Source organism: Paraburkholderia lacunae (assembly GCF_003353175.1).
GTDB lineage: Bacteria > Pseudomonadota > Gammaproteobacteria > Burkholderiales > Burkholderiaceae > Paraburkholderia > Paraburkholderia lacunae.
In genome coordinates this window covers 115,344-172,002 of sequence record NZ_QHKS01000016.1, presented here as the reverse complement: position 1 = coordinate 172,002, position 56,659 = coordinate 115,344, and the positions used below count along the sequence as shown (strand labels likewise).

General features: G+C 63.5%; 50 protein-coding genes and 4 pseudogenes (2 of these 54 only partly in view). 29 read left to right on the top strand and 25 right to left on the bottom strand.

Annotation, left to right across the window (positions count from 1 at the left end):
• The 4 genes from DLM46_RS24065 to DLM46_RS24050 all read left to right on the top strand — a co-directional run.
• Positions 1–549, top strand: the 3' end of a protein-coding gene (locus tag DLM46_RS24065; RefSeq protein WP_115104577.1) for an efflux RND transporter permease subunit. The gene continues 2,637 nt to the left of window position 1, outside the view; 549 of the gene's 3,186 nt are visible here — the last part of the coding sequence; its start codon lies off the left edge, out of view; the stop codon is at positions 547–549.
• Between the two features lie 13 nt (positions 550–562).
• The gene (locus DLM46_RS24060) at positions 563–2,119 is read left to right on the top strand and encodes an efflux transporter outer membrane subunit (RefSeq protein ID WP_115104575.1); all 1,557 of its coding nucleotides are present in this window, start codon (positions 563–565) and stop codon (positions 2,117–2,119) included.
• Positions 2,120–2,322: 203 nt separating this feature from the next.
• Positions 2,323–3,615, top strand: a complete 1,293-nt coding sequence (locus DLM46_RS24055; RefSeq protein ID WP_115104572.1) for an acyl-CoA dehydrogenase family protein — start codon at positions 2,323–2,325, stop codon at positions 3,613–3,615.
• Between the two features lie 60 nt (positions 3,616–3,675).
• Positions 3,676–5,004 carry an Nramp family divalent metal transporter gene (locus tag DLM46_RS24050; RefSeq protein WP_115104570.1) on the top strand — a complete coding sequence of 443 codons (1,329 nt, stop codon included), beginning with the start codon at positions 3,676–3,678 and terminating at the stop codon, positions 5,002–5,004.
• A 142-nt stretch (positions 5,005–5,146) separates the two neighbouring features.
• Here DLM46_RS24050 and flhC read toward each other — a convergent pair whose 3' ends face one another.
• The 6 genes and pseudogenes from flhC to DLM46_RS24015 form a co-directional block, all read right to left on the bottom strand.
• A complete protein-coding gene (gene flhC, locus DLM46_RS24045; protein WP_115104568.1) occupies positions 5,147–5,716 on the bottom strand; it encodes a flagellar transcriptional regulator FlhC in 570 nt (189 codons plus the stop codon).
• A 14-nt stretch (positions 5,717–5,730) separates the two neighbouring features.
• On the bottom strand, positions 5,731–6,051 hold the full coding sequence (gene flhD, locus DLM46_RS24040) for a flagellar transcriptional regulator FlhD (protein ID WP_115104566.1): 321 nt from the start codon (positions 6,049–6,051) through the stop codon (positions 5,731–5,733).
• Positions 6,052–6,886: 835 nt separating this feature from the next.
• Positions 6,887–7,417 (bottom strand): GNAT family N-acetyltransferase, encoded by a 531-nt coding sequence (locus DLM46_RS24030; protein WP_115104562.1) that lies wholly within the window; start codon positions 7,415–7,417, stop codon positions 6,887–6,889.
• An 84-nt stretch (positions 7,418–7,501) separates the two neighbouring features.
• A complete protein-coding gene (locus DLM46_RS24025) occupies positions 7,502–8,380 on the bottom strand; it encodes a helix-turn-helix domain-containing protein (RefSeq protein ID WP_244306347.1) in 879 nt (292 codons plus the stop codon).
• Positions 8,381–8,643: 263 nt separating this feature from the next.
• The gene (locus tag DLM46_RS24020) at positions 8,644–8,946 is read right to left on the bottom strand and encodes an addiction module antidote protein (protein WP_054039070.1); all 303 of its coding nucleotides are present in this window, start codon (positions 8,944–8,946) and stop codon (positions 8,644–8,646) included.
• Positions 8,943–9,306, bottom strand: a pseudogene (locus DLM46_RS24015) (type II toxin-antitoxin system RelE/ParE family toxin). The gene DLM46_RS24020 and the pseudogene DLM46_RS24015 overlap by 4 nt, the downstream one beginning before the upstream one ends.
• Before the next feature lie 318 nt (positions 9,307–9,624).
• On the opposite strand from DLM46_RS24015, the gene DLM46_RS24010 reads away from it, so the two are divergent.
• The 5 genes from DLM46_RS24010 to DLM46_RS23990 all read left to right on the top strand — a co-directional run bounded on the left by DLM46_RS24010 (position 9,625) and on the right by DLM46_RS23990 (position 11,787).
• Complete coding sequence (locus DLM46_RS24010) at positions 9,625–9,993, top strand: nuclear transport factor 2 family protein (RefSeq protein ID WP_115104629.1); 369 nt, start codon at positions 9,625–9,627, stop codon at positions 9,991–9,993.
• Between the two features lie 30 nt (positions 9,994–10,023).
• Positions 10,024–10,290 carry a hypothetical protein gene (locus DLM46_RS24005; RefSeq protein WP_115104557.1) on the top strand — a complete coding sequence of 89 codons (267 nt, stop codon included), beginning with the start codon at positions 10,024–10,026 and terminating at the stop codon, positions 10,288–10,290.
• Between the two features lie 131 nt (positions 10,291–10,421).
• Positions 10,422–10,883 carry an RbsD/FucU family protein gene (locus DLM46_RS24000; RefSeq protein WP_115104554.1) on the top strand — a complete coding sequence of 154 codons (462 nt, stop codon included), beginning with the start codon at positions 10,422–10,424 and terminating at the stop codon, positions 10,881–10,883.
• Positions 10,884–11,027: 144 nt separating this feature from the next.
• Entirely contained in the window at positions 11,028–11,459 is a 432-nt protein-coding gene (locus DLM46_RS23995) for a DoxX family protein (protein ID WP_115104552.1), read from the top strand.
• A 55-nt stretch (positions 11,460–11,514) separates the two neighbouring features.
• Positions 11,515–11,787 carry a hypothetical protein gene (locus tag DLM46_RS23990; protein WP_115104549.1) on the top strand — a complete coding sequence of 91 codons (273 nt, stop codon included), beginning with the start codon at positions 11,515–11,517 and terminating at the stop codon, positions 11,785–11,787.
• Positions 11,788–11,935: 148 nt separating this feature from the next.
• Here the strand turns inward: DLM46_RS23990 and DLM46_RS23985 are convergent, their stop codons facing one another.
• A complete protein-coding gene (locus DLM46_RS23985) occupies positions 11,936–13,405 on the bottom strand; it encodes an MFS transporter (RefSeq protein ID WP_115104547.1) in 1,470 nt (489 codons plus the stop codon).
• Between the two features lie 147 nt (positions 13,406–13,552).
• Entirely contained in the window at positions 13,553–14,854 is a 1,302-nt protein-coding gene (locus DLM46_RS23980) for an MFS transporter (protein ID WP_115104544.1), read from the bottom strand.
• A 406-nt stretch (positions 14,855–15,260) separates the two neighbouring features.
• Here DLM46_RS23980 and DLM46_RS23975 point away from each other — a divergent pair, with 406 nt between their 5' ends.
• Positions 15,261–15,980 carry a response regulator transcription factor gene (locus DLM46_RS23975; protein ID WP_115104541.1) on the top strand — a complete coding sequence of 240 codons (720 nt, stop codon included), beginning with the start codon at positions 15,261–15,263 and terminating at the stop codon, positions 15,978–15,980.
• A gap of 223 nt (positions 15,981–16,203) precedes the next feature.
• Here DLM46_RS23975 and DLM46_RS23970 read toward each other — a convergent pair whose 3' ends face one another.
• Entirely contained in the window at positions 16,204–17,109 is a 906-nt protein-coding gene (locus DLM46_RS23970; protein ID WP_115104627.1) for a dihydrodipicolinate synthase family protein, read from the bottom strand.
• Between the two features lie 348 nt (positions 17,110–17,457).
• Between DLM46_RS23970 and DLM46_RS23965 the strand changes: the two genes are divergently transcribed.
• The 6 genes and pseudogenes from DLM46_RS23965 (at position 17,458) to DLM46_RS23940 (ending at position 22,467) form a co-directional block, all read left to right on the top strand.
• A complete protein-coding gene (locus tag DLM46_RS23965; protein ID WP_115104538.1) occupies positions 17,458–18,414 on the top strand; it encodes a 4-hydroxyproline epimerase in 957 nt (318 codons plus the stop codon).
• Complete coding sequence (locus DLM46_RS23960; protein ID WP_115104625.1) at positions 18,411–19,535, top strand: NAD(P)/FAD-dependent oxidoreductase; 1,125 nt, start codon at positions 18,411–18,413, stop codon at positions 19,533–19,535. The genes DLM46_RS23965 and DLM46_RS23960 overlap by 4 nt, the downstream gene beginning before the upstream one ends.
• Positions 19,528–19,788, top strand: a pseudogene (locus tag DLM46_RS23955) ((2Fe-2S)-binding protein); the annotation flags it as partial. The gene DLM46_RS23960 and the pseudogene DLM46_RS23955, both read left to right, overlap by 8 nt.
• A 134-nt stretch (positions 19,789–19,922) precedes the next feature.
• Complete coding sequence (locus DLM46_RS23950) at positions 19,923–21,197, top strand: FAD-dependent oxidoreductase (protein WP_115104534.1); 1,275 nt, start codon at positions 19,923–19,925, stop codon at positions 21,195–21,197.
• Positions 21,198–21,361: 164 nt separating this feature from the next.
• The gene (locus tag DLM46_RS23945) at positions 21,362–22,129 is read left to right on the top strand and encodes an AraC family transcriptional regulator (RefSeq protein ID WP_115104532.1); all 768 of its coding nucleotides are present in this window, start codon (positions 21,362–21,364) and stop codon (positions 22,127–22,129) included.
• Between the two features lie 8 nt (positions 22,130–22,137).
• Entirely contained in the window at positions 22,138–22,467 is a 330-nt protein-coding gene (locus DLM46_RS23940; RefSeq protein ID WP_115104529.1) for a hypothetical protein, read from the top strand.
• Positions 22,468–22,552: 85 nt separating this feature from the next.
• Here DLM46_RS23940 and DLM46_RS23935 read toward each other — a convergent pair whose 3' ends face one another.
• From DLM46_RS23935 to DLM46_RS23925, 3 genes are all read right to left on the bottom strand, one after another.
• Positions 22,553–22,813: a hypothetical protein gene (locus DLM46_RS23935; RefSeq protein ID WP_115104527.1), complete on the bottom strand. Its 261-nt coding sequence runs from the start codon at positions 22,811–22,813 to the stop codon at positions 22,553–22,555.
• Between the two features lie 145 nt (positions 22,814–22,958).
• Positions 22,959–23,291: a hypothetical protein gene (locus tag DLM46_RS23930; protein WP_115104525.1), complete on the bottom strand. Its 333-nt coding sequence runs from the start codon at positions 23,289–23,291 to the stop codon at positions 22,959–22,961.
• A gap of 219 nt (positions 23,292–23,510) precedes the next feature.
• Complete coding sequence (locus DLM46_RS23925) at positions 23,511–25,394, bottom strand: bifunctional sugar phosphate isomerase/epimerase/4-hydroxyphenylpyruvate dioxygenase family protein (RefSeq protein WP_115104523.1); 1,884 nt, start codon at positions 25,392–25,394, stop codon at positions 23,511–23,513.
• Between the two features lie 329 nt (positions 25,395–25,723).
• Between DLM46_RS23925 and aroQ the strand changes: the two genes are divergently transcribed.
• From aroQ to DLM46_RS23910, 3 genes are all read left to right on the top strand, one after another.
• Entirely contained in the window at positions 25,724–26,179 is a 456-nt protein-coding gene (gene aroQ / locus DLM46_RS23920) for a type II 3-dehydroquinate dehydratase (protein ID WP_115104521.1), read from the top strand.
• On the top strand, positions 26,176–27,030 hold the full coding sequence (locus DLM46_RS23915) for a shikimate dehydrogenase (protein ID WP_115104520.1): 855 nt from the start codon (positions 26,176–26,178) through the stop codon (positions 27,028–27,030). The genes aroQ and DLM46_RS23915 overlap by 4 nt, the downstream gene beginning before the upstream one ends.
• Positions 27,031–27,095: 65 nt before the next feature.
• The gene (locus DLM46_RS23910; RefSeq protein WP_115104517.1) at positions 27,096–28,466 is read left to right on the top strand and encodes an MFS transporter; all 1,371 of its coding nucleotides are present in this window, start codon (positions 27,096–27,098) and stop codon (positions 28,464–28,466) included.
• A 98-nt stretch (positions 28,467–28,564) separates the two neighbouring features.
• On the opposite strand, the gene DLM46_RS23905 is transcribed toward DLM46_RS23910, so the two are convergent.
• From DLM46_RS23905 to DLM46_RS23895, 3 genes and pseudogenes are all read right to left on the bottom strand, one after another.
• Positions 28,565–29,260, bottom strand: a complete 696-nt coding sequence (locus tag DLM46_RS23905; RefSeq protein WP_115104515.1) for a TetR/AcrR family transcriptional regulator — start codon at positions 29,258–29,260, stop codon at positions 28,565–28,567.
• A gap of 118 nt (positions 29,261–29,378) precedes the next feature.
• Complete coding sequence (locus tag DLM46_RS23900; RefSeq protein ID WP_115104512.1) at positions 29,379–30,665, bottom strand: NAD(P)/FAD-dependent oxidoreductase; 1,287 nt, start codon at positions 30,663–30,665, stop codon at positions 29,379–29,381.
• Positions 30,666–30,809: 144 nt separating this feature from the next.
• Positions 30,810–31,334: pseudogene (locus DLM46_RS23895) on the bottom strand (dihydrodipicolinate synthase family protein); the annotation flags it as partial.
• Between DLM46_RS23895 and DLM46_RS23890 the strand changes: the two are divergent.
• Positions 31,326–31,652: pseudogene (locus DLM46_RS23890) on the top strand (LysR substrate-binding domain-containing protein); the annotation flags it as partial. The pseudogenes DLM46_RS23895 and DLM46_RS23890 sit on opposite strands and share 9 nt — an antisense overlap.
• A gap of 171 nt (positions 31,653–31,823) precedes the next feature.
• A complete protein-coding gene (locus DLM46_RS23885; protein WP_115104510.1) occupies positions 31,824–34,901 on the top strand; it encodes a transglycosylase domain-containing protein in 3,078 nt (1,025 codons plus the stop codon).
• Between the two features lie 170 nt (positions 34,902–35,071).
• Here the strand turns inward: DLM46_RS23885 and DLM46_RS23880 are convergent, their stop codons facing one another.
• The 7 genes from DLM46_RS23880 to DLM46_RS23850 all read right to left on the bottom strand — a co-directional run bounded on the left by DLM46_RS23880 (position 35,072) and on the right by DLM46_RS23850 (position 43,291).
• Entirely contained in the window at positions 35,072–36,517 is a 1,446-nt protein-coding gene (locus DLM46_RS23880; protein ID WP_115104508.1) for a purine-cytosine permease family protein, read from the bottom strand.
• Between the two features lie 537 nt (positions 36,518–37,054).
• Positions 37,055–38,281, bottom strand: a complete 1,227-nt coding sequence (locus DLM46_RS23875) for an ROK family transcriptional regulator (RefSeq protein WP_115104505.1) — start codon at positions 38,279–38,281, stop codon at positions 37,055–37,057.
• Between the two features lie 33 nt (positions 38,282–38,314).
• Positions 38,315–39,118, bottom strand: a complete 804-nt coding sequence (locus DLM46_RS23870; protein ID WP_115104502.1) for an ATP-binding cassette domain-containing protein — start codon at positions 39,116–39,118, stop codon at positions 38,315–38,317.
• A 211-nt stretch (positions 39,119–39,329) separates the two neighbouring features.
• Positions 39,330–40,316, bottom strand: coding sequence for an ABC transporter permease (locus DLM46_RS23865; protein ID WP_115104500.1), 987 nt, complete (start codon positions 40,314–40,316; stop codon positions 39,330–39,332).
• Between the two features lie 90 nt (positions 40,317–40,406).
• Positions 40,407–41,411, bottom strand: a complete 1,005-nt coding sequence (locus DLM46_RS23860; RefSeq protein ID WP_115104497.1) for a sugar ABC transporter substrate-binding protein — start codon at positions 41,409–41,411, stop codon at positions 40,407–40,409.
• A 339-nt stretch (positions 41,412–41,750) separates the two neighbouring features.
• Complete coding sequence (locus DLM46_RS23855; RefSeq protein ID WP_115104495.1) at positions 41,751–42,989, bottom strand: type II toxin-antitoxin system HipA family toxin; 1,239 nt, start codon at positions 42,987–42,989, stop codon at positions 41,751–41,753.
• Positions 42,990–42,991: 2 nt separating this feature from the next.
• Positions 42,992–43,291, bottom strand: coding sequence for a helix-turn-helix domain-containing protein (locus DLM46_RS23850; RefSeq protein WP_115104492.1), 300 nt, complete (start codon positions 43,289–43,291; stop codon positions 42,992–42,994).
• A 384-nt stretch (positions 43,292–43,675) separates the two neighbouring features.
• Between DLM46_RS23850 and DLM46_RS23840 the strand changes: the two genes are divergently transcribed.
• The 5 genes from DLM46_RS23840 to DLM46_RS23820 all read left to right on the top strand — a co-directional run bounded on the left by DLM46_RS23840 (position 43,676) and on the right by DLM46_RS23820 (position 49,276).
• Positions 43,676–45,223, top strand: a complete 1,548-nt coding sequence (locus DLM46_RS23840) for an MFS transporter (protein ID WP_244306346.1) — start codon at positions 43,676–43,678, stop codon at positions 45,221–45,223.
• A 225-nt stretch (positions 45,224–45,448) separates the two neighbouring features.
• Positions 45,449–46,357, top strand: a complete 909-nt coding sequence (locus DLM46_RS23835; protein ID WP_425274011.1) for a TauD/TfdA dioxygenase family protein — start codon at positions 45,449–45,451, stop codon at positions 46,355–46,357.
• A 46-nt stretch (positions 46,358–46,403) separates the two neighbouring features.
• Entirely contained in the window at positions 46,404–47,456 is a 1,053-nt protein-coding gene (locus DLM46_RS23830; RefSeq protein WP_115104620.1) for an ABC transporter substrate-binding protein, read from the top strand.
• A 69-nt stretch (positions 47,457–47,525) separates the two neighbouring features.
• Positions 47,526–48,401 carry an ABC transporter ATP-binding protein gene (locus tag DLM46_RS23825; RefSeq protein ID WP_115104487.1) on the top strand — a complete coding sequence of 292 codons (876 nt, stop codon included), beginning with the start codon at positions 47,526–47,528 and terminating at the stop codon, positions 48,399–48,401.
• Positions 48,398–49,276: an ABC transporter permease gene (locus tag DLM46_RS23820; protein WP_115104484.1), complete on the top strand. Its 879-nt coding sequence runs from the start codon at positions 48,398–48,400 to the stop codon at positions 49,274–49,276. Before DLM46_RS23825 ends, DLM46_RS23820 begins: the two co-directional genes overlap by 4 nt.
• Positions 49,277–49,376: 100 nt before the next feature.
• Here DLM46_RS23820 and DLM46_RS23815 read toward each other — a convergent pair whose 3' ends face one another.
• Positions 49,377–50,348, bottom strand: a complete 972-nt coding sequence (locus DLM46_RS23815) for a LysR family transcriptional regulator (RefSeq protein ID WP_115104618.1) — start codon at positions 50,346–50,348, stop codon at positions 49,377–49,379.
• Positions 50,349–50,460: 112 nt separating this feature from the next.
• Here DLM46_RS23815 and DLM46_RS23810 point away from each other — a divergent pair, with 112 nt between their 5' ends.
• Together DLM46_RS23810 and DLM46_RS23805 are read left to right on the top strand one after the other, a co-directional pair.
• Positions 50,461–51,651, top strand: a complete 1,191-nt coding sequence (locus DLM46_RS23810) for a M20 aminoacylase family protein (RefSeq protein ID WP_115104481.1) — start codon at positions 50,461–50,463, stop codon at positions 51,649–51,651.
• A 93-nt stretch (positions 51,652–51,744) separates the two neighbouring features.
• Positions 51,745–53,034, top strand: a complete 1,290-nt coding sequence (locus DLM46_RS23805) for an MFS transporter (protein WP_115104479.1) — start codon at positions 51,745–51,747, stop codon at positions 53,032–53,034.
• A 9-nt stretch (positions 53,035–53,043) separates the two neighbouring features.
• On the opposite strand, the gene DLM46_RS23800 is transcribed toward DLM46_RS23805, so the two are convergent.
• Positions 53,044–55,446, bottom strand: a complete 2,403-nt coding sequence (locus DLM46_RS23800) for a DNA polymerase II (RefSeq protein WP_115104476.1) — start codon at positions 55,444–55,446, stop codon at positions 53,044–53,046.
• A 176-nt stretch (positions 55,447–55,622) separates the two neighbouring features.
• Here DLM46_RS23800 and DLM46_RS23795 point away from each other — a divergent pair, with 176 nt between their 5' ends.
• Positions 55,623–56,048, top strand: a complete 426-nt coding sequence (locus DLM46_RS23795; protein WP_115104474.1) for a PRC-barrel domain-containing protein — start codon at positions 55,623–55,625, stop codon at positions 56,046–56,048.
• A 51-nt stretch (positions 56,049–56,099) separates the two neighbouring features.
• Here the strand turns inward: DLM46_RS23795 and DLM46_RS23790 are convergent, their stop codons facing one another.
• Positions 56,100–56,659, bottom strand: the 3' portion of a protein-coding gene (locus DLM46_RS23790; RefSeq protein WP_115104472.1) for a DUF2891 domain-containing protein. Its footprint extends 451 nt past the window's final position; 560 of the gene's 1,011 nt are visible here — the last part of the coding sequence; the start codon falls outside the window, past its right edge — the gene reads right to left on this strand; it ends in the stop codon at positions 56,100–56,102.

Sequence of the window (56,659 nt, the reverse complement as noted above, 5' to 3'; positions counted from 1 at the left end):
GCGGGGCTGTGGGTGTTCCCGATCAGCGTGCTGCTCGTGTTCCTCGTGCTGGCCGCACTGTATGAAAGTCTGACGCTGCCGCTCGCGGTGATCATGATCGTGCCGATGAGCGTGCTGTCCGCGCTGACCGGCGTGTGGCTCACGCACGGTGACAACAACATCTTCACGCAGATCGGCTTGATGGTGCTGGTGGGGCTGTCCGCGAAGAACGCGATTCTGATCGTCGAGTTCGCTCGCGAACTCGAGCATGACGGGCATACGCCGCTGTCGGCGGCCATCGAGGCCAGCCGCTTGCGCCTGCGCCCGATTCTGATGACGTCGATCGCTTTCATCATGGGTGTGGTGCCGCTCGTGATCTCGAGCGGGGCCGGCTCGGAGATGCGTCATGCGATGGGTATCGCCGTGTTCTTCGGCATGCTCGGCGTGACCTTGTTCGGCCTGATGCTGACCCCTGTGTTCTATGTGGTGCTGCGTACGCTGGCGGGCGGGACGATCCACGTCGCGCAGAAAGACTCGCCGCACTACGCGTTGCCGGTGACGGATGCCTGAGGAGAAAACAATAATGAAGCGGTTTGAATCTTTGAGCGGATGGGGCCGGGCGGCTGCCAGCGGTTTGCTGGTGGCGCTGCTCGCAGCCTGCTCCGTGGAGCCTACGTATAAGCGGCCGGAGGTGGATACGCCGGCCGCGTTCAAGGAGGCGCCGGTCGCGTCACCGCAAGAATCGGGCACCTGGAAGCCGGCACAACCCGCCGACGACGCGCTTCGCGGCGAATGGTGGACGATTTTCGGCGACGCCAGGCTCAACGAACTGGAACAGCAGGCTGCTGCTGCGAATCAGGACCTGAAGGCGGCCGCGGCGCGCGTGCAGCAGGCGCGTGCGGTGACGCAGGCGGCGAAGTCGGACTGGTTCCCGAAGCTCGATGCGGGCTTCGGCCCGACGCGCGAACGGGCGTCGGCGGCATCGCAACTCCAGCCGGATAGCGCAGGCGGTACGACGGGGACGATCTGGCGTGCGCAAGTCGGGGCGTCGTATGAAGCAGACCTGTTTGGGCGGGTCGGTTCGAACGTGAATGCGTCGCGTGCGGACGAGCAGCAGAGCGAAGCGTTGTTCCGTTCGGTGCAACTTGCGCTGCAGGCCGACGTTGCGCAGAACTACTTCCAGTTGCGCGAACTCGATACGGATCAGGACCTGTACCGCCGTACCGTGACGCTGCGCGAGGATGCGCTGAAGCTGGTCGAACGGCGGTTCAAGGAAGGCGATATCGGCGAGCTGGATGTGTCACGCGCCCGCAACGAACTGGCGAGCGCGCGTGCCGACGCGGTAGGCGTGGCACGTCAGCGGGCTGCCTCCGAGCACAGTCTGGCAATTCTGCTCGGCAAGCCGCCGGCGGATTTCTCGTTCGCGGAAACGCCGCTCGTGCCGGTGACGACGCGGGTGCCGGCCGGTTTGCCTTCGGCGCTGCTCGAACGGCGGCCGGATATTTCGGCGGCCGAGCGGGCGATGGCCGCTGCGAACGCGCGGGTCGGCCTGGCGAAGTCGGCGTTCTTCCCGAGGCTCGATATCACCGGCGCCTTCGGCTATGAATCGGCGACGCTCGGCGATCTGTTCAAGTGGTCGAGCCGCGCATTTATCCTTGGACCGCTCGCCGGTACCGCGTTGACTTTGCCGCTGTTCGACGGCGGCCGCCGCAAGGCGAATCTCGCGCAGGCTCGTTCGAAGTACGACGAGGATGTCGCGCAGTATCGTCAGCAGGTGCTGGTGGCGTTCCGCGAGGTGGAAGACAACCTGGCCGATCTGCGTCTGCTCGACGATCAGATTCGCGAGCAGAACAACGCGGTAGAGGCATCGCAGCGGGCCGCGCATCTGTCGCGCACGCAGTACACGGAAGGCGCGGTCAGCTATCTGGATGTGATCGACGGCGAGCGGCAGGTGCTGCTTTCGCAGCTTCAGGCGAGCCATTTGTCGGGCACGCAGGCGGTGTCGACGGTGAATCTGATTCGCGCGCTGGGCGGTGGCTGGGGCGATGTCAAGGCGCCCGATACGGCGGTGGGGGCGGTTGCGCCCGCGTCCGCACCTGCGTCGGCATCTGCGGCTCTGGAGCAGGTGGCGAAGCGGTAAAGCAGGTAGCGAAGCGGCAGGTCGGCGCTTAAGCGAATCGGTAGACGATGGCGGCCGGGCCGTGCGAAAGCGCGGCCCGGCTTTTTATCGCCTGTACCGTGCCGCCGCCAAATCGTCTTTCCTGCGTTCCTTCCAAAAATCGCTTCGTAGACCGCCGGTATCCCGCCATCTATCATGATCCGTTCTCTTTACGTGAGAATCGCATGAACCAGGTTCGTCATGCCGAGGCGCTGGAAACGCTGCAAACATCCGCTGAGCCCGCTGAGCCCGCTGAGCCCGCCGAGTCCGCCGAGTCCGCCGAGTCCGCCGAGTCCGCCGAGTCCGCCGAGTCCGCCGAGTCCGCTGCGCCCGCAGTGCGCGATCTCGCCGGCTTGCTCGACGCATTGCGTGCCAGCGCCGCGCAACGCGATCGCGACGGCGGGCACGCCGCGCGGGAGAAGCAATGGATCGCCGACGCGGGTCTGCTAACGCTGGCCGTGCCGCGCGAATTCGGCGGCGCCGGCGCAAGCTGGCCCGACATCTACGAAACGATCCGTGCGATAGCGCGTGTCGACAGTGCGCTCGCGCATCTGCTGGGTTTCACCTGCTTGCAGGTGGTCAGCGTCAATGTATGGGGCAATCCCGAACAACGTGCGCGGTATTTGAGCGGCACAGTGGAAGGGCGCTGGTGGTGGGGCAATGCGGTCAATCCACTCGACACGCGACTCGTTGCGAGCGCAACCAGCGGCGGCGGCTATCGTCTCGATGGCCAGAAGGGTTTTTGCTCCGGCACGCGCGGCTCGCAGATGATGACCGTGTCCGCGCAGGATCCGGCAACCGGCCGACCGGTCTTCGCCGTCGTGCCGACGGCGCGCGAGGGCATCACCGTCCACGAAGACTGGAACCCGATCGGTCAGCGGCAGACCGACAGCGGCAGCGTGTCGTTCGTGCAGGTCGAGGTCGAGCCGCATGAAGTGCTGGCGCGTGCCGATACGCCGTACGCGAGTCTGCGCACACTGATCTCGCAGCAGGTGCTGACCAATCTGTTCGTGGGCATCGCGCAAGGCGCGCTCGAAGAGGCGCGTGCGTACGTGAGCCAGTATGGCAAGCCCTGGATCCGTTCCGGCGTCGAAAAAGCCACTGACGATCCCTACCTGATCCAGCGTTTCGGCGAGATGCGTCTCCAGGCCGTGAGCGCGGAAGCACTGGCGACGCGCGCCGCCTGTGCGCTCGAAGACGCATGGCAGCAGGGCCCGGCGCTTGCCGCCGAAACGCGCGGGCAGGTCGCGCTTGCCACGTCGGAGGCGAAGATTCTCGCGCACCGCGCCGCGCTTGACGTCAGCGAAAAACTGTTCGACGCCTGCGGCGCCCGCTCGACGCACGCGCCGCTCGCGCTCGATCGCTTCTGGCGCAACGCGCGCGTGCACACGCTGCACGATCCGCTCGACTATCGCGTGCGCGATGTCGGCCGTTACGCGCTTAGCGGGACATTGCCGGATGTTTCTTTGTACACTTGAGGCCGTTTGCGGCGGCCCTGAAGGCGCGCCGCGTTTCATCCACCTCAAGAGACCACCGGATTGCAGTTCAAGCTACCGACTACCGCAACAGCGCCGTTTTGCCCGTCCGAGGTGCAAGGCACGGTCGCCGTCTCGCAAGGCGCGCCTTTCTGGAAAAAAATCCTGCAATTCGCCGGACCCGGCTTGCTGGTTTCGATCGGCTACATGGACCCCGGCAACTGGGCCACCGATATCGAAGCCGGTTCGCGTTACGGCTACAGCCTGCTGTTCGTCGTCGTGTTGTCGAGTCTCGCGGCCATGGCGCTGCAATGCCTGAGCATGCGCCTCGGCATCGCCACCGGGCAGGATCTCGCGGCGTTGTCGCGGGCGCGCTATTCGCCAGGAGTCGCGCGTTTCCAGTGGCTGCTCGCGGAGTTGTCGATTGTCGCCTGCGATCTGGCCGAAGTGCTCGGCGGCGCGCTGGCTTTCCATCTGCTGTTCAAATGCTCGCTGACTGCCGGCGTGTTGCTCACCGCATTCGATACGCTGATCGTGCTCGGCCTGAAGGGCAAGAATTTTCGCGATCTCGAGGCGATCATGCTCGGATTGATCGCGACCATCGGCGTCGGTTACGTCATCGAACTGGCGCTGGTGAAGCCGCATTGGCCGTCGGTTGCGCAGGGGCTGATGCCGTCTTGGCAGGCACTCAGCTCACGTGAGCCGATGTATCTCGCGATCGGCATTCTCGGCGCGACCGTGATGCCGCATAACCTCTATCTGCACTCATCGATCGTGCAGACACGGGCCGTGAAGCGCGATTCGGCCAGCATCAAGTCGGCGATCGGCATGTCGCGCATCGATACGATTGTGTCGCTGGTGATCGCGCTGCTGATCAACATGGCGATCCTGATTCTTGCCGGCGCCGCGTTTCATGCGACCGGCCACAACCAGGTCACCGAAATCGAAGATGCGTACAAGCTGCTCGCGCCGATCGTCGGCAGCGGTTTCGCGGCGGTGCTGTTCGCGATCACGCTGCTGGCGTCGGGACAAAGCTCGACCTTCACCGGTACCGTGGCCGGGCAGGTCATCATGGAAGGCTTTCTGAAGCTGAAAATCCCGTGCTGGCAGCGGCGCTTCATTACGCGGGCTCTGGCCTTGATCCCGGCGTTGATCGGCGTGCAGATGATGGGCAACGGTGCGGTCGGCCAGTTGCTGGTCGCAAGCCAGGTCGTGCTGAGCCTGCAACTGCCGTTCGCGCTTTATCCGCTGATCCGCATGACTAGCGATCGTTCGCTGATGGGCGAATTCGCCAACCCGCTGCCGACGCGGCTGCTCGCCTGGGCGCTGTTCGCGGTGATCAGCGCGGCGAACCTGTGGCTGGTGGCGCAGACGGTGGGGTGGGTGAGCTAAAGCGGGTGCGCCAAGCGGCCTTGCGTCGGACGCCGAAAACGGAGAGTTGTAAAGCAAAGAGGTCCGCGGCGATGGCGGACCTCTCTTTTCAGGTGCTTCGGTTCGAATCAGGCCGGACCAGCCTGCATCGATTCAAATCAGTTCAGGCTGCTTGCGCGATCTGCGCCGCTTCGAGCGCTTCCTGACGGGCGGCGGCGGCCTTCTTGGTCTTGCCGGCGCGCGACGGCGGCTGGCAGGCGCCGCATACCACGTTGTTTTGCAGATCGTGCTTGTGGGCGACGAACTTGCCGGTGCAGCGGCAGCACTTTGTCAGTTGCAGGATATCCGCGTCGAAGAAACGCACCAGCGTCCACGCACGCGTCAGGTCCAGCACCGGTTCGGTTTGGCTGTGCTGGCAATGTTCCAGATACAGCCGATACCCTTTGGTCAGCGCGTCCAGATGCGAGCAGCGCGCTTCGTTCTTCAGGAACAGGTAGGTGTTGTAGAACAACGATGCGTGGATGTTTGCCAGCCACGTCATATACCAGTCCGCCGAGAACGGCAGCATGCCCTTGGGCGGCGACACACCCTTGACCTCGCGGTACAGGCGGATCATGCGATCGCGCGAGAGCGTCAATTCGCTTTCGAGCACCTGCATGCGCGCACCGAGTTCGATCAGCGCGATGGCGCGGAATACTTCTTGTGCGTCTTCTGTCAGGCTACGCTTGAGCATCGCAGTCACCTCGTTTAAGCAAACTGCTCGGCAGGCTGGCCTGCAAGCAGGATTGCCGCGTGAGTCGGCGAAACTGCGGCATGCTTCGTCGTTTGCGTCAACGCCGATAGCATCGAGTGGTCGTTGAAGCGGAAGAAGCACAAAAGCTGATCGGAAGCGGCCAGCTTGACGATCTGCGCGAGCGACAGCCCGGCAAGCAAATCAGCCAGTTCCGATGACAGTCCCAGCCGGAACATCCCGACCGGTTTGTCCTCACGCAACATGCGTTGCGCGAGCATGATGTAAGACAAGTTGATCTCGCGGATTGAATCCAGCGTCTCGCTGCTACGGTCCATTTTCTCTGTTTCCGAAGCCCCGAATTACTAAGTCGGCTTTTTTTGCCGTTTTGTCTTTTCTGCCTCACCGGAAACGCTGACCTCCGGCTACATGTGACCACCTGATACAGATGGCGACTTCTTGATACAAGACGTTACATTTCGTAACAGCTTGGGAGGGATTGTATGAAGGGCAAAACCAGAAATCAATCCCTTCTCGAAAAAATATCTCGAAAAGATGCATCAAATTTCGGTAAGTATTTCACCGTCCGGTAATAGAGCGGGCTCTGCTGTTTTTCCACCCTCGAAGGGTCTCGACTGATTCGCGCAAACCCTTGTGTGGCGGGACCATGGTTTGATTGTCAGGAAATCGGAAGAGGGCCGTAGGGACGCCGGAAATTCGCTTGTTGGCGAGAAAGGAAATAGAAAGCAAGATCAATTAAAAGTAATAAATACCGCTCATTGACATTGCGATGGGGACAAATCAGATGCGTAACATTTCGGTAAGACCCTTGTTACAAACGGCGTGGCATTTGTAACTTCTGGAAGTCCGCTTGGGCGAATTCGTTCGACGGCGGGGCCGAACTCAGGGCTGCGGACATGCGCTCAGCACGTTGCGGGCGAATGTGACGACCAGCTAGAGCCTGGCCGAGCAAGCTGGCTGACACGACGCCGCCGAAATCGGCGCGGATGTCCAAAACGCCGGCACAAGCGTTAAGGCCGGCTAGCGCGGCGGCCGTCGCGGCCATGGCGCCAACCGTGCGGCCGACATTCGTGACGGAGGTGGCGTGAGGTGTTACAGACGGCCGCCCGGTGCGTTGCGGCGCGGACATCGAAAGGGTGTTGCCGGGTGGTATTACATGAAGCGCGCCATCAGATCGGCATCGTGAAACACGCCGTCGACATTCAATGCGGCGACCTCGCAGCCATACTTGCGAAAACCAAGCGACTCGTAGAGTCCGCGCGCCGCGTCGTTGCGACTCGCAACCAGCAACTGGATCTGGTGAAGACCGTCTATCCGCGCCGCCCGCGCCAACAACTCATTGAGCAGCGCGCGCCCGACGCCGCGCCCCGTGGCTTCCGGCGCGACATACATGCCGACTACGGCCGCCTTGTGCCGTTCCTTGTCGCGCTGCTGACGAACCAGCCCGACTATACCGATCAGCGGTGTTTCGGACGATGCGTAAGCGCCCAGCAAAAAATCACCTTCGGCAGCGCGTGAACCCTGCAGCATCGCGTCGTGTTGTGCCGGGCCTTTGGCCAGTGCGTCCGCATAGCTCTGCCCGAACGACTCCGGATGCGCCTTCAGGCCACGCAGTCGAAGCTGGAAGTACGTGTCGCGGTCGGCGGGGCCGAGTTGGCGTATGAGCAGGGCGTGGTCGGTCAAGTTCCTCTCCTCATGCAATTCGAATTGGGTTGCAAGCGCAGTATGGGTTCGTGTTCGAGCCTGCCGGGGGGCCGTGCTACGGCGCTAGGGCTTTGCTGTTCCTGCGGCAGGCGTGTCGGCGCGCTGGGTTTCGGCGAACTTGCGCAATGCCGCCGCGGTTTGCTGATCGGCGGGAAAGAACGCTTCGATGGCGAGTTCCGAGAGCGTCACGTCGACCGGCGTGCCGAACACGGTGGTTGTGCTGAAGAACGACAGCAACCCGATCGGCGTGCGCAGCTGCAGCGGTACGGCGATCTGGCTGATCGCGGCATTGTCTTGCCCGGCTGCGTCCGCATCAGGCGGGGCAGGATAGGCCGCTAGCTCGTCGCGCAGCGCGCTCAGTGTGTCGTCACCGCTTACTTCGATTTGCCGCTGCAGTCGGGCCAGTACGTGCGCGCGCCACGGGTGCCAATTGACGATCGACGCTGCGATGCCCTCCGGATGCAAGCTCAGGCGCAGCGCATTCACCGGTGATTCCAGCAATGCCGGACTCACACCGCTCAGCAGCGGTGCGAGCGCGTTGTTCGTGGCAACGATATTCCAGTGACGGTCGATAGCGAGCGCCGGATACGGTTCGTGGCCCTTGAGCACCAATTCCACCGCCTCGCGTGCAGCGGCAAGCTGCGGGTCTGTCAGCGGACGTTCGCGAAACAATGGCGCATAACCTGCTGCAACGAGCAACGCGTTGCGGGCCCGCAGCGGCACGTCGAGCCGCTCGGCGAGATGCATGACCATTTCACGGCTCGGCACCGCGCGGCCCGATTCGACGAAGCTCAGGTGCCGCGTCGAAATATCGGCTTCGGCGGCGAGCAGCAGCTGGCTCATTCTGCGCCGCTGACGCCATTCGCGCAGCAGATCGCCGACAGTGCGGCTGGCCGTCAGCGCGTTCGAAGGAACGGGTTGTGCAAGAGAAAGTGTGTTCATGCTGCCGATGATAGCCAATGCGCGCTGGCGATCCATTACCTGAGAGGTAATGGAATACCCCGCAAAGCTGATGGTTCAGGTGATGACCCAGTTGATGACGTCATCGCTTCTGGTTACTGGAACCTCACACGAAGGCATCGGACACACATGATTTCAATGTGCCGCCGCGCCGACCGCACAAGAAATCGAACGCGTGAACTTTGGGTTTAGCGGCACATACCGATGGCGAGGAACAAGCAGGGGGTCAGCATGGCGAGCGTCGATCAGGCCGGGGCCACGCCCTCCGGTACCGCGTTGAGTTTGACGCCGAGCGCGCGCAGCAGCTTGAACACGGTATCCATGCGCGGTTTGGAGCCGGGCGCGAGCGTTTTGTAGAGACTTTCGCGTCCGAGTCCTGCATCGGCCGCAACCTTGGCGATGCCGCGTGCTTTGGCAATGTCGGCAATCGCGGCGAGAAGAAGATCGGCATCGCCTTCTTCCAGCGCGGCGTTGAGATACTCGGCGATCATCTCCTCGCTATCGAGGTAGTGCGATGCGTCGAAACGGGCGGTTTTGACCTTGCTCATGACAGTTCCTTTCTGATTGCTGCCCACATTGTTTTGGCATGCTTGATGTCGGCTGGCTGGGTGGACTTGTCCCCACCGCAGAGCAGCAGATACACCACACGCTCCTGGCGCGCGAAGTAGACCCGATAGCCGGGACCGCAATCGATGCGCATCTCGGACACGCCGTCTTCAAGCGGCTTGGTATCGCCGAAATGACCGCGCTCGGCGCGGCACCAGAATTTTTGCGCGTGCCCTGAGATCTGCGAGACCGGCAAGCCAACGATCGAATTCCTCGGTGCGATTGATCGTGTACACAGGCGGTGAACCGATCTGCTGATGAGTGTATCCTTGTGGATACGTCTTTGCAAGTGTAAAAGCCATATGAAAAAAGCGGCTCGTGTCCGCGCTCGTTCAATTCGTCGCCATGCCGCGCGCTCGCGCAGCGCGGCCCCCATTTGCCGCACGAGGTTAGCGTTAGGCGCTGTCTCTGACGACTCGGCCGGATGGCCAATCCTGCAAGTATCGAAGGCACGTTCAAGGCAACGTTCAAAGCCACATTCAAAGCGGCGGTGAGTTCACATGCTTACCTGCGAGGTAATCGACTCGCCGCACGCAAGCCGCCAATCTTCATTCCGAGCCCGCCGCATACATCGTGTCTGCCGAGCGCAGTGCTCAGTGATGCCACTCAAGGAGATTGTGATGAACGCAAATACCGACCTGATCGACCGCTACTTCGACGCCTGGAATGAGACCGATGCGGCGCGCCGTCGCGAGTTGATCGCCGCGACATGGACCGTCGACGCCGACTATCGCGATCCGCTGCTCTCGGGCGCGGGACGCGACGGTATCGACGCAATGATCCGCGCGGTGCACGAGCGCTTTCCGAATCACACGTTTCGACGCACGACGGAAGTGGACGGCTTCGCGAACCGGCTGCGTTTTTCATGGGAGCTGTCAACGCCCGAGGGTACGGCGATCGTCAAGGGTTCCGACTTCGGAATGGTCGACGCGAACGGCCGCTTGCAGGCGGTGACCGGCTTCCTCGACCAGGTGCCTGGCGCCGCGTAACAGCCCCGGCTTTTTCTCACGGAGACGATCATGCTCGAGCCCGCTGCCGCCACAGCTGCCGGTCCGTTCATCAAGTTCGCGCGCTTCTCGGGCGCGCTCGATGCGCTGAGCAGTGCGATTGCCGGCTTCGCGCTGCTCGCCGGCGCGCGTGCTTTCACGTTCACTGCTTTGCTGGCCTTGCGCGAGCCGGTGCTGGGCGGCGCCGGTCTCGTGTCGCTGGCGTTGGTTGGATGGCTGCGCTGGCAGTGTCTGCAACGCCGCAATGGCGCGGCCCGGCACTTCGCGCGGAACGGCTGATCGTCAATTCGGCCATAATCGGGATCCGACGCGAGCCGGTCGTGAATCGACCGGCATACACCTGCATACCTTATCTGGCCGACCGGCCGAAACCGGACGGTCGGCCGCCAACTGGACATCAAGGAGACACCGTGCTGAAGAATCTGGACCCGCTGTTGAACGCCGACGTGTTGTACGCGCTACGCTCGATGGGGCATGGCGACGAGTTGGTGATTTGCGACGCGAATTTCCCGGGCGCTTCAGTGGCGCGTACGACAGTGCTGGGCAAACTGCTTCGCCTCGACGGCGTGAGCGCGCCGCGAGCGATTCGAGCGGTTCTGTCGGTGCTGCCGCTCGATACGTTCATCGAGCATCCCGCTTCGCGGATGGAAGTGGTAGGCGAGCCGAACACGATTCCGGCAGTGCAGCGCGAAGCGCAAATCGAGGTCAACGCAGCGGAAGGGCGCGAGGTGCCGTTTGCTTCGATCGAACGATTCGCTTTTTATGAGCGCGCGCGTAAAGCCTATTGCGTGATCGCGACGGGCGAGGAGCGCGGTTATGGCTGCTTTGTGCTGACCAAGGGCGTATTGCTTGCACCGGACGCCCCGCGGTAATCGAGGCAGCTCGCGTCGAGGCGCCCCGTACGCTTCTGCCCGAGCTTGGAAAAGGCGGGCGATGCACATATTCTCAGGTGCAAGGCGGGGAACTGCGGCCGGCCGGCCGGGTCTGCTGCTTATTCATTTACAGGAGCCCCCCTCATGACGCGTCCCGTCGATTCCGGCGTCATCCTCCTCGCACGCATCGCCCTTGCCGTGCTCTTTCTGTGGGGCGGCGTGATGAAGCTGCTGGGCTATGCCGGCTTCGTCGGCTATCTGCATTCGAAAGGCGTGCCGTTCGTGCCGGTCGCTGCACCGATCGCCACCGCGGTCGAGGCGCTCGGCGGCCTGTTCCTGATTGTCGGCTTCAAGGTCCGTCCGCTCGCGCTCGTCATGGCGGTGTATACGGTGGCGACGGCAGTGCTGGGGCACGACTTCTGGAACGTCACGGATGCCGCCTCGCAACGCGACATGGTGATCCACTTCTGGAAAAACATGGGCGTTGCCGGTGGTTTCCTGCTCCTGTTCGTGACCGGAGCGGGCCGTATCAGTATCGACGGCGCCCGCGCGCCGCGCGGCGGGTTGAATCGATGATGGCACAGGCCGTGCTGGTAGCTTCTGATTCCGGCTGCTATCAAGGGAGCAAACGATGATTCAAAGTTTCGAGCAAACCATTGGCGGCAAGGTTACGCAGTTGTGCGCGAGCCTTGGCGAAGGGTCCACGCCGCATCGCGTCATCATCAGCCTGGCGGATTCGGCGAAAACGCTGGTGGTTCTGGATGCGTCGGGGCTCCTCGGCACGATCAAGGCCGAGATCGAGGAGCCGGAAAAGCTCATCGCCGACGCGATCAGCAAGGCGCAAAGCGAAGGCCTGATCGAGCGCGCTATCGATACCGGCACGATTCAGGAGGCGTCGCTCTGAGCCCCGAGGCGCCGCTTCAAGCAGGGTGTGGCTGAGTGCGTCTGTTCAAGCCGTCCGGCGCCCCGCGTTCGCTCTATCGGTGACAAAACCCCTGCGGCGCGCGAGCATCGCGGGGGTTGTCTTTTCCCACCAGCAAAAAATGTACCGCTCAGTGCGGCTCGGCGCCTCGTACGGGCCCGGATTTGCGCTCGCTCGCCGCTCGCCTGTGCGGCTCGGGATGCACGAGGCAGGCGAGTACGCCGCCGAGCACCAGCAGCCCCACCGAGATTCCGGTGGCGGCCTGCATGCCCGCTACGATCCGCGTCGCGGCAGCGCCGCTTGCCAAGGCGCCGAACGCGGCCACGCCCACCGCGCCGCCCGCTTGCCTCGCAGTATTCAATACTGCCGACGCCGTGCCTGCCCGTTTCGCTTCGACGCAGGCCAGCACGCTCGTCGTCATCGCCGGGACGGCTAGCCCCATCCCTGACGGAATCAGCAGGAACGGCACCAGCAAGCCGGCGAGCGGCGTGGCTGCGTCGACCCGATGCAGCAGGCCATAGCCGAGCGCGGCGGTCATCGCTCCGGCAATCATCGGCACGCGCACGCCGTAGCGGCCGACTACCCAGCCGCTTGCCACATTCGAGACCAGAAACCCGCCGGTCAACGGCAGGAACGCGAGCCCGGCCTGCAACGGCGTATAGCCGCGCACGCGCTGCAAATACAGGCTCAGCACGAACACCATGCCGTAGTACGTCAGATTCACACAGACGCCAAACAGCACCGCGGCGCTGAAGGTGCGCTTGCTGAAGAGCGAGAGCGGCAGCATCGGCGCCGCGACGCGCCTTTCCACGGCGATAAACGCGCCGCTCGCGACTAGCGCAAGTACCAGGCCGCCCGCCACCAACGGATGGCTCGAGCCGGCTGGACGCCATTCGATCACGGCGGCGACGAAGGCAGTCAGCGCGACGATGGCAAGGCCCTGGCCGCTCAGATCGATGCTGCGCGTGCCTGGCCCGGTTTCGGTCCCCGGGCTGCCCGCTGGCGTCGGCGCCGTTGCCGGGCGCGGCACCCACGCCAGGGTCGCCAGCAAACCGGCCGCGCAGATCGGCAGGTTGACGAGGAAGATGCTGCGCCAGCCGAACGCCGCGATCAGCAGACCGCCGGCTACCGGACCCGCCGCGATCGAAATCGCGCCGGCAGCGGTCCACAACCCGACGGCGCGCGCTCTGAGCCTCGGGTCATGTCCAAACGACCGATTGAGCAGCGCAAGCGAGTTCGGCAGCATCGCGGCGGCGCCGATGCCTTGCGCCGCGCGCGCCGCGATCAGCATGGCGGCGTCCTGCGCCAGTCCGCAAGCGAGCGACGCCAGTGCGAACAGCACGATGCCGGCCGCGTACATGCGCCGCGTGCCGAGCCGGTCGCCGAGTACGCCGGCGGACAGCATCAGCACCGCGAACGCGAGCATGTAGGCATCGACGACCCATTGCAGGCCCGCGACAGTCGCCTGCAGGTCCGCACCGATCTTCGGCAGCGCGATGTTGACGATGGTCACGTCGAGTTGCGTGACGACGAAGCCGACGCTGACCGTCGCGAGGACGCAGCCGAGAGCGGGCGTGAGAGAGGGATTGGGCGTTTTCATGCAATGCATCGTAGGTCCGATGCAGCGCACCATGTTTCGCGATGGCGTGAAGTGTCGATGTCGCCGAAACAACGCGCAAGGCAGGGCATGAGCCCGGGAGAGGAGCAACGGCGCGCCGCGTGGGCGCGCCGTTGCGATACTACGCGATCAGCGCGTTTGCGCTGCGTCCTTGATGAGGAACGTAGTCAAAGCACCGACGATGCACAGCGCGCCGACATACATCGGCGCGGCCATCGGGTTCGACTTCATCATCAGCGACACGGCGACCGGCGTGAGGCCGCCGAACACCGCGTAGGCGACGTTATACGAGAACGAGATGCCCGAGAAGCGCACGACTGGCGGGAATGCCTTGACCATCACGAACGGAATCGCGCCGATCACGCCGACGAAAAAGCCCGCTACGGCGTACAGCGGCACCAGCGCCGACGTATCGGCGGCAAGCTGCTGGAACATCGCGTAGTACGACGCCGCGAGCGCCAGGCCGCCGATGAAAATCGTGCGCCCCGCGCCGATCCGGCCGGCGATCGAGCCCGCCATCACGCAGCCGATCGTCAGGCACAGCGTCGCGACGCAATTGGCCAGCAGCGCGGTGGCCGGCGCGATGTGAAACTGCTTCTGCAACAGCGTCGGCGTCATCAGGATCACCACGACGATCGCCGCCGACAGCATCCACGTGAGCAGCATCGACACGATCACGGCGCGGCCGTGATCGCGCAGCACGGCTTTGAGCGGCACTTCCGCGGCTAGCGACTTGCGCTGCTTGAGTTCGGCGAACACCGGCGTCTCGTGCAGCCAGCGGCGCAGATAAACCGAGAACATGCCGAACACGCCGCCGACCAGGAACGGAATGCGCCACGCGTACGCCGAGATTTCCGCCGGCGCGAAATGGCGGTTCACCGCCGAGGCGATCAGCGAGCCCAGCAGGATGCCTGCCGTGAGACCGGCTGTCAGCGTGCCGCACGCGTAGCCGACGTGCCGGCGCGGCACGTGTTCGGAGACGAACACCCATGCGCCCGGCACTTCGCCGCCGACCGCCGCGCCTTGCAGCACGCGGAACACCAGCAGGAGCACCGGCGCCAGTACGCCGATGCTCACGTAGGTGGGCAGCAGGCCCATCATTAGCGTCGGCACCGACATCAGCAGCACGCTTAGCGTGAACATGCGCTTGCGGCCGAACAGGTCGCCGAAATGCGCCATGATGATGCCGCCCAGCGGCCGCGCCAGATAGCCGGCGGCGAAGATACCGAAGGTCTGCACCTGGCGCAGCCAGTCCGGCATCTCGGCCGGGAAGAACAGCTGACCGATCGCCGGCGCGAAGAATACGAAGATGATGAAGTCGTAAAACTCCAGAGCCCCGCCCAGCGCGGCGAGGCCGAGCGTCTTGTAATCGCTGCGCCCAAGAGGACGTGGGGTGGCAGCCTGTGCTCCACCCAGATTTGTTGCTTGCATTGCTATGTCATTGTCTTGAATTGAAAGCCACACGTAGCGCGTGGAATGCGGCGGTCGTCGGGCGAGAAGTGTGGCAGGCGCTGGGTAGAGCACGGGACACCGGCGCGCCGGTCCGGGTAGGGCAGGCGCGATGACGACGGGGGCCAGGCCGGGATTTTACAGGATGAAAGCCCTCTGCTTCGGGAAGTGCTTAATTAGACTGGGAAAAGTTCCCCTGAAAGCGTTTTTCTTCCGCTGTCGGGCCTCTTTGGTTAGGGCGCTGTACGTAGTGTGGAAGTCTGCCGTCGGAACGAGACACACGTTCGTCAGAACAGGGCGCCCGGCGTGCAGTTTAGGATTGCTCCTATGGGATAGAACGGGCACTGATTTGAGAATCGCGTCCGAGCTATTAGTTGAGAGTCATCCCATGCGTATTGCCATCCTTCAGCGTGACCCCGTGCAGCGCCAGTCGCTCGAAAGGATCGTCATGGATGCCGGCCATACCTGTATGAGTTACGGCGACGGTCTCGCCATGTCGAAAGTGCTCGCTCGTTCCACGGTGGATCTTCTCGTGCTGGATTGGCAGGGCACGCGCCTGTCCGGCGCCGAAGTGCTGAGGTCGGTGCGCGCGGTGCGCGGCGACCGCCTGCCGGTCATGTTCGCTTCGGCCGAAACGTCGGAGGAGAGCGTGGTGCGCGCTTTCAGCGGCGGCGCGGACGACTATGTCGGACTGCCTGTGCGCCCGGGCGAGTTTCGCGAGCGCATTACTGCGCTCCTGCGCCGTGCATATCCGGACCGTTTCAGTGCGGCGAGCTTCGACGTCGGCCCGTACCATTTCGATACCCATAGGCAGATCGTCATGTTGCGCGGGCAGCCGGTCCAGCTATCGGGTACGCAATACCGACTGGCGTCGCTGTTCTTTGCCAACATCGGCCGTGTGATGTCGCGCGACCATATCTTCGCGATGGTGTGGGGCCGCGAATTCCGCGAGTTCACGCGCACGATCGACAGCCACGTGTCGCGCCTGCGTCTTTTGCTCGAAATCGAGCCGCAAAACGACTTTCGCCTCCAACCGGTGTACAAGAGCGGCTACCGGCTGGTGCATTTGCAGCAAGGCGAAGCCGGCACCGAGAAGACTGCGGCCTGAACTGGCGGCTGACGGCTGGTGTTGTTCATTAAAGAGCAACCAGCCGCAACTGCCGCAACTGCCGCAACTGCCGCAACTGCCGCAACCGCCGCAACCGCCGCAACTGCCGCAACCGCCGCAACCGCCGCAACCGCCGCAACCGCCGCAACCGCCGCAACCGCCACAACCAGCAGCAATTAGCAGCAATTAGCAGCAATTAGCCGCTAACGTACCTCCGCGCCGTTCAGAGGCGCGGCAACGCCGGACGCGTTTCGAGCGCCCGGCGAATCAGCGCTTCGACAGCCAGGCGTTCGTCGCCCGCCAGCGGGAGACGCGGCGGCCGCACCGGTTCCGTGCCGAGCCCGACGATCGCCTCCGCCAGCTTGATGTTCTGTACCAGCTTCGGCGACACGTCAAGCGCGAGCAAGGGAGCGAACCAGCGATAGATCGCGCGGGCTTCCTCGAGCCGGCCGGCCTTCAGCAGCTTGTAGATCGCGACCGTCTCGTGCGGAAATGCGCACACCAGACCGGCCACCCAGCCGTGCGCGCCCATCAGTATCGCTTCCATCGCCAGGTTATCGACGCCGCACAGAATCGCGAAGCGGTCGCCGACCGCGTTGATCAGATCGGTCACGCGCCGCACATCGCCGCATGATTCCTTGATCGCAACGATTTTCTTTTCGTCGGCAATCTCGGCGAACATCTCGGGTGTCATGTCGACGCCGTATGCCAGCGGATTGTTGTAGATCATCAGCGGCAGGGCGCTGGCCTCGGCGACGCTGCGGAAGTGGTGCAGCGTCTCGCGCCGGTCGGACAGATAACGCAGCCCCGGCAGCACCATGAAACCGGCCGCGCCGCGCTGGCCGCCGGCTTCGGCTTGGCGGCAGGCGTCGAGCGTGCTGTTTTCGGCGATCGTCAGCAGGACCGGCACGCGGCCGCGCGCAGTGTCGACGGCGATGTCGAGCACTTGCAGCTTTTCGTCCAGAGAGAGCGTCGACGCCTCGCCGAGCGAGCCGCACACGATGATGCCGTCCACCCCTGCCTCGATCTGCGCTTCGATATTCTTACCGGTCCACGCGCGGTCTATGCTGAAATCCGCGTTGAATTTGGTGGTGACTGCAGGCCATACGCCTTCCCAGATATGCGCCACGATTGCTCTCCTGAATGTGATGAATCGAAGCGCAGTGTAAGCAGGGAAATTGCCGTCGTCTTGCGCGATTGCCGCGTGACGCATGACGATTTCGGCATAGTGGCTGTGCGTGCAGGTCTGTCCTAATGAAGCGAGGCGGCTATTTCAGGATGAATCGCGACGGACGGCGAGATGGCTTGAAGCACTCGCCCCGGCCGTCTTGTGCGGTCGCCGATCGTGGGTGATCAGGGTGCCGCCCGCGTCAGTCGCCATAGCGCGACGCGCCTCCGGACGCCCTCGCCGATTATGCCGAAATCGTCACAATCCACGCGCACGTACACCAAGACTTGCCAGCCGGATATTCCTACCATGCTCGTCATGAAAACCTTGAACATTATCGACTCGCACACCGGCGGTGAACCGACCCGCCTGGTGGTGTCGGGTGGCCCGGATCTCGGCGGCGGCACGTTGGCGCAGCGCCTCGACGTGTTTCGCGCGCATTTCGACGACTGGCGCGCGGGCATCGTCACCGAACCGCGCGGCTCCGATGTCGTGGTCGGCGCGCTGCTGTGCGAGCCGGACGACCCGGCGTGCGCGGCGGGCGTGATCTTCTTCAACAATGTCGGCTACCTCGGCATGTGCGGGCACGGCACGATCGGCCTGGTCGTTTCGCTCGCGCACATGGGACGGATCGGGCCGGGGCGCCATCGGATCGAAACGCCGGTCGGCGTTGTCGAAGCGACGCTCAACGAGGACGGCAGCGTCGCCGTGCGCAACGTGCCGGCTTACCGTTATCGCGAAGGCGTGCAAGTGGACGTGCCGGGCTACGGCATACTGAGCGGCGATATTGGATGGGGCGGCAACTGGTTTTTCCTCGTCGCGGAACATGGACGCACGCTGGAAGCCGCGCGCATTGGCGAACTGACGGCATTCAGTTCGGCGATTCGCGACGCTTTGATCGCGCAGCGCATTACCGGTGCCGAGGGCGCCTTGATCGATCACATCGAACTCTTCGGGCCTGGCTCACGCGACGGCATTGACAGCCGCAACTTCGTGCTGTGTCCGGGCAACGCGTTCGACCGCTCGCCGTGCGGCACCGGCACGAGTGCAAAAGTCGCCTGCCTCGCCGCCGACGGCAAATTGGCCGAAGGCGCAGTGTGGCGGCAGGAAAGCATCATCGGCAGCGTGTTCGAGGCGAGCTATCGCCACGCCGCCGACGGCGTTTCGGTCATGCCGACCATCACCGGCCACGCGCACATCATGGCCGAAGGGCGCCTCTGCTTCGATGAGCGCGATCCGTTCGCATGGGGCATCCGCACGGCATGACAGCGGACGCGGTGGTCGTCGGGGCGGGCATTGTCGGCGCGGCTTGCGCGGCGGAACTGGCCGCGCTCGGCATGCGGGTCGAGGTGCTGGACGAACAGGGCATCGGCGGCGGTGCGACGGCGGCGGGCATGGGCCATATCGTCGTGATGAACGACTCGCCGGCGGAATTCGCGCTGAGTCGCTATTCGCGCGCGTTGTGGCTGGAACTGGCGCCGCAGTTGCGTCCATGCGATGCGTTCGCGCGTTGCGGGACGCTGTGGGTCGCAGCGGACGATGAGGAGTGGCAAGCCGCCCGCGCGATGCAGGCCGCGTTTGCGGCGCAAGGCGTCGCCGCGCAACTGCTCGACGCGGCGGCGTTACGGGCGTGCGAGCCGGCGCTGGCGGAATCGATGGCCGGCGGTTTGCGGATCGAGCACGACAGCATTGTGTATGCGCCGAGGGTCGCGCAGTGGCTGTTGACGCAATCGCCGGGCGCCGCGCGTATCCGTGTGCGGCTCGGCTCGCAAGTCGCCGCGCTCGGTGCGCATGGCGTGACGCTGGCCGACGGCGAGCGTGTGAGCGCGGCGCACGTGATCGTCGCCAATGGCCTGGGAGCACAGCGGCTTGCGCCATGGCCATTGCAGGCGAAGAAGGGCCATCTGTTGATCACCGACCGCTATCCCGCGCTGATTCGTCATCAACTGCTCGAGCTCGGCTACATCAAGAGCGCGCACCATGCGGCCGGCACGTCGGTGGCGTTCAATGCGCAGCCGCGGCCTACCGGCCAATTGCTGATCGGCTCGTCGCGCCAGTTCGATACCACCGATCCCGCTGTCGAGATGCCGGTGCTCGCGCAGATGCTGCTACGCGCGGCGCGCTATCTGCCGGTGTTGCCGGCACTCAATGGCATCCGCGCGTGGACCGGCTTTCGCGCGGCGTCGCCGGATGGTCTGCCGCTGATCGGTCCGGCCGGCGAGCACGCGCCGGGTGTCTGGCTGGCCGTCGGCCACGAGGGGCTGGGCGTGACCACTTCGGTCGCAACCGCGAAGCTGCTGGCCGCGCAAATCATGGGGAGCGCCGCGCCGATTCCTATCGAACCGTATCTGCCGGCGCGATTGACCAAACGGAACTGTCATGTCTAACGCGCTTATTGGTGGACGCGTGGGCGTCCGCGTGACGATCAACGATAGAAGCATCGACGTCGAAGTCGGTACGACGGTCGCCGCCGCGCTCGTCATGGCCGGGAAAAGCGGCACGCGGACCTCGGTCGGCGGCGAACCGCGCGCGGCGCTGTGCGGCATGGGCGTGTGCCAGGAGTGCCGCGTGACGATCGACGGCCGGCAGCACGCTTTGGCGTGCCAGACGCTTTGCCACGACGGCCAGACCATTTGCACGTGCACCACGGGAATGACGGGCGCCGTAAGCATGACTGGTATCACGAACACCACGAACACCACGAACACCACGGACACCACGGACACCACGGACACCACGGACACCACGGACACCACGGGCAACACTGCAACGCGATGAAACAGCACTTCGATATTGTCGTCGTCGGCGCCGGTCCGGCCGGGCTGAATGCCGCGTGCGCGGCGGCCCGCGCGGGCGCATCTGTCGCGGTCCTCGACGACAATCCGCGCGCCGGCGGACAGATCTGGCGACAGGGGCCGGGAATTCTGCCGCCAACACCGCTACGCACGCTGCTCGACGCTCTGCGCATGCAACGCGGCGTCACGCTGTTGCCTTCGACCCGCGTGATCGCGCCGTTGGGCTCACGCGGTTTGCTGCTCGAATCGGCGGAGCACGGCGGCGTGTGCGTTACCTACGAGCGGCTCATCCTTGCGACCGGCGCACGCGAGCGCCTGTTGCCGTTCACCGGCTGGACGCTGCCCGGTGTGACCGGCGCAGGCGCGCTGCAGGCGCTCATCAAAGGCGGCATGCCGGTGCGCGGCGAACGGATCGTGATTGCAGGCAGCGGTCCATTGCTGCTCGCCGCACTAGCCACCGCGCGCGCCGCCGGGGCGCGGGTGGTGGCGGTGGTCGAGCAGGCCTCGGCGGCGAAGGTCGGGCGTTTCGGCGCTTCATTGCTCGCCGAGCCTGCAAAGTTGTGGCAGGGCGTTCGCTTGACGCGCGGCTTCGCGGGCCTGCGTTACTGGACCGGCAGCGTCGTGCGGGAGGCGCAGGGTAACGGCCGTGTCGAGCGCGTAACGGTCCGGCGCGGCGCACGCGACGAGATGCTCGATTGCGAGCGCCTCGCGTGCGGTTACGGACTCGTGCCGAATGTCGCGCTTGCGCAGGCGCTGGGTTGTGAGATCGGCGCGGTGGGCGAGATCGTCGTCGACAGCGAACAGCGGACTTCGGTCGACGGCGTGCTGGCCGCCGGCGAATGCACGGGCATCGGCGGCGCGGAGTTGGCGCAGGTGGAAGGCGAGATCGCGGGGCTGGTGGCAAGCGGCGCCCCGCTGCGCGCACAATGTGCCCAACGCGCGCGATGGCGGCGTTTCGGCCAGCGCGTCGAGTCGGCGTTCGCGTTGCAAGGCGCGACGCGCACCCCGCCCCCTGACGCCACGCTGCTGTGCCGCTGCGAAGACGTGAGCATCGGCGAAGTGCGCGCCTATCCGAACTGGCGCGAGGCCAAGCTGCACACCCGCTGCGGCATGGGCGCGTGCCAGGGAAAAATCTGCGGCGCAGCGGCGAGCCTGTATTTCGGCTGGCAAGCCGCCGCGCCGCGCCCGCCGTTCACCCCGGCGCAAATCGGCACGTTGATGACGGCGAGCGCCGAGCCGCCGCCGTCAGAATGACGCCGGGGCCGGAGGACCGCCCCCAAGGGGACTTCCTTCGGGGCGGATATTTTCCCCCCGCCGCCCGGCCCTATAATCGACCGCACACGCGAACCGCCCGGATGCATGGATAAACGGCACAAACGGTACAGACGGTACAAACGGCACAAAACGGGACACGCACGATGAACACGCTCGCTCATCCGCTCGAAGCTGGCGACGCAACGCTGTCCGGCATGCTGTCGCATTTTGCGCTGCTCGAGCCGGTGTTCGATGCGATGCCGGACGTCGTGTTCTTCGTCAAGGACGCGCAGGCGCGCTATGCGCTGGTCAATCGCACGCTCGCCTCGCGCTGCGGTTACAAGGAAAAAGCCGCGCTGCTCGGCAAGACCGCCGAAGACGTGTTTCCGCGCCGCTTCGGCCGCATCTACACTGCGCAGGACAAAGCGATCATCAACGTCGGCAACCAGCTAATCGATCAACTGGAACTGCATCTTTATCCGGGGCGCCAGCCCGGCTGGTGTCTGACCTGCAAACAGCCGCTGCGCGACGCGGCAGGCAAGGTGGTCGGCCTTGCCGGTATTTCGCGCGATCTGAAAGCGGACGAGGGCAGTCATCCCGCGTACAGCAGGCTCGCCGCGGTCGTGCAGTCCATCCAGGAAAACTACGTGCAGCCGTTGAATTTGAAACAGCTTGCGGCGATGGCGGATATGTCGGTAGCGCAACTGGAGCGCTACTTTCATAAAGTGTTTCATTTGACGCCGCGTCAGGTGCTGCTGAAAACGCGTCTGGACGCCGCCACCGCGTTGCTGGTTTCGCACGACAAGGTCACCGATATCGCCGCGCTCTGCGGCTACACCGACCACAGCGCTTTTACGCGGCAATTCAAGGCGACCGTCGGCGTGACGCCGACCGAGTACCGGATGCTGCTGCACGGAACCTCGCGAAGCTGAGTTCGCGCATGGTTCGTCGCAAGCATTACTACTACGTGTACGTCGTCGCCTTGGACGACAGGGTCTGGAACGAGGCGCGCTTTCGCCGGGCGAATCCGGACTACCGGTTCGACAAGCCGTGCGTGTATGTGGGAATGACGGGACTAGACCCGGATCTGAGATTCGACCGGCATAAGGCCGGCATTCAGGCAAACCGCTATGTGCGCGATTACGGCCTGCACCTCGTGCCCGAGCTGTATGAAGTATTCAATCCAATGCCTTACCGCGGCGCTCAGGATATGGAAGTGGAGCTGGCGATTGGGCTGCGCGAAGCGGGATACGGCGTGTGGCAGGCTTAAGAAGACGAAATATAGACAACCGCAGGGGCGAGGGGGGCTGCAAACGGGGGCTGCGAAAGCGAGCCCTGAGATCAGGCGCGAGTAGTTACTTCACCCCAAGCCCGCGCAGCACCGCATTGCCCTCAGGCGTCAAACGGATATGCGACGCGCCGGAATCGCCGGATACCGTTTCGATCAAGCCGGCTTCGTGAAGCTGCGGGATCTCGGGTTTTGCGGAGGCGTCGATCGGCGCATGCAGCAACAGCAGCAGCGTGGCCAGTTCGTGATGGCTCAGCAGGCGGCGCAAAATGGTGGGCCGCCTGGCGGGAGCCAGCGTGTCGTTCGGATTTTGATCGGGCTGGTTCATGGATCGCACCTTGTGCGGGATAGTGTCGGACGGATCATGCGTACGAAGTCTTAAACGATTCTTAAGACCACATTGTCCTGTAACACCGTGACACTATGATTGCTCCGGAACAAGTTACCCAACGTTACACTTGCCGCTCCTTACCTCACGGCGCGCAGGTTTTGCTGGCCGCCTCGATCCACAGATTGCCGACATGGCGCTTGCCCGCGTAGAAGCGGTAAGTGGTCGCGCCATTGTCGCTGCGCACCTTGACAATATTCGAATCGCCGAAGTCGAGCATCTGGCCCTGCGGGATCGCCGTCGACTTGAACGCGGCGTTGTGACTGGTCGCCACCTGCGTCAGGCAGGCGACCACGTCGTTGACCGAGCGCTGCGTGTTTTTGTCGGTGACGGGCTCGCCGGCATCCGGGTTCTTCTGAAAGTACGCGCAAGCGCTAAAGAGCAGGGGAACTGACAGCACGACGGCAAACTTCTTCATATCTCTCCTGGCGTTTCGGTCCGGCCCGCGCTTGGCGCGCGGTGCCAGGCCAAAGGCGCCGCCGCGCTGCACCGGACCGCGGATCAACCGCCATTATATCGGTGCGGCGGGCTCGCCCGAGCCGTGCTCCGCCGGACGAACCGATTCCATTGACGCTCTGGTCATGGTTGTCAAACAACTGCACCACGCAGGGCGCCAGCTGGCGCTGCGCCTCGCCGCTTACTTCCGGCGCTGCGCCTGCGCCGCGAGCCGCACGGCCGCGTTGGCCGCGCCATAGCCGTCGTAGCCGCCGCGCCGCTCGACGATTTCGAGGAAAAAGCGCTGGTCGAGCAGTTCGGTATAGGCGTGGAAAAATTCGCCGCCGCGTTCGTCCCGGTCGTACAGGATGTTGTGGGTGCGCAGCGCGTCGAGCGTCTCGTCTGGCAGCGCGTAGCGGGCGGCGAGATCCTCGTAGTAGTTGCGTGGGATGCGCAGCACCGGCACGCCGTCGGCGACGAATTCGGGGATCGCGCTGAAGATGTCGCCGGTGCTGAACGCGACGTGGTTCAGTCCGGAGCCATGATAGGTGTGCAAGGCCTCGGCCACCGCCGTGTGCCGGTCGACCGACGCGTTCAACGCGATGCGCACCGAGCCGTCGCGGCTGCGCAGCGCGCGGCTGCGCACCAGCCCGTAAGGATCGGGCACCAGCACGCCAGGCTCGGCTTCGAAACCGAAGGCGGTTCTCAGAAACAGCACCCACGTATCCAGCGAATTCGCCGGCACCGACAGGCAGACGTGGTCGATGCGAGTGAGCGGACCCACTTCGCTTGGACCGTTGACGTCGGTCAGGACGAAATCGGCCTCGAACAGCGTGGGCTGGCCCGGCGCTTCGTCGACGAAATAATTCAGGCTGCCGTCGGGCGCCTGCACGGCGCGCAATACGCGCTCGTTCGGACCGATTTGGCCGGAGAACGGCGCGTAGCCGAAACCGGCGGCGCGCTCGAATGCCTGGTTCGCATCGTCGACGCGAAAGGCCGACGCGCACAGCGACAAACCGTGCTGCTGGAAGAACGCGTTGGCGAACGAATCGGGTTCGGCGTTCAGCACGATCGACGCCGCGCCGTGCTGATACAGCGTCACATCTTTCGAGCGATGCTGGCCGGCCTGGCGAAAGCGCAGCTTGCCGAGCCAGTCGACGAGTTGCGCGCGGGTCGCGTGGTCGACGGCGAATTCGAGGAACTGATAGCCGACGTGCGCGGGCACGGCGGGCGGCTGATAAAGCTGCCCGACCGGCTGCTGGGTGGATTCGAGCAGCGCGCGGGTTTGCTCCTCGAGGAACAGCAGTGAACGATGACCGTCCGCGGCGGTGATGGTGGTCGGCGCGGCGCGAAAACCGTCGTTGAAAATTTCGAGCGAAAGGGGACCCTTGTAGCCGGTTTTGACGACCTGCGCGGTAAAACCCGCCACGTCGAAGTCGCCCTGGCCCGGGAAGCAGCGGTAGTGGCGGCTCCATTCGAGCACGTCCATGGCCAGCTTCGGCGCGTCGGCGATCTGCACGAAAGCGATGCGCTCCCCGGGGATGCCGGCGATCGCGTCCACCGAATCGTTCAGCGATAGCGTATGAAAGCTGTCGAGCACGAGCCCGAGATTCGGATGATCGACCGCGTCGACGAGTTTCCACGCATGCCGGTAGGTTTTCACGTGCTTGCCCCAGGCGAGCGCTTCATAACCGGCGATCACGCCGGCTGCCTCGGCCGCGCGGGCCAGCGCGCCGAGCTGATCGATCATCAGCGCGTCGTCGCAAATGGTGTCGGGCGAGACGTTGCTGCACACCAGAATGCGCTCCGTGCCCAGCTCATGCATCACGTCGAACTTGCGCTTCGCACGATCGAGATTGCGCGCGAGGCGCTCCGCACTCACGCCGTCGAAATCGCGGAACGGCTGGAACAGCATGATTTTCAGGCCGAGATCGTCGGCGATGCGCCGCACGTCGGCCGGCGAGCCGTCGAAATACAGCAGGTCGTTTTCGAAGATCTCGACGCCTTCGAAGCCCGCCGCCTGAATCGCGGTCAGCTTCTCGACAAGGGTCCCGCTGATCGAGACGGTGGCAATCGAACGTTGCATGAACGGCTCCTGCAAAAACGGTGAAACGGCGACTGAAGAGGGCGCGGACCGGCGGCCGCGTCCATGCACGCGTACCTTCGTGCCTTGGCGGCGATCATGTTGCGATACGAAAAATGATCTATTTCGTTACCTTAAGCCAGCAAGACGCAGGCCGCAATGGCCCACGCTAGCACAAGTTTCCCTAAGTCTATACAAACTAACTAGATCGTACAAATTCGGATAAACCCCGAATGACGACGACGTGGAATGGGCGCACACTGCACTCACGTTGTAAAAAGGCGGCGCGTCTCGTGGCCCGTTTTATGCCTCACTTCGCAGGAGTCGTTGTCATGAGTTTTGCATCGGTACTGGTCCTGAATGGGCCGAATCTCAATCTGCTGGGCACGCGCGAACCCGCCATCTACGGCTCGGAAACACTCGACGACGTCGCGCGACTCTGCCGCGACGCGGGCGAGCGGCTCGACCTGTCGGTCGACTTCTGCCAGTCGAACGCCGAGCATCAGCTGATCGACTGGCTGCACGAGGCGCGCACCAAGGTCGACGGTATCGTGATCAATCCGGCGGCTTACACGCACACGTCGGTGGCGATCGCCGACGCGCTCAGCGCGATCGAAAAGCCCGTGATCGAAGTGCATATTTCAAACGTGCATCGGCGCGAGGCGTTCCGGCATCACTCGTTTGTTTCGGCGGTGGCCGAGGCTGTCATCATCGGCTGCGGCACGCAAGGTTACGTGCTCGCGCTGGAACGGATGGCAACCATTCTTAAGAATAGGGCGGCTAAATGAACACGAAGTCTTATCTTGTCGGCTTGATCGGTTCGGGGATCGGCGGCTCGCTGACCCCTGCGATGCATGAGGAAGAAGGCAGCCGGCTCGGCCTGCACTATGTCTACCGGCGCATCGATCTGGAAGCATTGAAGCTCGACGTCAGCGCGCTGTCCGATCTGCTGGTTGCGGCCGAGCGCATGGGTTTTAACGGCCTGAACATCACGTACCCGTGCAAGCAGAGCGTTATTCCGCTGCTCGACGAACTGTCCGACGACGCGCGCGCGCTCCGCGCGGTCAACACCGTCTTGCTCAAAGACGGCAAACGCATCGGCCACAACACCGACTGGTCCGGTTTCGCCCGCGCGTTTCAGCGCGGTTTGCCGGATGTGTCGCTCGAGCGCGTCGTGCAGCTGGGCGCGGGCGGCGCCGGCGCGGCGGTCGCCCATGCCGCGCTGACGATGGGCGCGAAAACGCTCACGTTGTTCGACGTGGATGCCGCGCGCGCCGCGTCGCTCGCCGCGGAATTGCAAAAGCGCTTCCCCGCGACGACGGTGAACGCTGGCGGCTCGCTTGCCGAGTCGCTCAAAGCCGCCACTGGCCTGATTCACGCCACCCCCACCGGGATGGCGAAATTGCCCGGTTTGCCGTTGCCGGTCGAATTGCTGCACCGCGACTTGTGGGTCGCCGATATCGTCTATTTCCCGATTCGCACCGCGTTGTTGCAGGCGGCCGAAGCGATCGGCTGCCGCACGCTGAGCGGCGGCGGCATGGCGGTTTATCAGGCCGTCGACGCAATGCGCATCTTCACCGGACTGGAACCGGATGCCGAGCGCATGTACACGCATTTCCAATCGTTGCTGGGACGCTAGTTCGGCAGCCCGCAACTGCCGCACGAGCGCCACACGAGCAGATCAGAGAGAGACCTGGAGACTACATGCCGCAACCCATCCAATCCAATCCCGCCGCCGCACCGCTGCCGGCAAATGCAGCGGCCAGCACCACACGCCGTTCGAGAGCCCGCTTTCAGATTCTCACGCTGCTCGCGGTCGGCACCATGATCAACTATCTGGACCGTACGGTGCTCGGTATCGCGGCGCCGCAATTGACCAAGGAGCTCGGCATCAATGCCGCGCTGATGGGGCTGTTGTTCTCCGTGTTCTCTTGGAGCTATGTGGCCTCGCAGATCCCGGGCGGACTGTTTCTCGACCGCTTCGGCAGCAAGCTCACGTATTTTCTGTCGATGACATTCTGGTCGCTGTGCACGCTCGCGCAAGGGCTCGTGCATAGCATCGGCGCGCTGTTCGTGTTCCGGCTCGGTCTCGGCGTGACGGAAGCGCCGTGTTTTCCGACCAATAGCCGGGTGGTGGCGACGTGGTTTCCGCAGAGCGAACGTGCGATGGCAACCGGCACCTACACCGTCGGCGAATATATCGGCCTCGCTTTTTTCAGCCCGCTGCTGTTCGCGCTGATGGGCGCGTTCGGCTGGCGTTCGCTGTTCTACGTGGTGGGCGGCGTGGGCATCGTGTTCGGTCTCGTGTGGTGGGCCTTCTATCGCGAGCCGCGCGATCATCCGTCGGCCAATAAGGCGGAGCTGGACTATATCGAAGCGGGTGGCGGCTTGACGCATCGGACGAAGGCGGCTGACGCATCCGAGGCTTCCGCCGCCAAGGCCGCGAGCGGCTTCGAATGGCGCACCATTGGCCGCCTGCTCAAGCATCGCCAACTGACCGGCATCTGTCTCGGCCAGTTCGCCGGCAATTCGACGCTGGTGTTCTTCCTCACCTGGTTTCCGACGTACCTCGCCACGGAGCGCCACATGGCGTGGCTGAAGATCGGCTTCTTCGCGATCATGCCGTTCATTGCCGCGTCGATCGGCGTGATGTTCGGCGGCATCTTTTCCGACTGGCTCCTGCGGCGCGGCAAGTCGCCGAACGTGGCGCGCAAGCTGCCGATCATCGCCGGCCTGCTGCTCGCCTCGACGATCATTCTCGCCAACTACGTCGAGAGCAACGTGGCGGTGATCGCGATTCTGTCGGTGGCGTTTTTCGCGCAGGGCATGGCGGCGCTCGGCTGGACGCTGGTGTCGGACATCGCGCCCGACGGCCTGCTCGGTGTGACCGGCGGCATCTTCAATTTTGCGGCCAATCTGGCCGGCATCGTGACGCCGCTGGTGGTGGGATTCATCGTCGCGGCAACCGGCTCGTTTGTCGGCGCGCTGGTGTTCATCGGTGCGGTCGCGTTGATCGGCGCACTGTCGTACATCTTTATCGTCGGCGATATCAAGCGGATCGTGCTGGTGGATTGAGCGGCGCCTGATGCGGTGAAAGCCGCTGCGCAAACCGCGGTGAAAGCCGCGGTGAAAGAACGAAAGGGACGCGGATCGCCGCGTCCCTTTTTTCTATTTCAGCCTTCCTTGCGTACGAAGCGCAGCACGGCGTCGACGATCATCGCGCGATGCCGCGCGCGCAAGCGCGGATGCGACGGATCGCGGCCGAACGCCGTACCGAAGGTATGGCGATTGCCGATGCGGTGAAAGCACAGCGAGCTGATCAGCAGATGCAGGTCGATCGCATCGATGTCGCTGCGAAACTGTCCCGCCGCGATGCCGCGCTGGAGCAGATCCTCGATCGTATGAATGACCGAGGCGTTGCGGCTCTTGAATGTCTTCACCTGCTCGACGTACTTCGCGCCGTGAATATTTTCGATCGTGATGAGACGCACGAAATCGCGCTGACGGTCGTGATAGTCGAACGTGAATTCCACCAGCGCGCGCATGCCCTCGACCGGATCGAGTTCGCTGATGTGCAGATCCTGTTCGAGCGTGCGAATGTCGCCATACACTTTTTCCAGCACCGCCTGATACAACCCTTCCTTGCTGCCGAAGTAGTAGTACAGCATGCGCTTGGTGGTGTTGGTGCGTTCCGCGATAGCGTCGACGCGCGCGCCCGTGAGCCCCATCGCCGAGAACTCCTGGGTCGCGACGTCGAGGATGTTGCGCTTGGTCTGTTCGGGGTCGTACTTGCGTCGGGCGTCGCTACGCCGGGCGTCGGACGGGATGCCGTTGGTATCAGGCTCGGCGGCCTTGCTTCCCTTTTTCATTGTGTATTCGAGCGGCAGTGACGGCGCATTCTAGCATGGCGAAATGGCCGTCCGGAGCGGGTTCCGGGCACAAGCGGCGGCGTATCGGGCGGCATATCGGACGGCATATCGGACGGCATCACGGCGCGGCACGCGGGGCGCGGCGCCGGGCGGCGAGCGCGTCGCGCGTTTGCATCGTGGTATAGGTCAGCTGCGCGGCGGCCAGACCGAGTGCGCCGTACGCGGGCGTCAGCCCGAACGTGGCGAACGCTTCGGGCACCGGCCGTTCGCCGGAGATCGCCGCCGCCAGCAATTCGCCGGAGACGGTGGTCGGCGCCATCCCATGACCGCCGAAGCCGACCGCGTACCAGACGCCGTCCGCGCTGCGGCCGATTTGCGGCATCTTGTGCCGCGCGTAGCTCATCAGGCCGCCCCATGCGTACTCGATACGCGCGTCGCGCAACTGCGGATAGACCTTCAGCAGATCGCGCCGCAGGAGGTGCGCGATGATCTCCGGCGCGCGGTCGCGCACCGAGATGCGGCCGCCCCACAGGATGCGCGTGTCGGGCAGCGGGCGGTAATAGTCGAAGGCGAAGCGCGTGTCGTAGACAGCGGCTGAGGTGTCGAGCGCGTCTTTCAGGCGCGCGCCGAGCGGTTCGGTGGCCATCACGTAGGTGGCAATCGGCAGCACCGCGCGCTCGACCCTGGCATACACGTTGCGCGCGTAGCCGCCACCCGCCATCACGACGTGGCGCGCTTCGATCGCGCCGTGCGACGTGTGCACGACAAAGCCGGCGCCCTCGCGCTGCAAGCGTTTGACAGACGATTTCTCGTAGATCCGCACGCCTGCGCCGGCCGCTGCACTGGCGACGCCGAGTACGTATTTCAGCGGATGAAAATGGAACGCGTTGCGCTCGAACAGGCCGCCGTGATAACGGCTCGTCTTCAGTTGCTCGGCAAGCCGCGCCGCCGCAACGGGCTCCCATTCGACGCCGAACGATTCCTGCATCAAGCGCCGCTGCGTTTCGAGCCGCGCGGGTTCGTCGAACCAGTTGGCGAGGATCACGCCGGCATCCGTCGCGTCGCAGTCGATGCCGTAGCGTTGAATACGTCGGCGCATCAGATCGACGGCGTCGGTGGTCAGCGTATAGAGTTCGCGCGCGCGGGCCGGGCCCAGGGTTTTCAGCAGATCGGCGCAATCGAGGCTGTAGCCGCCGAACACGAATCCGCCGTTGCGCCCCGATGCGCCGAAGCCCGCTTGCTCGGCCTCGAGCACGACCACCTCGGTGACGCCGCGCTCGGCGAGTCCCAGCGCTGTCGACAAACCCGCCAGCCCGCCGCCGATGATGCACACGTTGGCGCTGCGGCGGCCGGACAGTGGAGCATGTTCAGGGCGGGTGACGGTGGCTTCGTAAAAGTTTTGCATGCAGCTAGGTTAGCGGCAATCTCACGCACACGTCCAGCCTTTACCTCGGGTAGCAGCAGCGCGCTGCATGGATGAAGCCATCGACAAAACACAGGCCGGCATCCGCATCCCGCGAATGCCGGCCCGCAAGACCGCTTTATCCAGTTACCTGCCCCAGCGCAACACCAGCGGAGCGAGCCGGCGCGCGACCTTCAGCAAGCCTTCACGCGTGGCCGGATGCATCGGCGGCAATGGATGGCGCACCGCGTCCGAGCGGATCACGCCGCCTTCCTTCATCAATGCCTTGCACGACGCGAGACCGCCCTGGCGGTTCTCGTAGTTGATGAGCGGCAGCCATTGCTGATAGTGCGCGGCGGCCGCTTCGGCATCGCCCGCGGCGTAGGCGTCGACGATCAGGCGGATGCCGTCGGCATAGCCGCCGCCGGTCATCGAAGCGGTTGCGCCCGCATCGAGATCGGCTATCAAGGTGATCGCTTCTTCACCGTCTCACGGACCGACGATCGCATCGCCGCCCAGCTCGATCAGCTCGCGCAGTTTGTTCACCGCTTGCGGCACGTCGATCTTGAAGTACGACACGCTTTGCAGTTCGCGCGCCAGCCGGGCGAGGAACGGCGCGCTGAGCGCCGTGCCGCTGACCGGCGCGTCCCGGATCATGATCGGAAAAGGGAGATGGATCTGGCTGGACTCGACATGCCGGAAAACCCGATTTCAACCGCCTCCACATTTGTGACGGTCGCATTACTGCAATGCAGTCCCGATCGGGTGTCGCTTTTACCTACAGATATCGCCGAAATGTTCGTCCGGCAAAAAATGCTGCGCGCGGTGCCGGTCAAACTGAAGTCGCCTTCGCAGACCTTCGGCATTGTGACGCGCAAGGGCGGCGTGCTCTCGCCGGCGGCCGAGCAGTTTATCCAGTTGTTGCGTGGACAGAAAGTAGCGGAACAAAGTACGCAAAACCGCCTGAAACAACGGTTTTTCGGTGCGTGAAAGGTCCTTAATAGCGCATGGCAATTGGCGCTCCGCCACGCCTCGCGAAAGTGTGTTGCCGCCGCGACACTCTCGGGTAAACCGAACCAAATATGCCCATCGGTTCCGCGCTAAACTGATTCAAAGGTGCGCCTGACTTTGCAGTGTGGCGCCCCTCCTCGGAGAGTAGCCATGAATCGGCCACTGGTTCGGTTTCCGCTTCGCGCGGCGGGTAGGGCACCCGTTTGGAAGTGGCTCAAATGGGGGCTGGCAGCGGCATTTTTGCTTGCGCTGGCGTTCGCGGCACGCTTTTGCCAGGTCGAAATCGAAACCTCGCGATTGCAGGCGCGCTATCTATCCGAACTGACGAGCGATGTCGGTTTCTCCGTCGCCGACGGTCCAAGTCATTCCATCCGCTTTCCGTTAGCCGATCACGGTCCTTACGACAGCCGCCTTGGCTACGCTTTGCTGCCGTCGTTCCAGCAGCGCCTCCTCGAACGCGGCTTTGAAATCCGTTCGCAGGCGCGCGATTCCGAGCGGATGCTGTCGCTGGCGGATTACGGCCTGTTTCTGCCTTACGCCGAAAAAGATCAGGCCGGGCTGCAACTCTTCGACGGCACCGGGACGCCACTCTTTGGTGCACAGTTTCCGGGCAACGTCTATGACGACTTCGACGCGATTCCGCCGCTTGTCGTGAGCTCGCTGCTGTTTATCGAAGACCGCTATCTGCTCGACCCGAATCAGCCGAACCGCAACCCGGCAATCGACTGGGGACGTTTTAGCCGCGCGCTGGCCGACCAGGGCGCACGCGTGTTCAACCGCCATCAGTCGACGCCCGGCGGCAGCACGCTCGCTACGCAGATTGAGAAGTTCCGTCACTCGGCCGGCGGCCGCACGGCAACGCCGCCGGAAAAATTGCGGCAAATCGCGTCGGCCTCGGTGCGCGCCTATCTGAACGGCCCGCAGACGATGCCCGCGCGCCAGCAGATCGTCGTGCACTATCTGAACTCGGTGCCGTTGGCCGCGCAACCGGGCATCGGCGAAATCAACGGGATCGGCGACGGTCTTGCCGCGTGGTACGGACGCGATTTCAACGACGTGAACCGCATCCTCAACGCGCCGCCGACGCCGGATAATCTCGCCGGGCAAGGCATCGCTTTCCGCCAGGTGCTGTCGCTGATGATCGCGCAACGTGCGCCGTCGTATTTCCTGAATCACGGCTATGGCGAGCTTCAGCGTCTGACGGATAGTTATTTGCGCTTGCTGGGGAGCAACGGCGTCATCCCGATCCCGCTGCGCGACGCCGCGCTGTCAGCGCAAGTGGAATTGCACCACGCGTCCAGAACGCAGAACGCGGATTCGTTCGTGGCGCGCAAGGCGGTGACGTCGATGCGCTCGCATCTATTGACCGCGCTTGGCATCCCGAGCTTCTATGAACTCGACCGGCTCGATCTGCAGGCCACGGGCACGCTCAACAATTCTGTGCAGCAGGCGGTCAGCGAACGGCTTGCCGCCGCGGCGACGCGCGACGGCGCCAAAGCCGCCGGCCTGGTGGGATACGAAATGCTGCGCGCGTCGGACGATCCGTCGCGAATCGCCTATAGCTTCACGTTGTTCGAACGGCGCGACGGCGCGAACCTCGTGCGGGTGCAAACCGACAGCGTCAATCAGCCGTTCGATATCAATTCCGGCGCGCGTCTGAATCTCGGTTCCACCGCGAAACTGCGCACTCTCGTGACGTATTTGCAGATCGTCTCCGAGTTGCATGCGCGTTATGCACCGCTGAGCATAGCGGAGCTGAAAGCAGTCAAACCCGATCCCAACGACAGACTGACGCACTGGGCTCTCGACTACCTGTCGCATACCTCGGACCGCTCGTTGCAGGCGATGCTCGATGCGGCCGTTGAACGCAAATATTCGGCGAGCCCCGGCGAAACGTTCTACACCGGCGGCGGCGCGCAGACCTTCAACAATTTCGAAGCCGATGACAACGGCCGCATCCTGACCGTACACCGGGCGTTCCAGCATTCGGTGAATCTGGTGTTCGTGCGCCTGATGCGCGATATCGTCCACTACGAGATGGTTCAGACCACCGGGCCGTCGTCGCAATGGCTCGGCGATCCGGCGGCGCGCAAGATGTATCTGACGCGTTTCGCGGATCAGGAAAGCCGCGTGTACATGAACCGTTTCTACACGAAGTATCACGGCAAGACGCCCGACCAGGCGCTGGCGTTGTTGCTGCTCGGCGTGCGCAAATCGCCGCCCAAGGTAGCAACCGTACTGCGCAGCGTGGCGCCGGATGAATCCAACGCGTGGTTCAACGCGAAGATGCGCGCCGCGTTGAAGAACACGCCGGCCGCTTCCATGCTGGACGACGAGGATCTCGCGAATCTTTACGACAAGTACGCGATCGACCGCTTCAATCTGAACGACCGGGGCTACATTTCGAGCGTTCATCCGCTCGAGCTGTGGACCGTCAACTATCTGCGCGAGCATCCGGATGTGACGCTCAACCAGATTCAGAGTGCGAGCCGCGACGTGCGTCTTTCCACCTACTCGTGGCTCTTCAAGACGCGCTATCACGCGACCCAGGATCGGCGCATCAAGCGGATAGTCGAACAGCGCGCGTTCGATGCGATCGGCAAATCGTGGCAGGCGCTCGGCTATCCGTTCGCGACGCTCACGCCGTCGTATGCGGCGGCGATCGGCGCGTCGGGCGACCGGCCGGCCGCCCTTGCGCAACTGATCGGCGTGATCGCCAACGGCGGCAACAAGGTGCCGACCGAAAGCCTCACGCAACTCGACTTCGCGAAAGACACGCCGTACGAAACGCATTTCAAGCGCGCGGCCGTGGCGCCGCAACAGCAGCTGTCGCCGGAAATTACCGGCGTGGTGAGAGGGCTGCTGCGCGACGTCGTGACGGGCGGCACAGCCAGGCGCCTCGCGCAGGGCATGACCTTCCCCAATGGGCAGACATTCGAGGTGTACGGCAAGACGGGTACCGGCGATCAGCGCTTCAACGTGTTCGCCAAAGGCGCGCGTTTGATCGAGTCGCGCAAGGTGAACCGCAGCGCAACGTTCGTGTTCGTGATAGGCGACCGCTTTTACGGCACGCTGACCGCGTGGGTGCATGAACCCTATGCGGCGCGTTACGAGTTCACGAGCGCACTCTCGGTGCAGCTGCTGAAGTCGCTCGCGCCGGTGTTGCAGCCGTTGCTGGAAGAACAGCCCACGACAACCGCCGCCGTGACGAAGGTCGTCACGCAATGAGCGCTCATTGCGCGCTCATTGCGCGTGTTGAGACTCCCGCAACATAGGATCTGGAACCGATGCACGACGCCGACCTGCACGACGCGCGTCGTCGCGCTCGCACGAAGCGGTGAGCGCGACGACGGTCAATGCAATGGAGACGCGGCGCGCGCGGAGTGCGCCGCGCCGGCTTACTTCGTGACCAGTTCGGCAGCGTGTGCCGGATCGGTCGGCAGGATCAGATGGGCAGGTGCGTGGTGTGCGGCGCGACGCGCCGCGACGAAGTACAGCACGGCGGGTACGGCCAGTCCGACGATCCACGATATATCGGTACCGTCGAGCAGGTCGACGAGCGGCCCCGTATAGAACGCGCTTGAAATGAACGGCAACTGTACGAGCACGCCGACCATATAAACGAGGATGCCGGTTACATTCCAGCGCCCATAGCGCCCGTTCGGATCGTAGAGCGCCGGCACGTCGTAACGGTCGCGGGTGATGAAATAGTAGTCGACCAGGTTGATCGCGCTCCACGGCGTGAAGAACGCGAGCAGGAACAGGATGAACGAGGAGAACTCCTTCAGGAATGCATGGCGGCCGGCGAGAGCAAGCCACATTGCTATGCCGACCATGCCCAGGATATAGGCGAGTCTGCTGCGTCCCGACAGGCTTTTTTCGCCTCGAAATCCACTGATGACCGTCGCGATCGACATCACGCTGCCGTAAGCGTTCAGCGTAGTGATGGTGATCTTGCCGAAAGCGATGGCGAAGTAGAGCAGGGCCGCGATCGTGCCGGTGGAACCCAGGCCGACGACGAACGACACTTCATGTCCCGGGAACTGCTTGCCGGCGAGCGCGGCGGCGAACACGCCGAACACCATCGAGACCTGCGCGCCGATCACCGCGCCGAGTGAAATAGCCCAGAAGGTTTTGCGCGGGGACGTCGTGCGCGGCAGGTAGCGCGAATAGTCGGCAACATAGGGACCGAATGCGATCTGCCACGAGGCGGACAAAGATATCGCGAGCAAAAAGCTGCTGAGCGTGAAGTGACGGTTGGCGAGCAGTGCGGAGATATCGTGCCCAATGAGGAGTTGGGCGAACATGTAGACAAACGCAAGGACGCCGACCACGCTTGCGATCCGTCCAACCCCGTGAATCACGCGATAGCCGATCACCGTGAATGCGACGATGACCGCGGTGAACACGACGATCCCGACCGCGTCGTCCACGTGCAGCAATTGCGCGACGGCCTGGCCGGCCAGCACGGAACCGCTGGCGGAGAACCCCACATACATGATGCAGACGAGCACGATGGGAATCACCGCGCCGTAAACGCCGAACTGCACGCGGCTCGAAATCATTTGCGGCAAGCCGAGTTGCGGACCTTGCGCGCCGTGAAGCGCCATGACCCCGCCACCGATCATCTGTCCCACCAGAAGGCCGATCAGCGACCAGAACACATCGCCGCCCAGAACCACAGCAAGCGCCCCGGTGACAATGGCCGTAATTTGCAGATTGGCCGCGAGCCACAGGGTGAACTGGCTGAAGAGGCCGCCATGACGTTCGGCGTCGGGAATGTAGTCGATGGTGCGGCGCTCGGCGATGACGCGAACTCGCGCGCCGTCATTGGAGACAGACATGGAAATCCTCTTAACCAGGCGCCGCGTCGTTCGCGTGCCGCCAATTCTGGACAATCGACCGATCGCAGTTTCGCGGGTCTCCCGATCTTCGCCACCGGACGGCAGCTGACGATCCGATGTGGACTTTATGCGAATCAAAATGTCTAGACAAGTTAACTTCTCTATCGTTTACCCGAAAGGTCAACTGCTCTTCGAGTCGATAGAACGCGCTTGCCAAGCTTACGCATAAAGGAAAAATACGTGTATTTCGAGTCTTTTGGGGCGGCGCGCGCCGGCAGACAAATATTCAATTTGTCTATACAAGGCTAATTTCGCGAGGGTTTGAACCGCCCGCGCGGCGCCACGTCAGCAGTTTGCTGCGCACACGCGTTTGTCGAGGGCTCGGGAACCATTAAATATGGTCGGAACACTTATCTGCGAGCCTCATGGACAGCGCGCACAGCGTCAACGTGCAGTTGACCGTGCCGGCGCTCGCCATCGTGCCGCTCGACGCAATGGCTGCTACCGCCGTCTGGCTAGCTTGAATCTCAACAGACCCTAGTAATCGGCGTCTACCGCCGGCTTGAGAAACAGTTCATGCACCGGCGCGAAGTGCGCGTAGAGCGGCAGAATCGCGCCGCCCATTGCGCGCGCATCGGCGCCGATGGTGCCTTCGAGCAGTTGCGGACGCACCATGCCTTCCCACTCGAAACGATCGAGCACACGCTCGGTACGGCGGATGATTTCGCGCACCAGCTGCCGGTCGAGTTCGCCGTCGATCACGACCGCTTCCAGGTCGAGCAGCGCCGCGGCATTGGTCAGCGCGTTGGCGATCGCCGGGCAGGCGGTGTCGAGCCACTGCTCGGTCTGCCGCCACCACTCCGGCGACAGCGCGCGATGGTCGTGCGCCGCGGCCGGCGGCGCACCCGCATCGCTCAACAACTGTTCGAGCACGAAGCCGGATGCCGCGTGCAGCAATTGCCGGGCAGGCTTGTGCGCAGTGCCGTCGCGAAGCGGAATCGAACCGACGGCGCCGGCGTTGTCATGCGGTCCGCCGTGCAAACGACCGTCGATCACCAGCCCGCCGCCGATAAACGTGCCGACGAACAGATACAGAAAATTGTGAATCCCGCGGCCCTGGCCCATCACGAGTTCGGCGGCGCAGGCGGCGGTGGTGTCTTTGGCGAACTCGACGGGCAAACCGGTCATCGTTGCGACGCGGCTGCGCAAGTCGATTTCGTTCCAGGCTTCCAGAGCGTCGGGCGGCGCGCCGAGAAAGTCGCGCCAGCCGCCGAGCCACAGCGGCGCGGCCACGCCCACGCCGACCACCTTGTTCGCTTTCGCGCCGAGCGTCTGGTTCACGCGCGCCAGTTTGCTTTCGAGCGCGGGGAACAGGGTGCGCGGATCGGGATAGGCGTACTCGAATACATCGCGGCTCACCACGTGGCCCGCAAAATCCATCGCCAGCACGTCGAGACTGCGGCGCCCCACCTTGACGCCGATGGTGTAGGCCCCTTCGGCATGCAAGGCGATCGGCACCGAGGGCTGACCGATCCTGCCGCGCACGCGCGCCTGCTTCTCGAGCAGGCCGTCTTCGATCAGGCGCTCGACGATCATCGAGACCGTCTGCATCGACAGGCGCGTGAGGCGGCCCACCTCGGCTTTGGGAAGCGGTCCGTGCAAGCGGATCGTCTGCAACACGATCCGCTCGTTGAACTGCCGCATGCCGACCTGGTTCGAACCGATCGTGCGTTTGAGGCGGGAGCGGGTGCTGGTGGATTCCATCGTCGTGTGCCGCCGCTCAGCTGGATGAACACATTATGCAATCGCCTTGACGTCCGCTGCCTTCGCGCCCGTCATGATCGCGACAGCCTCGGACATGTGGATGTCTTTGGTGTTGACCAGCGCGGCGCGCCGGCCTAGCCGCTGAATATGAATGCGGTCGGCGACTTCGAACACGTGCGGCATGTTGTGGCTGATCAGGATCACCGGCAGACCGCGGTCGCGCACGCGCCGGATCAGTTCGAGCACCATGTTGCCTTCCTTCACGCCGAGCGCGGCGGTGGGCTCGTCGAGAATCACCACGTGCCGCGCAAATGCCGCGCTGCGCGCCACCGCCACGCCTTGACGCTGACCGCCGGAGAGGGTCTCGACCGCCTGGCGCATCGAGCGGATGCCGATCTGCAAGTCTTTCATATGCGAGGTCGCTTCCTCCAGCATGCGGCGCTTGTCGATCATCTTGAAGAGCGAACCGCGCCAGCCGGGCTTGAGCAGTTCGCGGGCAAGGAACAGGTTTTCGGCGATGCTCATTGCGGGCGCTACCGCGAGTTCCTGATACACGGTTTCGATGCCTTGAGCGCGTGCATCCAACGGGCTGCGGAATTTGACTGGCTTGCCATCGAGCAGAATCTCGCCTTCATCCGGCACCGTGGCGCCGGAAAGGGCCTTGATCAACGACGATTTGCCCGCGCCGTTGTCGCCGATCACGGCGAGAATCTCGCCGGGCAGCACTTCGAAATCGCAACCGTCGAGCGCGGTGACGTTGCCGTAGCGTTTGACGAGTCCGAGCGCCTGCAATACGGGCATCGCGGCCGAAGCGGAAGTAGGTGTAGGTGTCGACATGACTGGCTCCTGTCGGCCTGAGTTAGCGCTTTAGCGCTTACTCAGGCCCCATGCAACGCTGTCGGCCTGAGTTAGCGTGTCGACCTGAGTTAGCGCTTTAGCGCTTACTCAGGTCCCATGCAACGCTGTCGACCAGAGTTGGCGCTTCAGCGCTTACTCTGGTCCCATAGCGCTTACTCAGGCCCCATGCAAGATAATTGCGGTTGGATGATCAACCGCGACGATGAGAGAGTTTGTCCGCGGCGACCGCGAGAATCACCAGCATGCCGGTGATCAACACCTGGTAGACGGAAGAGACGCCGATCAGCGTCAAGCCGTTGCGAAACACGCCGACGATCAGCGCGCCGAGCAGCGTGCCGACAATCGACCCGCGTCCGCCGAACAGACTCGTGCCGCCCAGCACTACCGCGGTGATGCTGTCGAGATTCTCCGTTTGCCCGGCCTGCGGATCGCCGACGCCGGTGCGCGACACCGACAGCAGCGCGGCGATGCCGTAGATCGCGCCGGCCAGCGAGTACACCGTAAGCAGGATTTTCTGCGACGAGAGGCCCATCAGGCGTGCGGCTTCGGCGTTATTGCCGAGTGCGTACAGATGCCGGCCCGGGACCGTGTCGCGCAACACGAACCACGTCGCCAGATACATCAACAGCGTGAGCACGGTGCCGTACGTGACTTCGGCGGGGCCGAGCTTGAAGGTGTTGCCGAAGAACATGATCGCGTCCGGGAGGTTCGACACGCTCTCCGCATTCGAATAGATCTGCGTGAGCGCGAAGGCGATGTTCAGCGTACCCAGCGTGACGATGAACGCGGGCAGCTTGATGCGTGTGATCAGCACGCCGTTGAGCGCGCCGAACAACGTGCTCGCGGCGATGCCGCACAGAATCGCGAGCACCGGCGGCACGCCGAGCGTGACCGCGAATTTGGTCATGATGATCGAGCCGAACGCCATCACCATCCCGCATGACAGGTCGATGCCACCGGTGAGCACGATCAGCGTCTGGCCGATCGCGATGACGGCGACCACCATGGTCTGCTGCAGGATCAGCGACAGGTTCTGGAACGACAGGAAGCGGCCGCTCTGCGAGATGAAAAAGGCGCAGGCAAGCACCAATGCGATCAGCGGGCCGATTTCGGCGAGCGACGGCAAACGGTCGGTCAAGTGGCGCGAGTGGCCGGCAGGCGCGGAGGGAGTCGACATGATGGGTGTCCTCGATGCATAAGCGTGGCTGACAGGCCGCGCGGCAAGTCTGGTGGCGGCCCAGCGGGCGGGCCGCCGTACTGTGTTGCGTTACTTGTTGCCCCAACAGTTGTCGAGGCCGAACTTCGAGTCCTTGCTGTCGACGCCGGACATCGCCTTATCGGTGATGAGCGTGACGCCGGTGTCCTGGTAGCCGGAGACTTTCTTGCCGGTCTTCGCGTAGTCGACGCCTGCCGTCACGCCGAGCGAGGCCATCTTCAGCGGATACTGCTGCGACGTCGCGGCGATCGCGCCGGCCTTCACGTTGCGCACGCCTTCGCAGCCGCCGTCGATCGAGACGATCATCACGCTCTTGTCCTTGCCGGCAGCTTTGAGCGCACGATAAGCGCCGGCCGCGGCAGGTTCGTTGATCGTGTAGACGACGTTGATGTCGGGCGACTTCTGCAGGCAGTTTTCCATCGCCGTCTGACCCTTCGACTGGTCGCCGCGCGTGTCCTGGCTGCAGACCACCGAGGGATCGCCTTCCTTCACGCCGAAGCCTTGCAGGAAGCCGTTATGGCGCAGCACGCCGACCGATACGCCGGGTGCGAGATCGAGGGTGGCGATCTTGGCGGGCTTGCCGTTCAGCGCGGCCTTTGCGTATTGACCGATCAGCACGCCGGCTTTGAAGTTGTCGGTGGCGAAGAGGGCGTCGGTGGCGTCTTGCGGATCGGTGGGCGTGTCGAGCGCGACCACCATCACGCCGGCGGCGCGCGCTTTCTTGATGCTCGGCACGATGGCCTTGGTATCGCTCGGCGTGATCAGAATCGCTTTTGCGCCGGCCGTCAGCATGTTTTCGATCGCGGTGACCTGGCTTGCGTTGTCGCCGTCGAACTTGCCGGCCGCGGTGAGCAGCTTGGCGCCGTCTTTCGCGGCGGCGGCTTCGGCACCCTGTTTCATCTTCACGAAGAACGGGTTGGTGTCGGTCTTGGTGATGAGGCCGACGACCGGCTGATCGGCGGCGTGGGTGGCGCTCGCGCACCACACGGCGGACGCCGCGACGCACATCGACACGATTTTCCTGGCGACGGGATGCCTGCGGGAATTCAGATTCATGAAACGCTCCTCCGGTTATTGGCAACGATGTGGTGAACGCGGGCGGTTGGGCACGCGAGCGCTGCGCGTTTGCAACCTGGTGCGACTCGATGGCAATCCGAATCGGACCACCTAAATCATTCGAGTTGATTTAATAAAGCAGGCGCGTGGGCGCTCGTCAAGAAAGCGATCAGCTGGGAGGATGACGCGCCGGTTTCGTCGGAATGGCGGTACGACTTATCTGGCGAGGCTTTGGGGGAGTGGTGCACTGCAAGATGGAAGCGCCGGGATTGGGGAAAGTCCTGGCTCGATCGAGAGTTAACTGAATGCTGAATGGGATTTTCGCGAGGGGTTAGCCTCTTATCGATCCGACAGCAAAAAGAGCGGCCGGTCGTCTGCGCGGCAAGTGAGATTCAGGCCGCTTTCCCATGCAACCGTCATTGCATGGGTGACCTCGGCAAACTCGGGATGCGCGGCGGCATAGTCGTGCAGTTCAGGCGTGGCTTGCTGAACGCCGTGCGCGACTGCATCGAGCGCATGGCGAACGCGCGCGGCGGACAGATCGCAGGCCAGCCGGCCGAATTTCATCAGCTCGCTGTGCTTCGGATAACGGCTCGTACCGTTGAGCGTCAGAGCCATCGGGTCATTGGGGATATAGGCTTGCGTACACACGATGTCGAACGCGGGCGCAAGACGAACGTCTTCGAGCGGATCGTCATACAGGACGCCGAAGTTTTTTAGGTGCGCGTCACCGTTACGCAGCGCGCAAGACAGCGCGACCGACGTAAAGAACTGCGACAGCGCTTCAGCCTTGTTTTGCGGCGAAACCATCTCTTTGATGCGCCTGGCGATACGCTCGTACGTGGACTCGTATTTATCGCTAGTCGGCATCACATAGAGGGAGCAGAAGTCCTCGAAGCCGCGATAGTGACCTTCCGGCGCCAGATCGAAACGTTCTACGATCAGCAGCGCGCCATCGTCGGATAGCGATACACGCGGCACAGGCAATCCCGCAATCTCCGCGGCGCGCATGCAGAAGAACTCGTTTGCGGCCAGCCCCGGAAAAACGGCCGGGTCGAACGACTTGACGATGTGCGTGGTGCCGCGCACCGCGAGATGGTTCGGCCGGGTCTCGTCTACCGCGCGCACGAGTACTTTGGGTTGCACGCCGGCGACGCCGGAGTAGGTCGCATATTCCTCGAAGATGTTTTCGAGCAGACCCTCCGTGCCGGGCTTCGCGAGCAGGCTGGAGAGTTGCAGGTTGGGCGCCGCCTCGACACGGGTCGAAGTCTCCGCGTAGCGAAGGCGGCCGATCTGCGAATGCCCGACCACCTGAAGAACCGAGAACTCGTCGGGGTAGGCTGCGGTTCCGCGCAGCATCCGCATCACTCTGTCGAGCAGATAGCCTTCCGGAATGTTCGACTGGAAGATCGGATGCAGATGGCTGTAGATCTTGAACTGGTCGGGTCCGACCGGCATCATCAGCGACACCTTGTCTGCCGGTGTCGCCTCAGGAAGATAGTTGAAGACGTAACAATTGGCCTCGAGCGCGCTTCGGTCAAGGATGCCGATCGGCTTGCTATTGTTGAAGACGTACATGATCAGTCCCGCTGCGCCGAGGTACGCGTTGCATTGAGCGTTGCCAGCTTCAGGCGCTCATTCTCGGCAAGCTGCTCATCCCAACTCAGCAGCTTTTGCTCTCGCGGCCGGACGACCAGTTCCAGGTTGAGCTGATCGCAAAGCGCCATGACTTTTCGGATGCCGACTTCGCTGACCGTGCCGTTCTCGATGCCCGAAATGGTGGCCCGGCTCATTCGCAACGGGCTGCCAGCCAGCTCCTGGCTCAGGCCCTTCGCCTTGCGGGCGGCACGAATCGCTTTGCCAATTTCACTGAAGTCCATGATTGCACCGTATGTAATGCATAAAATTTTAAGATGCCTGAATTGATGCATCTTTAAGATCTTTGTGCATTATATTTGATGCAAAATGGAAATCAAGATTAACGAATCATATACGATGCATTTGTAACGAAATTGGTCATATTTTTTTAGAAATGCACCGTATATGATGCAATTAAACTCGGCGATAAGTGCTTCGTGACCGATACGCACCGAGCACTGGACCTGCTCGCCGATCGTCACGGTTTCCCCAAAGTGCATTGATGAAACAGGCGCGCGTGCTCCATACATCGAACTGATTTGCATATCTGAAATGGTCGTTTTGCCGGCGTGTCGAGGGCCTTTAGGATGGCCTGATTTTCGGTCCCTCACGCGAAGCTCAACATCATGTCTACCGTTGCCTATCCGTCGAGTGCAATCGACTCCTCAGCCGCGCACACTGCCGGTGTTTCCGCTTCCCACATCATCCGCTCCGCGCAAGACGTGTCGCGTCTTGTCAACGCGGGCGCCGCGAAAGGCAGCAATGCGCGGGTGGTGATCGCCATCGCGTTGGGCGGCGTGTTTCTCGATGCCTACGATCTCACCTCGCTCGCCTACGGCGTGAAAGACATCGCGCGCGAGTTTGCGCTGAGTCCGGTGCAGGTCGGCTTCCTGTCGTCGGCGATTACGTTCGGCGCGATTCTCGGCGCATTGTTCGGCGGCTATCTGACCGACCGCATCGGACGATACCGGGTGTTCATGGCCGATATGCTGTTCTTCGTGGTCGCGGCCATTGCCGCCGGACTCGCGCCGAACGCCTGGGTGCTCGGCGGCGCGCGCTTCCTGATGGGCTTCGGCGTGGGGCTCGACTTGCCGGTGGCGATGGCTTTCCTTGCGGAGTTCTCTCGCGTGGCGGGCAAGGGCAACAAGGCGGCGAGTGTCGCCGCGTGGTGCCCGGCGTGGTATGCGGCCACCAGTACCTGCTATGTGCTGATCCTCGGGCTCTACGGGATTTTGCCGGATGCGCATCTTGGCTGGCTGTGGCGCCTGACGCTCGCGTTCGGCGCGGTGCCGGCGATCGTGATCATTCTGGTGCGAAGCCGCTATATCAGCGAATCGCCGGTGTGGGCCGCCAATCAGGGCGATCTCGAAGAAGCCTCGCGGATTCTGAAGCGTTCATACGGCATCGACGCCGTGGTGGAGCACAGCACCGAGCCGGTCAAAGCGCCGCGCGCCGCGTCGTGGCGCAACTACGGCGTGCTGTTCAATGCGACGTACCGTCGCCGCACGATTCTTGCCGCGGTGATCGGCAGTGCCTCGTCGTTCGGCTACAACGCGATCATTTTCGGCTTGCCGGTGATCATTGCGAGCTTCTTCCATCAGGGGCCGCTCACGACGATCATCGCCGCGCTGGCGTTGAATCTGGCGTTCGCGTTCGTCGGCGGCCTGATCGGCGTAAAGACTGCGCCGAGCGTCGGCGCGTGGAAGATGACCGTATTGGGGCACTCGCTGCAGTTCGTGTCGCTGATCGGTCTTGCCTTGATCGGCAAGCCGGGCAGCGGCGTGCTGGTCGTGCTGGCGATTCTTTTGCTCGGCGCCTACCTGTTCGGGCAGGGCTTCGGCCCAGGCTCCCATTCGATGACGTATGCATCGCTGAGCTATCCGACCTCGTTGCGCGGTATCGGTGTCGGTTTCAATCAGACCCTCGTGCGGTCCGCATCGACGATTTCGCTGTTTCTGTTCCCCGTGCTGGCTGCCGCGCTCGGCACCAAGGTGTTTTGGGTCATCGCGATTGCGCCGCTGACGTCGCTGCTGTTTCTTTCGCTGATTCGCTGGGAACCGTCGAATTACGACATCGACGGCGAGGACTATCTCGTGCCGGCGGATACGCGACTCGATGCAGCAACGCTACCGCGTGTGGTCATGCCCAATCGCGACGGTTTTGTCGCCGATTAGCGGCCGGGGCGGCTGTAACGAGGACACGCGGGTCCATCAACGGGCAAAGCTGCGGGCGCCTTGAATGCGGCGCATTCGTCCGCATCGCGTTAGAGCATCGCGTTTATCACTCCAGCAGATAACCGTATCGGATTTGCTTCGTTGTCGCCGCGGCCGCGCGCCGGTAAATTCGTCTGACTGCGCCCTCGTGGGCGTCCTCCGAACAGATTCGACGAAGAGTTTCCTGTGACGACTGCCATTGCACCCATCGCCGCCAGCGACCCCGGCCGCGCCAACCCGGCCTCGCGTATCGAGATTCGCGCGTTCGACGGCCCCGTCGGCGCAGAAGTGCTGGGTCTCGATCTCGATCAGCCGCTGAGCAACGAAGATTTCGCGCGCATTCACCGCGCACATCTCGATCACCATGTGCTGGTGTTTCGCGATCAACGCATCACGCCGGATCAGCAGATTGCGTTCAGCCGCCGCTTCGGTCCGCTGCAGATTCACGTGCTTCATCAATTCCAGTTGCCGGGTTATCCGGAGGTGCTGGTCGTCTCGAACATCGTCGAGAACGGCCAGCCGATCGGTCTGGGCGACGCGGGCCATTACTGGCATTCCGATCTGTCGTACAAGGAAAAGCCGAGCCTGGGTTCGCTGCTGCATGCGCAGGAATTGCCGTCGGAGGGCGGCGACACGTTGTTCGCCAACATGCACCTCGCGTGGGACACCTTGCCCGCACATTTGCGCAGCGCTGTGCAGGGGCGCTCGGCAGAGCATACGTATCTCGCGAAATACGCGGAATTGCAGAAACGCAGCCCGTGGCGGCCGAATCTTTCCGCGGAGCAGATCGCGCAAGTGAAGCCGGTGGTGCAGCCGATCGTGCGCACGCATCCGGAGACGGGGCGTAAAGCGCTGTTCGTCAGCGAGCATTTCACGACCCGCGTGATCGGCCTGCCCGAAGGCGAGAGCAAACAGTTGCTCGAGGAGATTTTTGCGCACAGCGTGCGTGCCGAGCATCTGTACCGGCATCGGTGGGCCGAGCACGACATGGTGTTCTGGGACAACCGTTCGTTGATGCATCTCGCCGCCGGCACGCCGGACCATCTGCGCCGCAAGCTCTATCGCACGACTATCGAAGGCGATGTGCCGTTCTGACGGCAACTTCGCCCGCTTCAACCATTACACGCTGACCGGAGTTCCGATGCTCGCCAAGTTTCGCCCGACCGCTGCGCGGTCGTCCTTTGCTCGCCGTTTGACCGCAACAATTCTGAGCTTGTCGATGGGCGCGGCCGGCCTGGCAGCGGCCGTGCCCGCGCATGCCGAAGGGCAGATCCGCATTGCCGAGCAGTTCGGCATCGTCTATCTGCTGCTGAACGTGGCGCGCGATCAGCAATTCGTCGAGAAGGAAGGGCGCAAGCAGGGGCTCGATATCAAGGTCGACTGGGTGAAAGTGTCGGGCGGCGCCGCCGTCAACGATGCATTGCTTTCGGGCGCGGTGGATATCGCGGGCGCCGGCGTCGGTCCGTTGCTGACAATCTGGGACCGCACGCACGGCAAGCAGAATGTGAAGGGCGTCGCGTCGCTGGGCAATCTGCCGTATTACCTCGTGAGCAACAATCCCGATGTGAAGACGATTGCCGATTTCACCGACAAGGACCGCATTGCGGTGCCGGCTGTCACCGTCTCGGTGCAATCGCGCGTGCTGCAATACGCTGCGGCGAAGCGTTGGGGCGACAAGGATTACAACCGGCTCGACAAGCTGACGCAGGCGTTGCCGCATCCTGATGCGGCCGCGGCGATCATCGCAGGCGGTACGGAAATCAGTGGGCATTTCGGCAATCCGCCGTTTCAGGAGCAGGAACTGGCCGGCAATCCGAAGGCGCATATCGTGCTGAATTCGTACGACGTGCTGGGCGGCCCGAGTTCCGCAACGGTCCTGTACGCGACCGAAAAATTCCGCGACAGCAATCCGAAGACCTACCGTGCGTTCGTCGATGCGCTGGCCGACGCGGCGCGCTTCATCACCGCGAATCCGGATGCCGCCGCCGATATTTACATCCGCACGAATCAATCGAAGATCGACCGCAATCTGCTGTTGAAAGTGATCAGGAATCCGCAGGTGCAGTTCAAGGTCGCGCCGCAGAATACTTTGGGCCTCGCGCAGTTCATGTATCGCGTCGGGGCGATCAGGAACGAGCCGAAGTCGTGGAAGGACTATTTCTTCGACGACCCGGCGACCGCGGCGGGGGGCTGACATGGCGTTCTCCTTCAACTTCGCCGGACCTTCAACGGGCCAGGTGGTCCGCATACCGGGAGCGCTCTGATGGTGGCTAATCCCACGCGTCTGTTTCCGAACCGCGCCGAGCCGGCAGGCAGTCTGCCGTTTGCAGACGGCGCGGCGGCCAGCGCGGCAACCCGCGCGGCAACCAGCGAAAAGTTGCTCGCGGTCGAGCACCTCAACCTCGAATATCGCACCCGCGAGCGGATTGTCCGCGCCACGCATGACGTGAGCTTCGACGTCTACGGCGGCGATCGCTTCGTGCTGCTTGGACCGTCCGGTTGCGGCAAGTCGACCTTGCTCAAAGCCGTCGCCGGATTCATCCAGCCGAGCTCGGGAAGCATTGCGCTCGATGGCGAGACCGTGCGCGGCCCCGGCGCCGATCGTGTCGTCGTGTTCCAGGAATTCGATCAGTTGCCGCCGTGGAAGACGGTCGTGCAGAACGTCGCGTTCCCACTGCGCGTGGCGAAAAAACTCTCGCGTGCGGAAGCTAACGAGCGTGCGCTGCATTATCTGGAGAAGGTCGGACTCGCTTCATTCGCCGATGCGTATCCGCACACTTTGTCGGGCGGCATGAAGCAACGGGTCGCGATTGCCCGCGCGCTGGCGATGCAGCCGCGTGTGCTGCTGATGGACGAACCCTTTGCGGCGCTCGATGCGCTCACGCGTCGCAAGATGCAGGAGGAACTGCGGCGCTTGTGGGAAGAGGTGAACTTCACCTTGCTGTTCGTCACACATTCGATCGAAGAGGCACTCGTGGTCGGCAACCGGATTCTGTTGCTCTCGCCGCATCCGGGGCGTGTGCGGGCCGAGCTCAACAGCCACCAGTATTCGCAGGACAGTTTCGGGCGCAGCGACTTTCAGCGCAGCGTCGCGCGAATTCATCAATTGTTGTTCGAGCAGACGGAGACCGTTCAATGAGTGCGCCCGCTACCTTGCTGCCGCCGGTTCGCGAAGAGTATGAACGTCCGCTCGAACCGCTCGGCGAACGGGTTCTCGAAACGCCGTTGCCGCTCGGCAAGCGGATCTTTGCGCAAAGCTGGTTGCGCAAGACCCTGATTGCGCTGGTGCTGATCGCTGTGTGGGAGATCGCCGCGCGCGCCGTCGATAACGATTTGCTGTTGCCGACCTTCGGCGCCACTTTCAGCGCGTTCGTGCAAGGCGTCTGGTCCGGCGAACTGCTGCGGAAAACCGCGGTGTCGATGTCGGTGCTGTTGCGCGGCTATCTGCTGGGCGCCGCGCTCGCCTTCATGTTGACGTCGCTGGCCGTGTCGACGCGCGTGGGCCGCGATTTCCTGTCGATGCTGACGGCGATGTTCAATCCGTTGCCTTCGATCGCGCTGTTGCCGCTCGCCTTGCTGTGGTTCGGTCTCGGCACCGGCAGTCTGTTGTTCGTGCTGGTGCACGCGGTACTGTGGCCGTTGGCGCTCAATACGTACTCCGGTTTTCAGTCGGTGCCCGCGACGCTGCGCATGACCGGCCGCAACTACGGCCTGACCGGCTTGCGCCACGTCCTGCTGATTCTGGTGCCGGCTGCGTTGCCGTCGATACTCGCCGGCTTGCGGGTCGGCTGGGCCTTCGCGTGGCGTACGCTGATTGCGGCCGAACTCGTATTCGGCGCGAGCTCGGGCAACGGCGGCCTTGGCTGGTACATCTTCCAGAATCGCAACGAGTTGTACACGGATCGCGTGTTCGCGGGATTGGCCGCGGTGATCGTGATCGGTTTGCTGATCGAGCATCTGGTGTTCGATACGCTCGAACGCATCACCGTGCGGCGCTGGGGCGTGCAGCAGTAGCAGGATCTGCAACGCGGTGGCCGGCAGCGAGGCATTCGGGCAGGTGCCGTATCGGCAAGACCGGTTGGCGGTGCTGCTGAGTCTCGGCTCGCTGGTTCCATCAGCTATCCTTGCCTGCCTTACTGCGAGAGACCCGCAGCGTCCGCTGCATCGCATCCCCAATCTGCCGCCACAAAAACTCAGCCGCCGGAGAAAGCCGCCGCCCGACGCGCCTGAGGATCTGGCTGCTGAATTCGCGTGCGATGGGGTGCTCCAGCTCCAGCGCGACGAGCCTTCCCGCGTCGAGATATTGCCGCGCCGCGTCGGTCGACATGAAGGCGACGCCAAGTCCGGCCGCCGCAATGGCCTGAGCCGCGGAAAAAAGATCGCAACGGTAGGCCGGCGCAAGATTCAGCCGTTCCGCGTGCAGGATCGCATCGAGATACTGCTGCGCGCCGAACTGTTCAGGCATGAAAATGAGCCGCTGCGCCTTCAATTCATCGAGCCTGATGCGCCGCGGCCCGGCCGCAGCCAGCGCATGGCGCGGGCTCACGAGCGCGCAGAAGGGCGCCGCCCGGAAAGACTTCGCCCGGATCGACGGATCGCGCTTACCGCCCGCACAGAGCCCGATATCCACCTCGTCGTTACGCACCATCGCCGTGATGGCGGCGGTCGAGCCGCTGTGAAGTTCGACCACGATATCGGGAAACTCCGCGCTGAACCGCTCCAGTGCGATTGCCAGCAGATTCTCGACGAAGCCTTCGCCAACGCCGATTCCGACCCGTCCGCGCCGCAGGCCCCGGAACTCCTCCAGTTGGGCCAGCATATCGGCGTCGCGCCGGCAGCTCTCGCGAAAATGCTCGAGCAGGCTTCGGCCGATGTCGCTCAGCGCCACCCGGCGGCCGTGCCGCTCCAGCAGGACCACCCGGTGCCGGCGTTCGAGCTGCGCGACCTGGCGGCTGACCACGGACGCGTTGATCCCCAGCGCGTCAGCCGCCGCGCGGACGCCGCCGTGCACCTCGATCTCGTGCAGATAGCGCAGGCTCCGCGTGTTGAGCGCGTTGTCCCGGTCCGCCTCTTCGTCTTTCTCCATACCGTCGCCTGTTGACTTCGCAGTCAACATTATCATCCCTGAAACGTCATTGATCAGCGTTTTTTGCAGCGAAATACTTGCGCGATCATTTCCCACGGAATGCAATCCGACCATGGCAAGCACGACCCATTTTTGCGCACTCGACGATACGAAAGACCTCCACGAAGAGCTGAGCACCATACGCCGTCACCTCCATCAGCATCCTGAGCTGGCGTATCAGGAGTTCCAGACGGCCGATCTGGTGGCCCGTCAGTTGGAGGGCTGGGGCTATCAGGTGACGCGCGGCCTCGGCGGCACCGGCATGGTGGCGTCGCTCACAGCGGGCAGCGGGTCGCGTGCGGTGGCCGTGCGGGCCGACATGGATGCGTTGCCGATCACCGAGGAAACCGGGCTGCCTTACGCCAGCGCGCACCAGGGCCTGATGCATGCGTGCGGTCACGACGGGCATACGACGATGGTGCTCGGCGCGGCGCGCCATCTCGCCCGGACCCGCCGCTTCAACGGCACGGTCCATCTCGTGTTCCAGCCCGCGGAGGAAATCGGCGCGGATAGCGGCGCGGAGCGGATGATTGCCGACGGCCTGTTCGAGCGCTTCCCGTGCGAGGCGATTTTCGGGCTGCACAATCATCCCGGTTATCCCACGGGTACGTTCATGTTCCGCAGCGGGCCGTTCATGGCAGCGTGCGACACGGTGGACGTCACGATTCACGGTCGCGGCGGGCATGCGGCGCGTCCGCATCTCGCCGTCGATCCGGTGGTGATCGGCAGCACGCTCGTGACCGCGCTGCAGACGGTGGTTTCGCGCAACGTCGACCCCATGGAGACAGCCGTGATCACGGTGGGCGCATTCAACGCGGGACACGTGGCCAACGTGATTCCCGAATCGGCACGTTTGCAGATCAGCGTGCGCTCGTTCGATGCCGAGGTTCGCAAGCTCCTCGAAACCCGCATCCGCGCGCTCGTGGAAGCGCATGCGAGCGCCTACGGCGCGCGGGCCGACATCAAGTACATCGCCGGCTATCCGGTGGTCGTCAACAGCGAACGGGAAACCGGGCTGGCGCTGCAGGTGGCGCGCGAGCTGGTCGGCGACGAACAGGTGATCGACGGGTTCGGGCCCATCGCGGGCAGCGAGGACTTCGCCTATTACCTGCAACACAAGCCGGGTTGCTTCCTGCGCCTCGGCAACGGCGAAGGAGCGCCCATGCTGCACAACGCCGCCTACGATTTCAACGACGCCAACCTTACCGTCGGCGCCGCCTACTGGACCCGACTCGTCGAGCGCTTCCTCGCCGAGCAGGCCTGAGGCGTGCGGACACCCTAAAGCAAACGCCGTGCGATGCCTGAGGCGTTGCGCAGAGGCGCTGAGTGCGACCAGATCATCAATGGGGATTTTTTCATGTCAGCCAAACCTGTGCCGTCAGGCATCGTCGAACAGAATCGTGCTGTGTCATCGAGCAGAATCGTGGTGGCCGCGACCGTCGGCAATCTGCTCGAGTTCTACGATTTCACGGTCTACAGCTTTTTCGCGTTGACGATCGCGAAGCTTTTCTTCCCTTCGCACGATCCGATCGTCTCCACGCTGATGGCGCTCTTCGCATTCGCGATCGGCTTTGTCGCGCGTCCGCTCGGCGGCTTCGTGCTCGGCCGCTACGCGGACAAACGCGGCCGCCGTGCGGCACTGACGCTGACCATCTTCCTGATGGCGCTCGGCTCCCTGACGATCGGCCTCACGCCGACCTACGAGTCGATCGGCCTGGCGGCGCCCGCCATCATCATCGTCGCGCGTCTGGTGCAAGGGTTTGCGCAAGGCGGCGAGTTCGGCGCGGCCACCGCGACGCTGCTGGAAACCGGTTCGGCCAAGGGGCGCGGTTTCCGCGCGAGCTGGCAGCTGGCCAGCCAGGGCGCGGCGGCGTTGATGGGTTCGGGGATCGCGGCGATCCTCACTTATCAATTGAGCAGCACGCAACTGCTGGAGTGGGGCTGGCGTACGCCGTTCCTGATCGGCACGCTGATCATGCCGGTGGGCGTCTATCTGCGCCGCCATATCGTCGAGGAGCCGCCCAAGGCGGAGGCGTCGAAGCAAGTCGTGCTCGAAGGGTATCTCGTGCGCAAGTGGTTCCTGACCGTGTTCGCGATCATGGGCATGACCGTGGCCACCTATGTGCTCATGTACTACATCCCGACGTACTCGATCCAGTACCTGAAGATGCCGGCCAGGCTGTCGATGCTGGTGTCGATTTCGGCGGCGGCCGTGTCGTTGACATTCTGTCCGATATGGGGCGCGCTGTCCGACAAGATGCAGCGCCGCAAACCGCTGACGATGACCGGGCGCGTCATGCTGATCGCGCTGCTGTATCCGGCGTTCTGGCTGATGAACCAGTTTCCGTCGCTGCCGGTGGTGATGGGCCTCATCATCGTGCTGATGTTCTTTTACACGATGGGGTCGGCGCCGGCTTATGCGCTGATGCCGGAGAACTTCCCGAAGCACGTCCGCGCCGGCTATCTGGCGAGCGCGTATGCGGTGTCCGTGTCCGTGTTCGGCGGGAGCGCGCAACTGGTCGTCGCGTGGCTGATCCGCGTGAGCGGCAACACGATGGCGCCGGCGTGGTACATGATCGCGTGCGTGATCGTGTCCCTGATCGCCGTGTCGATGCTCGAGGAAACCGGAGGGCGGGAACTCACCTGAACGGAGCGCTCAGAACAGCTGCTTCTGACCGCTCATCAGCGTCGTGAAGTTGTCGCGCAACATCGGCAGGATGGCGTCGGCGACGGGCTGCAACTGGCGCGTCAGATAGTGTTCGTAATCGATCGGCGAGCGCAGTGTTTCGAGCGGTTCCGGTCCGGCGACCGTCATGACGTAGCTGATCCAGCCGCCGTTCTGGTATTGCAAAGGCCGGCCCTGCTGCCGATTGAACTCGTCGGCCACGCGTGCCGCGCGAACGTGAGGCGGCACGTTGCGCTGGTAGTCGCCGAGCGGCCTGCGCAGCTGTTTGCGGTACACAAGCTGGTCGTCCAGCTTGCCCGCGAGCGTCTCGCGCACATAGTCGCGCACGTAGTCCTCATACGGCTGCCGCCTGAAAATGCGCGAGTAAAGTTCCTGCTGAAACCGCTGCGCAAGCGGTGTCCAGTCGGTGCGCACCGTTTCCAGGCCTTTGTAGACGACGTCCTCGCTGCCGTCCTGCAGCACGGTCAATCCGGCGTAGCGTTTCTTGCTGCCTTCCTCGGCGCCGCGTATGGTCGGCATGAAGAAGCGCCGATAGTGCCGTTCGAATTGCAGTTCGAGCGCGCTGTCGAGGCCGAAGCGCTCCTGCAGATGTTGCCGCCACCACTGGTTGATGTGCTCGACCAGCGCCCGGCCGATGCGGCTCGCGTCTTCCTCGGAATGAGCGTGTTTCAGCCACACGAAGGTCGAATCGGTGTCGCCGTAAATGACTTCGTACCCTTCGGCCTGAATCAGCTCACGCGTGGAGTGCATGATTTCGTGGCCGCGCATGGTGATCGACGACGCGAGACGCGGGTCGAAGAAGCGGCATCCGCTGGAACCCAGCACGCCGTAAAAGGCGTTCATGATGATCTTCAACGCCTGCGAAAGCGGCTTGTTGTTTTCGCGCTTGGCCGTTTCGCGTCCCTGCCAGACCTGGCCGACGATCGACGGCAAAGCGTGGCGGCTGCGCGAGAAACGCGCGCCGAGGAAGCCCGGCACCGATTGGTCGTCGCCGGGATGCTGCATGCCTTCGACGAGACCCACCGGGTCGATCAGGAAGGTGCGGATGATCGACGGATACAGGCTCTTGTAGTCGAGAACCAGCACCGAATCGTAGAGGCCGGGCCGCGAATCCATCACGAAACCGCCCGGACTCGCGGCGCCCGCCACGTCGCCGAGATTCGGCGCCACATAGCCCTGCCGGTGCATCCGCGGCATATACAGATGCGTGAACGCCGCCACCGATCCGCCGCTGCGATCGGCGGGCAAACCGGTGACCGTCGCGCGTTCCAACAGGAACGGCAGCAGTTCGGTCTTCGCGAAGATGCGTGTGACCAGCTCGCAATCATTGAGGTTGTAGCGCGCGAGAGCGGGCTTGTCTTCGTCGAAGCGGCGCTGGATTTCGTCCATCCGCTGATACGGATTGTCGATCGACTTGCCTTCACCGAGCACCGAGCGCGCGACGTACTCGAGGCTGAACGACGGGAAACTCCACGTCGCGGAGCGCAGCGCTTCAATGCCGTCGATGATCAGGCGGCCGGCCGCACCGGCGAAGAAGTGGTTCTGCTGGTGGCTGTGCTCGCGCCACTCCATAACGGCGCCGCCCCGTCCGAGACGCAGCGGCACGCGATACTGTTCGGCGTGCTGCTGCAACACGCGCAGATCGAACTGCACGAGATTCCAGCCGATGATCGCATCGGGGTCGTGCCGCTCGAGCCACACGTTCAGCTTTTCGAGCAGCTGTGCGCGGGTTGCGCAGTATTCGAGCTCGAAGTCGAGTTCGCCGGCCTCGCCGTTCGGCGGGCCCAGCATATAGACCTGGCGCTGTCCGCAGCCTTCGAGCGCGATCGAGTAGAGCTCCGCGCGAGCACTGGTTTCAATGTCGAGCGAGACCAGCTTTAATTGCGGGCGATAGCCGGTGGCGGGCTTCAGTTCGCTGTTCAGCAGCGTGCCGCCGCCCTGCGCTTGTTCCTGCGATTCTTCCTGCGCTTGTTCCGGTGATTCACCGCCGAACCATACCGGCGCGGTGATGAAGCGCTCCATCATGTAGCGCTCGGGCGGGACGATGTCGGCTTCATAGACGTCGACGCCGCCTTGTTTCAAACGCTTCCCGAGCCCGGTCAGTTGCCGGTACTGCGGGCAGTAAAGTCCCATGACGGGCCGGCGCTGAAAGTCGCACAGTTCAAGCGGGCGCAATTCGAACTGTTTCTCGCGGTTCAGGATCGCTTCGGCGCGCTCGCGGTGCACGACCGGGATGAACGCAACCGAAGGCTGTGGACGCAGACGGACATGACGGGGTCCGCCGTCCGTCGCCAGCCAGAAATCGACCTCCGTGCCGGCCGGCGTATCGCGCCAATGTCGGGTCAGAATGAAACCCTGTTCAAGCTCAGTCAAACGTCCACCTCGAAACCGCCTTAGTCGCCATGTGCAATTTTACCGTCATGCATTCGTTGCCGTGACCTTGCGACGGCTGACTGCAACCGCGCCGCGTAGTCTGTATGATCGCCTTGCAGCGATTCCTTCGGCGCAGCCGATGTGCCGGTCAGTCTACTGAGAACGGAGCGAAGAACATGACTTTGGGCAAACTTGTCGTGGTGGCCGTCGTGGCAGCAACCAGCCTTGGTGCGCAGGCGCAGATCGCCGGCACCCAACCCCTTAGCGTCACGGTCGAACAATCCAACGCGCTGCTGAGCGGTTGGAGCGCAAAGAAAAGCATTCTCGGCAAGGCGGTGTACAACGACCAGAACGAAAAGATCGGTTCGATCCGCGATCTGGTGATCGCACCCGATGGTTCGCTGTCGGCGGCAATCGTCTCCACGGGCGGTTTTCTCGGCGTGGCGTCGCATGACGTAGCGGTGCCGATCGCGGCGCTCGATATACGCTCCGGGAATTTCTATCTCGCAGGCGCGACGAAAGACGCGCTGAAAGCGACGCCTGCGTTCCAGTACAACAAGGTTCAGGCGCCGCCGAAGCCTAAGAAACTGAGCGGGCAGTAAGCTGTTTTTTCCGGCTGGGTCGCCGGCGGACTCGCCGGCTGAGAGGTGCAATCACGCTTCCAGGGCGAGCGTGGCGAAGGTGCCGAGCCAATGCTCGCCCATGTAGTCGCCGGCCACATGAGCCAGTGCGCTTTGCAGGTGAAGCTCGGCCGAATCGAACAACGTGACCCGCCGCGCATCGCCGGCGGGCAGCGCACGCGCCAGCGACCGCTGACACCATGCGCGGCTCAGATTCAAGCCATCGAGGTGGGCGATCTTGCCGTCGGTGCGATCGGTCACGGTAACGGGTTCGAACAGGGTGTCGGGCTTCTTCGCGCCGAGATCCGGCAGAAAGCGCCTGAACCATTCGCTGAATTGCGCGGGCGGCAACACGCGCCGCATTAATTCCGCTTCCATCAGCGAAGGCGACAGGAATTCGTCGCCGGCGGGCTCCCACGCCTGACATGCAACGTCGTTCAGAAACCAGCGCTCCGCTGTATTGACCAGTAACACTTCGAGCGATTCACGCGAGGTTTGACGCGCGAAATCGAGCGTTAGGGCAAGCGCGAACGCCATGTTGAAGTGCGTGCCGACGCGCAACGGGTAAGTCGCTTTGGGCAGAAACTCTTCGA

What these genes read in the sequence shown, in the direction of transcription:
- DLM46_RS23915 (WP_115104520.1), top strand. Translation starts at nt 26,176, where the DNA reads ATGAACACGAAGTCTTATCTTGTCGGCTTGATCGGTTCGGGGATCGGC.
- DLM46_RS23980 (WP_115104544.1), bottom strand. Translation starts at nt 14,854, where the DNA reads ATGCAAGCAACAAATCTGGGTGGAGCACAGGCTGCCACCCCACGTCCT.
- DLM46_RS24055 (WP_115104572.1), top strand. Translation starts at nt 2,323, where the DNA reads ATGAACCAGGTTCGTCATGCCGAGGCGCTGGAAACGCTGCAAACATCC.
- DLM46_RS23990 (WP_115104549.1), top strand. Translation starts at nt 11,515, where the DNA reads ATGATTCAAAGTTTCGAGCAAACCATTGGCGGCAAGGTTACGCAGTTG.
- DLM46_RS23870 (WP_115104502.1), bottom strand. Translation starts at nt 39,118, where the DNA reads ATGTCGACACCTACACCTACTTCCGCTTCGGCCGCGATGCCCGTATTG.
- DLM46_RS23985 (WP_115104547.1), bottom strand. Translation starts at nt 13,405, where the DNA reads ATGAAAACGCCCAATCCCTCTCTCACGCCCGCTCTCGGCTGCGTCCTC.
- DLM46_RS23795 (WP_115104474.1), top strand. Translation starts at nt 55,623, where the DNA reads ATGACTTTGGGCAAACTTGTCGTGGTGGCCGTCGTGGCAGCAACCAGC.
- DLM46_RS24060 (WP_115104575.1), top strand. Translation starts at nt 563, where the DNA reads ATGAAGCGGTTTGAATCTTTGAGCGGATGGGGCCGGGCGGCTGCCAGC.
- DLM46_RS23905 (WP_115104515.1), bottom strand. Translation starts at nt 29,260, where the DNA reads ATGAAAAAGGGAAGCAAGGCCGCCGAGCCTGATACCAACGGCATCCCG.
- DLM46_RS24025 (WP_244306347.1), bottom strand. Translation starts at nt 8,380, where the DNA reads ATGAACACACTTTCTCTTGCACAACCCGTTCCTTCGAACGCGCTGACG.
- DLM46_RS23825 (WP_115104487.1), top strand. Translation starts at nt 47,526, where the DNA reads ATGGTGGCTAATCCCACGCGTCTGTTTCCGAACCGCGCCGAGCCGGCA.
- DLM46_RS23805 (WP_115104479.1), top strand. Translation starts at nt 51,745, where the DNA reads ATGTCAGCCAAACCTGTGCCGTCAGGCATCGTCGAACAGAATCGTGCT.
- DLM46_RS23885 (WP_115104510.1), top strand. Translation starts at nt 31,824, where the DNA reads ATGAATCGGCCACTGGTTCGGTTTCCGCTTCGCGCGGCGGGTAGGGCA.
- DLM46_RS24020 (WP_054039070.1), bottom strand. Translation starts at nt 8,946, where the DNA reads ATGAGCAAGGTCAAAACCGCCCGTTTCGACGCATCGCACTACCTCGAT.
- flhC (WP_115104568.1), bottom strand. Translation starts at nt 5,716, where the DNA reads ATGCTCAAGCGTAGCCTGACAGAAGACGCACAAGAAGTATTCCGCGCC.
- DLM46_RS23960 (WP_115104625.1), top strand. Translation starts at nt 18,411, where the DNA reads ATGACAGCGGACGCGGTGGTCGTCGGGGCGGGCATTGTCGGCGCGGCT.
- DLM46_RS23810 (WP_115104481.1), top strand. Translation starts at nt 50,461, where the DNA reads ATGGCAAGCACGACCCATTTTTGCGCACTCGACGATACGAAAGACCTC.
- DLM46_RS23830 (WP_115104620.1), top strand. Translation starts at nt 46,404, where the DNA reads ATGCTCGCCAAGTTTCGCCCGACCGCTGCGCGGTCGTCCTTTGCTCGC.
- DLM46_RS23945 (WP_115104532.1), top strand. Translation starts at nt 21,362, where the DNA reads ATGAACACGCTCGCTCATCCGCTCGAAGCTGGCGACGCAACGCTGTCC.
- DLM46_RS23950 (WP_115104534.1), top strand. Translation starts at nt 19,923, where the DNA reads ATGAAACAGCACTTCGATATTGTCGTCGTCGGCGCCGGTCCGGCCGGG.
- DLM46_RS23880 (WP_115104508.1), bottom strand. Translation starts at nt 36,517, where the DNA reads ATGTCTGTCTCCAATGACGGCGCGCGAGTTCGCGTCATCGCCGAGCGC.
- DLM46_RS24005 (WP_115104557.1), top strand. Translation starts at nt 10,024, where the DNA reads ATGCTCGAGCCCGCTGCCGCCACAGCTGCCGGTCCGTTCATCAAGTTC.
- DLM46_RS23965 (WP_115104538.1), top strand. Translation starts at nt 17,458, where the DNA reads ATGCTCGTCATGAAAACCTTGAACATTATCGACTCGCACACCGGCGGT.
- DLM46_RS23910 (WP_115104517.1), top strand. Translation starts at nt 27,096, where the DNA reads ATGCCGCAACCCATCCAATCCAATCCCGCCGCCGCACCGCTGCCGGCA.
- DLM46_RS23820 (WP_115104484.1), top strand. Translation starts at nt 48,398, where the DNA reads ATGAGTGCGCCCGCTACCTTGCTGCCGCCGGTTCGCGAAGAGTATGAA.
- DLM46_RS23855 (WP_115104495.1), bottom strand. Translation starts at nt 42,989, where the DNA reads ATGTACGTCTTCAACAATAGCAAGCCGATCGGCATCCTTGACCGAAGC.
- DLM46_RS23865 (WP_115104500.1), bottom strand. Translation starts at nt 40,316, where the DNA reads ATGTCGACTCCCTCCGCGCCTGCCGGCCACTCGCGCCACTTGACCGAC.
- DLM46_RS23995 (WP_115104552.1), top strand. Translation starts at nt 11,028, where the DNA reads ATGACGCGTCCCGTCGATTCCGGCGTCATCCTCCTCGCACGCATCGCC.
- DLM46_RS23900 (WP_115104512.1), bottom strand. Translation starts at nt 30,665, where the DNA reads ATGCAAAACTTTTACGAAGCCACCGTCACCCGCCCTGAACATGCTCCA.
- DLM46_RS23940 (WP_115104529.1), top strand. Translation starts at nt 22,138, where the DNA reads ATGGTTCGTCGCAAGCATTACTACTACGTGTACGTCGTCGCCTTGGAC.
- DLM46_RS23840 (WP_244306346.1), top strand. Translation starts at nt 43,676, where the DNA reads ATGTCTACCGTTGCCTATCCGTCGAGTGCAATCGACTCCTCAGCCGCG.
- DLM46_RS23815 (WP_115104618.1), bottom strand. Translation starts at nt 50,348, where the DNA reads ATGGAGAAAGACGAAGAGGCGGACCGGGACAACGCGCTCAACACGCGG.
- DLM46_RS24010 (WP_115104629.1), top strand. Translation starts at nt 9,625, where the DNA reads ATGAACGCAAATACCGACCTGATCGACCGCTACTTCGACGCCTGGAAT.
- DLM46_RS23975 (WP_115104541.1), top strand. Translation starts at nt 15,261, where the DNA reads ATGCGTATTGCCATCCTTCAGCGTGACCCCGTGCAGCGCCAGTCGCTC.
- DLM46_RS23860 (WP_115104497.1), bottom strand. Translation starts at nt 41,411, where the DNA reads ATGAATCTGAATTCCCGCAGGCATCCCGTCGCCAGGAAAATCGTGTCG.
- DLM46_RS23850 (WP_115104492.1), bottom strand. Translation starts at nt 43,291, where the DNA reads ATGGACTTCAGTGAAATTGGCAAAGCGATTCGTGCCGCCCGCAAGGCG.
- DLM46_RS23930 (WP_115104525.1), bottom strand. Translation starts at nt 23,291, where the DNA reads ATGAAGAAGTTTGCCGTCGTGCTGTCAGTTCCCCTGCTCTTTAGCGCT.
- DLM46_RS23935 (WP_115104527.1), bottom strand. Translation starts at nt 22,813, where the DNA reads ATGAACCAGCCCGATCAAAATCCGAACGACACGCTGGCTCCCGCCAGG.
- aroQ (WP_115104521.1), top strand. Translation starts at nt 25,724, where the DNA reads ATGAGTTTTGCATCGGTACTGGTCCTGAATGGGCCGAATCTCAATCTG.
- flhD (WP_115104566.1), bottom strand. Translation starts at nt 6,051, where the DNA reads ATGGACCGTAGCAGCGAGACGCTGGATTCAATCCGCGAGATCAACTTG.
- DLM46_RS23925 (WP_115104523.1), bottom strand. Translation starts at nt 25,394, where the DNA reads ATGCAACGTTCGATTGCCACCGTCTCGATCAGCGGGACCCTTGTCGAG.
- DLM46_RS23875 (WP_115104505.1), bottom strand. Translation starts at nt 38,281, where the DNA reads ATGGAATCCACCAGCACCCGCTCCCGCCTCAAACGCACGATCGGTTCG.